This is a genomic window from Cellulosimicrobium sp. Marseille-Q4280 (assembly GCF_943181405.1).
Taxonomy (GTDB): Bacteria; Actinomycetota; Actinomycetes; order Actinomycetales; family Cellulomonadaceae; genus Cellulosimicrobium.
The window spans coordinates 458,474-516,144 of record NZ_CALPBY010000001.1; the positions used below are offsets into that span (position 1 = coordinate 458,474).

The window sequence follows — 57,671 nt, forward strand, 5'->3', positions numbered from 1 at the left end:
GTACCAGGGGACGAACTACCGCGCGAAGTGGTGGACCCAGGGCGAGACACCGACCGCGGGCGGACCGTGGGAGGCCACGGGCCCGTGCGGCGACGACCCGACCGACCCGACCGACCCGACGGACCCGACCGACCCGACGGACCCGACCGACCCGACCGACCCGGGCGAGTGCACCGCGGCCGCCTGGTCCGCGTCCGCCGTCTACACCGGCGGCGCGACGGTCTCCTACCAGGGCCAGAGCTACCGCGCGAAGTGGTGGACGCAGAACGACGTCCCCGGAGCGGAGCAGTACGGCCCCTGGGAGTCGCAGGGCGCCTGCTGAGCCGGCCCTGAGCGGCCGCGGGTACGGGGAAACCCGTACCCGCGGCCCTCGACCCGTGTGGATCTCCCCGATCTCGACGCCCCGCCGCGCTCGTCGGCGTGGACGGGCCGTCGAGGTCACCCCGCCGCCCTCCCCAGTGGGCTACGGGGTCGCTCCGATCGTGAAAGGCGAGTCACCGTGCACCTGCGTCGCGGCATCCTTCGTCCCCAGTCCGGCGGACGTCCCGCACACCCGAGGACGGAGGGGGCCGCGCCGCGGCCACCGCTGCCGGGTGCAGCGGCACGCTCCGGTCACGTCCTGGCGGTCGCGCTCGCCGTCGGCCTCCTCGCGTCGTGCACCGGGGCCCCGGGTGCGGGCAGCGGGCCCGACGGCGCACAGCCCACGGAGACGTCCGGCGAGGAGGCGTCCGACGCCGGCGGATCAGGCCCTGCCGGTGCGGGCGAGGACCACGCCGAGCACGGCGACCACGCCCAGCACGGCGGTCAGGTCGCCGTGGGGCCCCTCGTCCTGCCCGCCGCGGAGTACTGGTCCGTGATCCAGCCGGACGACGGCGTGACGCAGGTGCGTGCCGGGGGGTGCCCGGAGGGTGCCGTGTGCCCGAGCTTCGACATCCTCACCGGGCCCGCGCTCGACGGCGTCGACCCCGCCGCGGCGCACGTCCCCGACGGCGCGACCTGCCCCGGCGCAGACGCGCTCACGGCCCAGCCCGTCGCCGCGGCCGAGGAGTCGGAGGCGGTCGTGGGCGGCACACCCGCGACGCTGACCCGCTGGACGTTGTCGTGCGTCGACGGTTCCGGGACCGAGGTGCGCACCGCCGACCAGCTGCAGTGGTACGTCTCCGACGCTCCCGGCGGGCCGGTGCTCGTCGTCGACCGCTGGGCCTTCGAAGGTCTCGGGTCACGTCTCGCCGCCGGGTCCTGGCCCGCCTGAGGGCTCCTGCACGACGACGGGCTCCGCACCTCGCGAGGTGCGGAGCCCGTCGTCGTGGACCTGGGCCGTCCGGCTGACCGGACGAGTCGGTCAGCTCCTGCGCGTCCGGCGCGTCAGCAGCAGGATCGCCGCGCCGACGACCGCGAGACCGCCGGCGATCGCCGCGTACAGACCGACCGTCGCGCCGGTGTCCGCCAGGCCGGGCGCGTCGCTCGACGCGGACGTCACCGGGTTCGACACCTGCTGGGCGGGCGGCGGCGGGTCCTCCTCGCCGGGCGGGTTCGTCGCGCAGTTCGGCGACGACGGCGGGTAGTCCACCGTGACGACGGTCTCGGGGTTGACCTCGAAGAGCACCTCGACCGACGGGCGGACCCAGTCGAACTCGTCGCCCACGACCCACTCGCCGTCCTCCAGGCGCCAGCCGGGCCAGTCGGCACCACGGCCGTCAGGACCGACCACCGCGCCCGGCCAGATGACCCGACCGCTGAGCGGCAGCCCGGACTCGACGACGTCGTCGCCGGAGGGGTTCTGCCACGTGATGGTGACGGTGTCGTTCTCCGTGCCCGTGACGTCGACCGCGTAGTCGAGGTACGGCACGTCGCCGTCGCAGACGGGGGCGAGGACCGTGAGGTCGATCGTGGGCTCCGGCGGGACGTACGAGTCGTCGGTCGGGGTGGCGGCCTGGGCGGCCGGCGCGCTGAGCAGGCCGGCGATGCCGACGGCTGTGATGACGGCGAGCGTCCGGCTCGCGCGGCGGAGCCCTCTCGAGCTGCTCATGGCTTCCTCGTCTCGGTCTCAGGAGGTGCGGTGCTGGAAGGAGGGAGCCGGCGAGCAGCGGCGCTGATACCCGGCCACGGCTGCCCTGCCACCCCTCCCGGAAAGTCGGGCTGCGGCCACAGTATCGATGTCGGCGCTTCGAGTTGGACGATCGTCCGGGTGAAAAGAATGCCACCGGGGCATCGTTACCGGTCCGTGACGCGAATTCACCCTTCACGGCGGTGACGACGGCCGTCAGCCAACGATCGGGACGTCGGCACAGCGCTGCGCTCGGCGGCGGTCCTCGGCTCCGGTCGGAGACCGCGGGACCGTGGTCAGCCGCAGACCGGGACCTCGACCGTCTGCAGGCCGGGCGTGCGCGCCGTCGGGGTCGTCCACACGTCGAGGAGTCCGGGCGAGGGGTCGGGAGCGGCGTCGTCGGCAGGGGCCGACGTCGTGGCGAACGTGACCGTCGTGGTCTCGCCGGGCGCGAGGTCCACCATGACCGACACGGCGGCGCGGTCGCCGACGGTCCCGGGCTGGCCCGGCGCCGGCCGGTCGTCACGACGGACGTCGGTGGCGCTCTCGCCGCGCGGGGGGTAGAGCACGACGAACGTCCGGATGACGCCCGGGTCGACGCCGTAGATCCCGCCGCCGGTCACGTACCACGGCAGGCTCGTCGCGGCGTCTGCCGGCGCGGTCGAGGTCAGGTCGGCCGCGAACGTGTCGACGCGGCCGTCGGCCGTGCAGCGGCTCCCCGTGTGCCGGACGGCGGTGTCGAGGTAGTAGCCCATCTTCCCGCCGGTGCCGTCGTTGAGGAACACCCCGACGGAGCGCGCGGCACGGTCCGCGGTGTCGACGTCTCCGGCCACGACGGTGCCCGCGAGGCTCTCCTGCTCGTCGGCGTGGGCGGACCACAGCATCAGGCGGTGCTCGTCCGCGGCGCGACCGACGGCGTCGAGGGCCGTCGCAGGGTCCCCGCCGCCGCCGAGGAACGTGCCGATGACCGACGAGGCGACCGTCGCGAAGAACTCGTCGGTCGCCGGGCCGGGCTCGAGCTCCGCGTAGGCGTCCGAGAGCAGGGTGCGGACCACGGTCGTCGAGTCCACGGTCGTGCCCGCCACGTCGACGGGTCCCGTCGACTCGAGGAGATAGGACAGGGCGACGGGGTCGGTCGCGAGGACCCCGTCCACCTGCTCGCCCTGGGCCTGCGCCCACATCTCGGCGGAGAGCGCGGCCGCCGTCGGGAAGTCGGGCGTGAGCGTCGTGTCCTGGACGAAGCGCCCCACGCGGTCGGAGTAGAGCTGCTCGACACCCGGGTCGAGCGGCAGGACCGGCTCGTCGAACGGCGGCACGTCGCCGGTCGCCGCCTGTCGTTCGAGGACGACCCGGCCGTCGTCGACCGTGAGGACGGCGAGCGCCCCGGTGATGCCGCCGCCGGCGCGCAGCTCGGCGTTGCTGAGCGCGAGGACGAGGTAGCGGCGCGGGCCGTCGGCACCGAGCATCGCCGGTCCGAGCGTCGTGACGCGATCGGCGGTGCGCACGAGCGGGCGCAGCTCGTCGGTCGCGGCGACGAGCCGGTCGTACGGCTCCGCGACCTCCGCGTGCAGCGCCGCGCGGTCCACCTGCGCGTGGCGCGCGTCGATGTCGTCGAACGCGGCGGCCGCACGGGCCGTCAGCGGGGCCGCCGCCTCGAGCGGTGCGAGGTCGACCCTGCCGTCGGTGATCGTGACCGCGTCCCCGTCGACGACCGCGAGCACCTGGGACAGCGGGGGGAGGACGTCGGTGGCGAGGTCGTCGACCGTCGCCGCGGACGCCGAGTAGGCGCGCACGTCCTGCCCGACGACGGGGAGGTGGGCGGCGAGCGTCCAGAGGAACCCGTCGGTGCTCGCGCGCGCGGTCGCGGTGAGCGGCTGGACGTCGGCGAGGAGCGCGGACGCCGTCTCGACGTCCCCCGCGCGCAGCGCCTCCTCCGCGGCCGGGACCTCGGCCATCGCCTCCTCGAGGGCGTCGCGTGCGGTCAGGGCGTCACGGACGAGGAGCGCGGCTCCGACGAGGAGGAGGACGCCGAGCGCGACGAGCGACCAGCCCACCCAGAGTCCCCAGCGGCCGCGGCGGCGTCGCGGTCCCTCCGGCGCGGCCTGCTGGTGCTCCGCCCCGCCGGCGGCGTCGGTGGCGCTCATGGTGCTCAGCGTAGGGCGTCGACGGTGGCAGGATCGTGCCCGGAGCGGGTGAGGTACGGGTGATCCTGGGGCCGCTCCCGTCCCGGGCGGCGCCCGTCCCGCGGCCGGCCCAGGTGCTCGCGAAAGCCGACGACGCCGTCGTGCAAGGACCCGCCGGTCCGCGACACAGAGCGGTTGACGACAGCCGACGACAGCCCACGACAGCCGACGACACAGGAGCCGCCGTGACGACCGACGAGACGCCCGACGCGACGTCGGGTGCCGCGCGCGAGCACCTGCCGCACGACCCACCGCACCACGCACCGCACGACGCCGCGTGGTTCGCCGTGCTCTTCGGCGCGCACTCGGGCGCCCTGTACCGCTACTTCCGTCGCCGCCTGCCGACCGGTCAGGGCGCCGTCGGCCCCGACGCGGAGGACCTCGCCGCCGAGGTCCTCGCGACGGCGTGGCGTCGTCGCGAGGACGTGCCCGACGGCGCCGAGCTGCCCTGGTTGTACCGGACCGCCGGCTTCGTGCTGGCCAACCATCGGCGCAAGGCCCGGGCCGTCCCCGTCGCCGACGTGCCGGAGGAGTCGGACGCGGGTGCCGACGTCGAGCACGTCGTGGTGCAGGACGACGCGGTGCGGCGCGCGCTCGTCGCCCTGTCGCCGCGCGACCGGCGGATCCTGCTGCTCCACGCGTGGGAGGGGCTGACGGGCGACGAGCTGGCGGCCGTGCTCGGGGTGTCCCGCGGCGGGGCGGACGCCGCGCTGTCGCGCGCGCGGGCCCGGTTGCGCGCCGCGTGGGACGACGACGGGTCGGTCGCCGCGGCGCGTGCCCCGCAAGAGACCGGCGCCTGACGACACAAGCCCGGTGGACGACGCAACCGTCGGACCCGCGTCCTGCGCAGTACCTGGAGTCGACATGACCACGAACACCCCTGACGAGCCCACCGCGGCACCCGCTGACCGGACCGAGCGGGCCGGCGTCCCGGAGCCGGCGGACAGCACGGAGACGGTCCACGGCTCCGGTCCGGCCGGGACCGACGACGTCGTCCTGGACCGGCTGCGGGCCGCCGACCCGGCCGCCGGCGAGACGCCCGACCTCTCCGTGATCGAGGCGGCGGTCCGCGAGCGCGCTCCCGAGGCGTTCGCCGACACCCGCACCGGCACCGGCGACGCCGGTGCGGCGGCACCGGTCGTCGAGCTCCCGGTGGTGCCGGACGAGCTCGCCGCGCGCCGTCGTCGTGCGCCGCTGCTCGTGGCCGCGGCCGTCGCGGGCGTGCTCGTGGTCGGCGGGGGCGGTTACGCGCTCGGCGCCGGGACCGGTGCGGGGAGCGCGTCGGACGAGCAGGCCGCCAGCACGGCTCTCGCCCCGATCCAGCTCGGGTCGTCGGCGCAGGAGGAGTCGGCGGCGGCGTCCGACGCGGCGGGTGGCGGCGTCCAGAGCCAGCTCGAGGCCTCACGCGCGGCGACCGACATGGCCTACGGGGGGAGCTGGGGCGGGCGCACCGTTTTCCACCAGGACGGGCTGCCGACCGAGGGGGGTCGTGCCGACGCCTGGGCGTACGACGCGCAGGCCGTGTTCTCGGAGGAGACGGCACGCCGCGTCGCCGACGCCCTCGGGGTCGAGGGGGAGGTCCGCGAGGAGTACGGCGCGTACGCCGTCGGGTCGAGCGACTGGACGGGGCCGCAGGTCTCGCTCCAGCCCGACGGTCTCGCGAGCGTGTCGTTCAACGACCCGACGAAGGACCCGTGGGGCTGCGTCGTCGTGACGCCGATGCCCGCGGAGGAGGGCGGCTCCACCGACGGCGGCGACGGGACGTCGGCCGTCGACCCGGGGGCGTGCGTCGAGCAGGACCACGGCGCGCCGCCGAGCGGGGACGACGCGGTCGCGCAGCTGCGCGCCGTGCTCGGCGAGCTGGGCCTCGACGCCGGTGCGTTCGAGGTCGTCGCGGACGAGCAGCCCGCCGACCAGGGCGCCCCGCGGTCCACCACGGCGTCGGCGTACGAGGTCGTCGACGGTCGGCGCACGGGCGTCGCGTGGGGTGCGACGTTCTCCGGCGCGGGCATGTCGTCGCTCTACGGGTCGCTCGCCCCGCGCGTGGCGCTCGGCACGTACGACGTCGTGAGCCCCGCTGCGGCGGTCGAGCGGCTCGGCGACGCGCGGTTCTCCGGCGGGGGCCCGATCGCCTGGGCACGCGAGGACGTCGGGACGGCGGTCCCCGAGATCGGGGTCGCCCCCGAGGAGGCCGAGGTTCCCACGGTCCCGCCGACCGTCGCGGAGGGCAGCCGGTTTGCGTGGCCCGTGACCGACGTGACGATCACCGACGCGCGGCTCGGCGCGGCCGTCCAGCACCAGCCGGACGGCGCCGCGGTGCTCGTCCCGGCGTACGAGCTGACCGACGCCGGCGGGAGCACCTGGTCGGTGCTCGCCGTCGCGGACGAGCAGCTCGACTTCGCCGCCGCCCCCTGACCCGCCGCCCCCTTCTCCGCGCCGAACACGACCCGGCGGTCGTTCTGAGGCCCAGAACGACCGCCAGGTCGTGTTCGGCGGCGGACCGGGGCGGTCTCCGTCGCGGCTTTTGTCGTGCCCTGCGGCGAGTGCGAGCAGAACCGAACTGCTTTTGATTGACCACCGACAAAAGGGTGACTAGGGTCGCTGCAGGCCGTCGCCTCGGGCACACTCCCCGTGTGCTGCGGGCACCGGCCGGCGGTGGCAGTGAAGCCATCGTCGCGACACTTCGGTCCGCGCCCCGGCGCGTGCCCGACGGGAACGGGAGCAACGATGCACCACAACGCCTCTGGTCGGACCGGTCTGTGGCTCGTCGGGGCCCGCGGGTCGGTCGCGACGACCGCGACCCTCGGCCTCGCCGCGATCGTCGACGGCCGTGCCGCGCCCACCGGGTGCGTCACCGCGCAGGAGCCGTTCGCCTCCGCGCCGCTCCCCGCCTTCGCGGACCTCGTCGTCGGCGGTCACGACATCACCGACGTCTCCATGGCGAAGCACGCCGAGCTCCTCGTCGAGGCCGGCATGATCCCGCCCCGCCTGCTCGCCTCGACCCATGCCGCGCTGGAGCGGGCCGACGCCGAGGTGCGCCGGGGCTACGACGCCCGTCCGGGCGTCCTCGCGCAGGGGCCGCGCGAGTCCCAGCAGGCCGCGGCCGAGCGCCTCGCGGCCGACATCACCGACTTCCGCGAGCGCAACGGTCTCGCGCGCGTGGTCGTCGTCGACCTCGCGTCCACCGAACCGCTGCCCGAGCCCGCGCCGGAGTTCTCCGACCGCGCGCTGCTCGAGGCAGCCCTCGCCGACCCGGACCGCGCCGTCCTGCCGCCCAGCTCCGTCGTCGCGTACGCGGCGCTGCTCGCGGGCGCGCCCTACGCGGGCTTCACGCCGTCGGCGAGCATGGACCTGCCCGTCCTCGTCGAGATCGCGCGCGAGCGCGGCGTGCCCGTCGCGGGCCAGGACGGCAAGACCGGTCAGACCTGGCTGCGCACGATCCTGGCGCCCGCGTTCGCCGCGCGCGGCCTGCGGGTGCTCTCGTGGGCCGGTGCGAACCTGCTCGGCGGCGGCGACGGTGCGACCCTCGCCGACCCCGAGGCCGTCCGCAGCAAGCTCGCGTCGAAGACGCGCGGCCTCCAGGACCTCACGGGCAGCGAGGTCACCCCGCTGCACATCGACAACGTCCCCGACCTCGGCGACATCAAGGTCGCGTGGGACCACGTGCACGTCGAGGGCTTCCTCGGCTCGCGCCTCACGCTCCAGACGACGTGGTCCGCGTACGACTCGATGCTCGCCGCGCCGCTCGTGCTCGACCTCGCGCGCCTCCTCGCGCTCGCGGACGCCGCAGGGTGCGCCGGTCCGGTGCCCGAGCTCGGGTTCTTCTTCAAGGACCCGTGGGGCAGCGACGTGCACGACTTCGCGACGCAGACCGTCGCGCTCGCCGACTGGGTGCGCGACGCCGGTGCCCGCGTCGTCGGGAGGGCGGGGATGCACGGCTCGACGGGCGACGTCGTCGCGCCCGACGACCGGGCGTGACCGTGTCGACCAGCCTGCCGACCAGCCTGCCGACCAGCCCCACCCTGCGCGACCACCTCGACCTCGTCCGCGCCCCTGCCGTCCTGTCCGTCGTCGGCGACACGCTCGCCGGCGCGGCGGCCGCCGGGCACCGGACCACCCCTCGTCGCGCTCTGCTGCCGCTCGCGTCCGCGTGCCTGTACGCGGGCGGCATGGCGCTCAACGACTACTCCGACCGGCACCTCGACGCGCTCGAGCGGCCCGAGCGGCCCATCCCGTCGGGCCGTGTCACGCCGCGCCGTGCGCTCCAGGTGGCGACGGGACTCACCGCCGCGGGGATCGGGCTCGCCGCCGTCGGTGGCGGACGCCGCGCGCTCGCCGTCGCCGTGCCGCTCGCCGCGAGCGTGTGGACCTACGACACGGTCGCCAAGGACCGTCCCGTCGGCCCGGTCGTCATGGCGGCGTGCCGCGGCCTCGACGTCCTGCTCGGCGCGGGGGTCGGGCACCTGCGCGCGGCGCTGCCCGCCGCGACCGCGCTCGCCGCGCACACCGCGGGCGTCACCGTGCTCTCGCGCGGCGAGGTCCACGGCACGACGACGCCCGTCGCCGCGGCCGTCGGGGGCGGCACGCTCGCCGTGGCCGCGGCGGTCACCGCGGGCGCGCTGCGCGGCGACGCGCTCGGGCGCACCGCGCGCGTCGCGGCGGTCGCCGCCGCCGGGGCGTACGTCGCGACGTGCCTTCCGCGCCAGACGGACGCCGCACTGACGCCGTCCGCGGCCAACGCGTTCGCCGCGACCAAGGCGGGCATCCGCGCGATGGTGCCGCTCCAGGCGGCCTGGGCCGCCCGCGGCGGCGGCCTCGCGTCCGTCGGGGTGCTCGCCGCCGTGGAGGTCGCCGGCCGGCTGCTCCGGCGTGCGGGACGGCGTCCCGGCCGTGCCGAGATGAGCGAGACGTGAGCGCCGGGGACGAGCCGGGCAGCGGCGTCGGGCAGCGCACGCTCCCGTTCGCGCTCGGGTACGGCACGAACGGCTTCACCGACCACCCGCTCGACGACGTGCTCACGATCCTCGAGCACGAGGGCTACGAGGCCGTCGCCCTGACCCTCGGCTTCCCCCACCTCGACCCGTTCGCCCCGGGCTGGGGCGACCGCGTCGACGCGCTGCGGACGCGCCTCGCGAGCCTGCGCGACGGCGCGGGGATGCGCGTCGTCGTCGAGACGGGCACGCGGTTCCTCCTCGACCCGTACCGCAAGCACCGCCCGACCCTCGTCGACGCCGAGGCGGAGCCGCGACTGCGGTTCCTCGAGCGGGCCGTCGAGATCGCGGCGGGCCTCGACGCGGAGTGCGTCTCCTTCTTCTCCGGCGTCCTGCCCGACGACGCGTCCCCGGCCGACGGGTGGGCTCGCCTGCGCGATCGGCTCCCGGCCCTGGTCGAGCACGCCCACGGCCTGGGCGTGCGGCTCTCGCTCGAGCCGGAGCCGGGGATGCTCGTCGAGACGGTCGCCGACGCGCTGCGGCTGCGCGACGACCTCGGCGACCCTCCCGGCCTGGGTATCACGGTCGACGTGGGCCACTGCCTCGTCGTCGAGCCCGACGGGGTCGAGGGCGCGCTGCGCGCCGCCGCCCCGTACCTCGCGAACGTGCAGCTCGACGACATGCCCTCGACGCACCACGAGCACCGGCCGTTCGGCGAGGGAGAGATCGACCTGCCCCTCGTGCTCGCGACGCTCACGGACGTCGGGTACACCGGCGTCGCGGCGGTCGAGCTGCCGCGCCACTCCTACGACGCCCCGGGCCTCGCGCGGCGCAGCATGACAGCGCTGCACGACGCGTGGCCCGCGGGCAACGCCCCGCCCACCCCCAGGAGGTGCCATGACCGAGGACCAGACCCACCGGGTCGACGACGCGACCGGGAGCCCCGGCGAGCGCTGGCTCGCCGACGCGCTCGCCGAGGTGGCGCGCGACCCCGGTTCCGCCGCGCGCGCGTTCGCGCTCGCCGGTCGCAAGGTCGGGCGGTCCGCGCTGCGTCCGGACGGGGACCCCACGGGCGTCCTGCACGGCACCGTCGACGACGCGGCCCGCGCGTCGCTGGTCGTCGCGCTCGCCGACGCGCTGGGACCGGACAGGGGTGCCGCGCTCGGGGCGCGGCTCGCCGACCTGTACCAGCACGGGGACACCGCGGAGCGGCGCGGCGTCCTGCGCGGGCTCGACGCCCTGACCGAGCGCGGGAGGCTCGACGCGGACGTCGTCGCCGTCGGGACCGAGCTCGCCGCCGACGCGCTGCGCACCAACGACCAGAGCCTCGTCGCCGCGGCGGTGGGCCCGTTCGCGGCCGCGCACCTCGACCAGCACGCGTGGCGCCACGCCGTCCTCAAGCTCGTGTTCATGGGCGTGAGCCTCGACGCCGTCGCCGGTCTCGACGACCGCGCGGACGACGAGCTCGCGCGCATGGCCCGCGACTTCGCCGCGGAACGCCGGGCGGCCGGGCGCGTCGTGCCCGACGACGTCGCGCGCCTCGCGTCCGACGTCACCACCGGCCCGACCCGGCCCGACCAGACCACCCCCGGCACGTCGTCCACCACCGGAAGGAGCGCCTGATGCGCATCTTCGACCCGCACATCCACATGACGAGCCGCACGACGGACGACTACGAGGCGCTGTACGCCGCGGGCGTGCGCGCGCTCGTCGAGCCGGCGTTCTGGCTCGGGCAGCCGCGCACGAACGTCGGGTCGTTCCTCGACTACTTCGACTCGCTGCTCGGCTGGGAGAGGTTCCGGGCCGCGCAGTTCGGCATCCGGCACCACGCGACGATCGCCCTCAACCCCAAGGAGGCGAACGACCCCCGCTGCCGCGAGGTGCTCGACGAGATCCCGCGCTACCTGCTCAAGGACGGCGTGGTCGCCGTCGGCGAGGTCGGGTACGACTCGATGACGCCCGAGGAGGACGAGGTGTTCGCGCGCCAGCTCCAGATGGCGCGCTCCGTCGAGCTGCCCGTGCTCGTGCACACGCCGCACCGGGACAAGCTCGCGGGCACGCGGCGGACGCTCGACGTCGTGCGGGAGTCGGGGCTGCCGTCCGAGCACGTGCTCGTGGACCACCTCAACGAGACGAACGTCGCCCTCGTGCTCGACGCGGGGGCATGGGCCGGGTTCTCGATCTACCCGGACACGAAGATGGACGAGGACCGGATGGTCGCCATCCTCCAGGAGCACGGGACCGAGCGGATGATCGTCAACTCCGCCGCGGACTGGGGCCGCTCCGACCCGCTCAAGACGCTCAAGACCGGGCACGCGATGCTCGCCGCGGGCTTCTCGGAGGACGACGTCGACCGGGTGCTGTGGCGCAACCCCGTGGAGTTCTACGGGCAGTCGGGCAACCTCGTGCTCGACCCGGTCCCGGGGTTCACGGCCGGGGAGCTCCCGACCCCGGGCGTGGAGTTCGAGGGCTCGTCCGTGCTCCGCGGCGTGCGGGCCTGACATGCTCCTGTCGTACTGCACCAACGTCCACCCGGCCGAGGACCTCGACGGCGTGCTCGACCAGCTCGCGCGCTACGCCGCGCCCGTGCGCGAGGCGGCGGGGCTGGACGTGCTCGGCGTGGGGCTGTGGATGCCGGCAGTGCTCGCGCACCGGCTCGCGGGGTCGCCGGACGACCGGGACCGGCTCCGCGCGGCGCTCGCCGAGCACCGGCTCCAGGTCCACACCCTCAACGCGTTCCCGTACGGCGGGTTCCACGCCGACGTCGTCAAGCTCGACGTGTACACGCCCACGTGGGCCGACCCCGAGCGGCTCGCGTACACGCTCGAGTGCGCGGAGGTCCTCGCGGACCTGCTCCCCGACGGGGTCGACGGGTCGATCTCGACGCTGCCGCTCGCGTGGCGCGAGCCGTGGTCCGAGGCCGACGACGCCACGGCGACCCGCGCGTTCGCGGAGCTCTCGGCGGGGCTCCGGGACCTGCGCGAGCGCACGGGCAAGGTCGTGCGCGTCGCGGTCGAGCCCGAGCCGGGGTGCGTCCTCGACACCGTGGAGGACGTCGTGGCGTGGCTCTCCGCGCGGTCCGGTGCGGACCTGCCCGTCGAGCGGCGGATCGACCCCGAGCACGTCGGCGTGTGCCTCGACACGTGCCACCTCGCGGTGTCGTTCGCGGACCCCGCGGGCGCGGTGCGGCGGATCGCCGACGCCGGGCTGCGCGTCGTCAAGGTCCAGGCGTCGGCCGCGCTGCACGTGGCCGACCCGTCCGGCGCGGCTGCCCGCGACGCCGTGGGCGGGTTCGTCGAGAAGCGCTACATCCACCAGGTGCGCGAGCTCGCCGCCGACGGCACCGTGCTCGCCGCCGACGACCTGCCCGACGCGCTGGGCGACGGACCGGGTCCTGACGCGGGGGGCGACGTCGGGCACGACGCGGGGGTCGGCGTCGGGCACGCGCTCCCGGCGGAGGGCCCGTGGCGCGTGCACTTCCACGTGCCGCTGCACCACGAGCCCGAGGCGCCGCTCGCGGCGACGACGGACGTGCTGCGCGCCGCGGTCGCGGCCGTGCGGGAGGTGCCGCACGGCGACGAGGCGCACCTCGACGTCGAGACCTACACGTGGTCCGTGCTGCCCGAGGGCGCCGCGACCGACTCGCTCGTCGCCGGCATCGCGGCCGAGCTGCGCTGGGCGACGACCCACCTCATCCGCGCCGAGAACGACCTGAAGGACGTCACGACGCCGAGAACGACCCCCATGTCGGGTTCGGCGGCGACCGACGACGTGCTCGGCACCGAAGGAACGACCAGGAGGACCGCATGAAGCCCGTGCTGCTGCTCGACGTCGTCGGGCTCACGTCGACCGCGCTCGCCCACATGCCGCGCCTGCGCCAGCTTGCCGCGGGCGGCTGGCAGTCCGAGCTCGCGACCGTGCTGCCCGCCGTGACGTGCTCGGTCCAGTCGACGATGCTCACGGGCCTGAGCCCGGCCGAGCACGGGATCGTCGGCAACGGCTGGTACTTCCGCGAGCTCGGCGACGTGTACCTGTGGCGCCAGCACAACCGGCTCGTCGAGGGCGAGAAGCTCTGGGAGGCGGCGCGGTCGGCGCGCTCCGGCTACAGCAGCGCGAACGTCTGCTGGTGGTACGCGATGGGCATGTCGACGGACGTCACCGTCACGCCGCGCCCGATCTACCACGCCGACGGTCGCAAGTCTCCCGACGCGTACGTGCGGCCGCCGGCGCTGCACGACGACCTCGTGGAGCGGTTCGGCGAGTTCCCCCTGTTCACGTACTGGGGCCCGACGGCGTCCATCGCGTCCTCGCGCTGGATCGTCGACGCGACGCGGCACGTCCTGCGCACCCACGCTCCCGACCTCACGATGACGTACGTCCCGCACCTGGACTACGACCTGCAGCGGTTCGGGCCGAACGACCCGCGGGCCCACGCCGCGGCGGCCGAGCTCGACGCGACGCTCGCGCCGCTGCTCGACGACTGCGCGAACCAGGGCGTCACGGTGCTCGTCGTGTCGGAGTACGGCATCGCCGACGTCGACCGGCCGGTGCACCTCAACCGCATCCTGCGGCGCGAGGGCCTGCTCGAGGTCTACGTCCAGGACGGCAAGGAGCAGCTCGACCCGTGGGCGTCGCGCGCGTTCGCCGTCGCGGACCACCAGGTCGCGCACGTCTACCTCGGCGACCCGCAGGACACCGCGCTGCAGCGCAAGGTCGCCGACCTGCTCCGCGCGGTGCCCGGCGTCGACGAGGTGCTCGACCGCGAGGCGCAGGCCCGCTACGGGCTCGACCACGAGCGGTCCGGCGAGCTCGTCGTCGTGGCGGAGCCCGGAGCCTGGTTCACGTACTACTTCTGGCTCGACGACGACCGCGCTCCCGAGTACGCGCGCGGCGTCGACATCCACCGCAAGCCGGGCTACGACCCCGCCGAGCTGTTCTTCGACCCGGCGGACCCGCTCGCCAAGGCGAAGGCGGGCCTCAACCTCGTGAAGAAGAAGGTGGGCCTGCGGTACGCCATGAGCACGGTGCCGCTCGACGCGTCGTACGTGAAGGGGTCGCACGGTCGCCTGCCGACGTCGTCGGCGGACACGCCGCTGGTGCTGTGCTCGGACGCGGAGGTCCCCGCGTCGGTCGCGGGGCTCGTCGCCTCCGACGACGGGCAGGTGCCCGCGGCGGCGATCAAGGGTCTCGTGCTGGAGCTGCAAGGCCTCGGCGCCCGCGTCTGACCGCGGCAGCGCGAGGTAGTACCGGGGTAGCGCGAGGTAGTACCGCGGTCGTGCCCGACGACGCGTGGTCGCCCTGGGTGTCGGGGCGGGTGGGGCGCCGCGTCTACCATCCGCCGCTCGTTCCTCGCGGCTCCCGCCAGGCCCACCACGACGCGGCGCCCCACCCACCCCTCCCGGGGTCGTCTCGCCCTGGTCCTCGCTCGCCCGGCGCCATCAAGCCTCATCGGCACCGGACCGCGGTACTACTTCGCGCGAGGCCGGGGTACTGCTTCGCGCGAGGCCGGGGTACTGCTTCGCGAGGCCGGGGTACTGCTTCGCGAGGCCGGGGTACTGCTTCGCGCGGCCGGGGTACTGCTTCGCGCGGCCGGGGTACTGCTTCGCGCGGCCGGGGTACTGCTTCGCGCGGCCGGGGTACTGCTTCGCGCGGCCGGGGTACTACCTCGCGTGACCGGGGTACTACTTGGCGAGGCCGCGGGGCTTCGTCGTGCTGCTGTGGACGCCGACGGCGCCCGGTCCGTGGGGACCGGGCGCCGTCGGTGAGCCGTGATCGTGCCGTGCAGCCTAGGAGCAGCTCAGCGCCTCGAACGCGGCGTCGTACGACGTCGTGACCTCGGCCCCGTCGATCTCCGCGGTGGCGTCCACGGTCACGGAGTCCGCCTCGACCGACGTGTCGCGGACGGCGAACGCCTGGTACGCGTTCTTGCCCTCCTTGACGTTGTTGAACGTCCGGTCGCCGTACGGCGTGCTCACGGCGATGTCCGCCCGTGCGCCGGACTCGTTGAGCACGCGGACGGCCACGTAGGCCTTGCCCGCGAGGCAGCGCGACTCGGCGGTCACCGCGACGTCCACGGCAGCGTCGGACGTCGTGACGTCCACCGTCTGCCACCGCTTGCCCGGTGTCGCGTTGTGCAGGTGCAGCAGCAGGAGCTTGCCGCTGCCCTCCTCCGCGGCGGCCTCCGACCGGTGCACCGTGACGGGTGCGTCGTCCGCGCCGAGGTAGACCAGCTCGTCCTCGCCGTCGAACCAGTAGGCGGGGTCGTACGGGTCGCCCGTGAACGTGTCCGTGGCGTCGACGAGCTGGTCGGCGCCGGAGGCGTACGGCGAGTAGGTCCGCACCTGGAACGTCGGGACGGTGCCCTCCTCGATCCCGAGCGAGCCGATGCCCACCGGGATCACGACGACGTTGTTGTCGAACACCGAGGTGTCGACGTCGCCCCAGAGCGAGTTCACCGGCTGGAGGTCGATGTTGTCGCCGGCCTCGTACTCCGTGCCGTCCGGAGCCGTCCAGTCCTTGAGGGTGAACGTCGCCGCGAGGGTCAGGTCGGTCTCGCTGTTGTACTTGATGACCGCGACCTCGAAGTCCGAGGACCCGTCGGAGTCGACGTCGACCTCGACCGAGGGGCTCGCGACCGAGCCGAGGCTCGCCCACGGGCCGTCGACCGCGACGCCGATGCCGATGGTGCCGTCGGCCGGGTCGTCGCCGGCGGCCTCGAGCTGCGGTGCGGTCGAGGAGAACCCGACCGCGCGGATGTCCGCCGAGGCGATGGCCGTCGCCGACGTGCCCTCCGAGGCGTCGGCCTCGAGACGAGGGCTCGTCGCCTTGAGCTCGAAGGGCGCGAGCAGGGAGAACCAGCCGCCCGAGGCGACGCCCCGGCCGTCGAGGTCGAGCTCGGCGGTCTCCGCCTGCGCGCCGAAGGCGACCGGCTTGGCCGTGAGGTCGCTGACCAGTCGCGGCGACGCCTGCACCGGCACGCGGAGCTCGCTGCTGCCGTCGGTCGGCGTGAGCACGACGCGTCCGCTCACCGAGGACACGAAGTCGCGCGGGACACCGACGCCGGAGTCGGCCGACGACGTCGGGTCGAGCTCCTTCTCGAGCGTCGCCGGGTCCGCGGTGAGGGTCACGGTGACGACCGTCTGCTGCCCGGCCGGGACGGTGACCGTCGCGGGCGCGACGGAGACCGCCGCACCACCGGCCGTGCTCGACGACGTGAAGCCGGTCGCGTACGTGACCGGGGTGTCGCCCGTGTTGCGCACGGTGACGGCCTGGCGCTTCGTCACGGTCGCCGCGCCGACGTCGACGACGCCGAACGCGACCGACACGAGGTCGGACGCCTGCGACGCGTAGGCGAGCGTCGTGTTGCCCACCGCCTCGAGCGCGTCCACGCGGCCGGAGCCGATGCGCTCCGGGCCGTAGGCCGTACCGGTCCCGGACGGGCCCGTGAACACGTCGTGCGTCGCGGTGTTCATGACGGACGTCTTGATCTCCTGCGGGCCCCAGCCGGGCTGGGCCTGCTTGACGAGCGCCGCGATGCCCGTGACGTGCGGGGCCGACATGGACGTCCCGGACTTGATGCCCGCACCGTCGAGACGACCCGAGGCGGCGGAGGCGATGCCGGTTCCCGGAGCCGCGACGTCGGGCTTGACGACGCCGAGCGACCCGTGGACGCCGCGCGACGACCCGCTGTTGAGCGTGTCCGCGATCTCGGGGATCTCGACGAACGACGCCATCGCGTACGACGGCCCGATCGTCATGACGACCGTGCCCGCCTCGATCGCCGGGCGCAGCGCCGCGTGGCTCGGACCGGTGAGCTGCGCACCGGGGATGCCCTGGTTGCCTGCGATCCCGGCGACGAACGACTGGAGCTCGGACGACAGGAGCACGCCCGCCGCGCCCGCGGCCTCGGCGTTGTTGAAGCGCGCGGCGCTGCCGCACGCGCGCGTCGCGTCGTCGTCGTCCCAGAAGAGGAACGCGATCTTCCCGGCGACCGCCGCGGCCTGCTCCGGCGTGAACGCCTGGCAGCCGGAGAAGTCGTCGGCGACGAACGCGACCGGTGCGGTGACGTCCTCCTCGCCGCGGTACTCGACGGAGTTCTGCGCCGCGTACGTGCCGGCGAGCTCTGCGGGCTCGACGACCTCCACGGCGTCGAACGTCTGGGTGTTCCCCACGGAGTTCGCCACCGTGAGGGCCGAGCGCGAGTTGCCCGGCGAGCCGCCGACGTCGGTCACGTCGCCCGAGTTGCCCGCCGAGTTGACGGACAGCGTGCCGAGGCGCGAGAGCTGGTCGATGAAGAGGTTCTCCGGGTCGTCCGCGGGGGAGCCGGCCGAGCCGAGGGAGAGGTTGACGATGTCGAGACGGTCGGACAGGTCGCCGTCCTGGTCCGGGTCGGCCGCCCACTCGAGCGCGTCGACGACCACGCCGGTCGAGCCGCCGAGGTCGCCGAACACCTTGAGCGCGTACACGCCTGCCTCCGGCGCCGAGCCCGGCCCGACCTTCCAGTCGGAGATGTCGGTGAGCGTCGAGTAGTCGCCGTCGAACGTCGTGCCGTCGGCCGTGACGCCGTAGCCGGCGGCGGTGCCGGCGACGTGCGACCCGTGGCCCGAGCCGATCGTGTCCAGCGAGTCGATGGGGTTCTCGTCGGGAGACGGGACGAGCGTCGTGCCCTCGACGGTTCCCGAGGCGTCGTAGTCGTAGCCCGCGAAGTCGTGGCCGCCGAGGTACTTCACCTCGTCGTACGTCCCCTCGGGGACGGGGCCGTCGCCGCGCTCCCCGTACGCCTCGTCGTAGGCCTCCTGCGTGCCCGGGCCGCCGAAGTCCGCGTGCGTGTAGTCGATGCCGGTGTCGATGATGCCGATGCGCACGCCCTCGCCGGTGAGGCCCGTGCTCTGCCACGTCTCGGCGGCGCGCGTGAACAGGTCGGTGCCCTTGTTCGTGCGCTCCTTGGGGATGATGCGGTAGACCGTGACCACCTTGTCGTCGCGCGCGAGGTCGCGCACGCGGTCCGCGTCGCCCGTGACGACGACACCCGAGACGAGCGTGCTCGTCACCGAGACCTGCTGGGGGCTGCGTGCACCGGCGCTGCGCGCGGTCGCCTGCTGCGGGACGACGTCGTCCGCGAGCGTGGCGACCTCGGTCGCGTTGTCCTCGACCTCCTGCGGGCTCGCGCCCTGCGCGGCGAGGTCGACGCCCGACGGCGCGTCGAGCTGCACGAAGGCCGTCACCGTCCCGCTGGCGGCGGCGAGCGACGGCGCGACCTTGGTGGTCGGCTCGAGCCCGGCGTCCCTCTGGACCGCCAGACCGCCGGGTTCGTCCGGTGGTGGGGCGGCGACGGCCGGGACGGCGGCCGCGGCGACGACCGCGAGCCCCGCGGCGGCCGCGGTGAGGGACACGGGCAGAGAACGGTGCTTCATCGACACTCATTTCCCCGGCTGGACCGGTGGGTGGAGGGGAGCGTAAGTGGGCCCTGCGGGAAGGCGCCGACCGGTCGGACGGGTGCCCCCGTTGCACGGTAACCTCCCGGCGCCCTGGTTGCCCAGGGACAGCGTCGACCCGGTCGCGACAGGACGGCTGACGGAACCTAGGATTCCGCCCGGGGGCACGGGACGACGCTGTCCCGTGGGAGGCCCCTTCCCGCGTCAGGTCCACGGGTGCGACACACCGGGGGCGTGGCCCACGCAGAAGGAGAAACCATGCAGCGACGCCCGTCCCGCTTCCTGTCCGCCGCACTCGCGTCCGTCCTCGGCGCCGCCGTGGCCCTCGCCGTCCCGGCCATGGCGTCGGCCGTGGAACCCGACCTGACCGTGAAGACGTGGGAGCGCCCAGCGCCCGGCGCCGCGCCGTCCTCCGACGAGGTCTGCACCGCGCAGGCGCAGCCCGTCGTCGCCGGGCAGGACCCGTCGCTCCTCCCGCCGTCGCTCGTCGAGTGCTTCGACACGCTCGAGGACGCGCTCGCCCACGTGACCGGCAGCCCGGTACCGGCGGCCGAGGGCGTGGCCGTGGACGACCGTGCCGCCGTGCGCGCCGCCGTGGACTCGGCGAACGCGCGCAGCTCGGCCGACGCGCGCACCACCGCCGCCGCCGCGTCCTCGCTCGTGCTCGGGCTGATCCACCGCGACGCGAGCTACAAGGGGAGCCAGACTCTCCTGTGGGGCAAGGGCGGCAACGGGTGCTTCACCGGGTCGACCTACGGCTTCCCGAACATGGCGAGCTTCCTGCAGAACAACGTCATCAGCTCCGCCGAGTCGGTCGCGGGGTGCTGGAGCACGTTCTACGACGCGTACAGCTACGGGGGCGACCGCCGGAACTGCACGCCGAGCTGCGCGACGATGGGGTCGATGGACAACCGGGCGTCGTCGATCGTGTACCGCCCGAAGGGTCAGCTGGGCTGATCGTCACGCCGCGCCGCCGGGCACGTCGCTGGACCAGCGGCGTGCCCGGCCGTCGCCGAGCCGGGCCGGGCTCACCTCGTGCACGGTGACGGACCGTCCGAGCAGCTGCCCGACGGCGGCGCCCGCCTCCCGCGCGGCGCTCGCCCCGGCGGCGCCCGGCGCGTCGGGGACCACGTCGAGCACGACGCTCCCGTCGGCGTCCTGGTGGAGCTGCCACGCCGCCATGCCGTTCGCCTGCAGGTGCTGGGCGGCGTCGACCGACGGCACCCACGCACCGTCGGGCCGCAGGTACCGCACGGGGGAACGGCCCTCGAGGTCGTGGAGCTCGACCCGCCCGCCGCGCCGCACGATCCGGGCGTGGTCGCCGGTGCGGTAGCGCAGGAGGGGGAGGTACGGGTTCTCGTCGACGGTGACGACGACCTCGCCGCGGCCGCCGTCGATGACCGGGGTGCCGTCGTCGGCAAGGATCTCGACCCACACGCGTCGACCGGTCACGACGACGAACGGCCCGCCGTCGACGCGTGACGCGACGGCTCCCGTCTCGCGCAGGCCGTAGAGGTCGACGACGGGGACGTCCCACGTGGCGCGCAGGCGTGACCGTGCGACGTCGGACAGGTGCGCGGCCCCGCTGACGAGCGCGACGGGGTGCAGGTCGAGCCCGGCGTCGGCGAGGCGTGCGAGCGCGAGCAGCGGGAGCGGCGAGCTCGACACGACCTGCGGGTCCTGCGCCGTGAGGAACGCCTCGCGGTCGCCGGGGCGCGTCCACGCGCCGGGGTCGAGGTTGACGCGCGCCATGCTCGGCGCGGAGACGCCCGGACCGCGCCGGAACCCCGTCATCGCCGACGCGTACGTGAACGCCTGCCGCTGGTCCACGAGGTTCATCAGGCCCAGCCGGCCGGGCTCCGGCGCCCAGGCCGCGCCCGCGCCCGTGACGAGGTGCTGCAGGAGCACGAGGTCCGCCGCGACCGCCACGGGGTGCAGCGGGATGCGGATCGCCGCTCCCGTGCTGCCCGAGCTCGACCCCTCGAGCACGCGACCGAGGGGCACGTCGACGGGGACGAACGACGCGACGTCACGGCGCAGGTCGTCGCGCGTGACGGGAGCGACGGCGGCCAGGGGTGAGGCGGCGCCGCTCTCGCCGCGGTCGCGGGCCCGCCGGTAGCGCGGCACGACGGCGTGCGCCCTGGCCACGAGGTCCCGCACCCAGCCGGGCGGTTCGGTGTACGGCCTGCCGGGCGTGACCCTGTCCGCGGCGTCGGAGGACCGCGCGGTCCCGTCCGGCTCGTCGGGTGACCCCGAGGCGAGGCGTGCCGCGACGTCGTCGAGGAGGGGCAGGTCGTCGGTGCGCAGCCGGTCTCCGGTGACGTGGACCCAGACCGGGGCGGCGGGATCACGGCGCACGGCGTCGAGGGCGTCGCGGCCGGCGGCGTCGAGCGTGGGCCAGCGCTCGGCGTCGGTGAGCGCGACGGCGCCACCCGGGGCGTACTCGCCGAGCGCGAGGCCGTCGTCCGGCGCGACGGCCGGGGGTGGGTCCGTGCGTGCGGCCGGGAGCGCGCCCGGGCGCGGCTCGTCGGGCGTGCCCGCGGTCCCGGGTCCTGTCGTCACGTCTCCTCCGTCGTTCGTCGGCTCGTCGGTCAGTAGTTCGCGTACTGCGCGGCGGCCTCCTTGGCCCGCTTCTCGGCGAGCTCGCGCGCGAGCTGCTCGGCCCGGCGCGCCTCCTCGGCCATCTCGCGCGCGATGCGCCGCTGCTCGGCCGTGCTCACGGCCGTCCACCGGTCCTGCGCGACCTCCGGGCTCTCGCCCGCGGGCCGCAGCCCGAGCTCTCGCAGCACCGCACGCGCGAGCTCCTCGCGCGCCGCCGGCTCGTGGACCCACGCGGCCGCGGTCCGCAGCGTCGCGAGCTCGGGCACGAGCCGGGACACGAGCCCGACGAGCGCAGCGGGCGTCGCGGCGGCCCGGAGACCGGGGGCGGAGAGCAGGTGCTCGTCGCGCAGGAGCCAGCACACCGTCCCCGCGAGCGCCGCGTAGGGCGCGATCGCGCACAGCGCGTCCACCTCGCGCCGTGGGTCCCCGCGCAGGACGTCGACCGCGTGCGCCCCGGCGAGCATGTCGGCGGTGTCGGCGACGAGGGCGCCGACGACGACCGCGGGGTCGAGCACGTCCGGGGGCGTGTCGGCGAGGCGGCGCACGACGTCGGCGAGCGGCGGCCCCTCGACGGTGGACACCTCGGGCCGCGACCCGGTCTGGTCAGGGGACACGGCGTGCTCCTCCCGGTCGGTCGGCGCCGGACGAGGCACCTGTCGTCGCGCCCCACAGCTCACGTGCGAACGCCCGGGCGAACGCGACGAGGTCGCCCTGGGTCCGCACGGCGTGGACCCGGTAGCCCACGGCGTAGTCCCGCACCTTCTCGGCGTACGCGTCCGACACGTCGAGGACGAGAGTCCCCCCGCCACCAGCGGCGGCGACGGCACGGGCCGCCGTGCTCTCGTGCGGCAGGACGAGCTCGGCGTCGGGCCGCCCGCCCCAGCGGTGGCGGACGACGTCGTCGAACATCGAGACCACGCCGTCGTCGGAGATGACGGCGACGTGGCAGGGGCGCGTGCGCGTCGGCGGGGCGCCGTTCCGTGGGTCGCCGAGGTGGGTGCGCTCGAGCAGCGGCACGGGGAACGACGTCCCCCCGCCGAAGTGCGCGACCACCGCGTCGAGCACCCGGTCCTCGTCGCGCACGAAGCCGTCCGTGCCGGCGATCTGCTGCGGGCCGCTCCACGTCGTGGCCTGCACGCGCGCCCCGGCGCGCAGGGCCGAGAGGGCGAGGACGGCGCCCGCGAGCGCGATCGGCGCGACGCGCCGCGACGGGTCGGGCATGGACCCCGACGAGTCGAGGTACAGGTCGAGGTCGACGGGCACGCGGTCGGGCTCGTCGCCCGCGTCCTCGTCGACGGAGCGTCGCACGGTCGTGAAGCCCGGTACGACGACGGGCGAGCGCAGCAGCGAACCCGTCCAGTCCACCTCACCCAGGTCGTCGCCGACGTCCCACTGCTCGTGCGCGCCGAGCAGCGGCTCCGACGCGCGCACGTGCTCGCGCACGGGGAACGGCACGAGCAGCGGTGCCGCGTGCTCGCGATACCAGCGTCGCGCCGACGCCGCGGCGTCCGACGTGAGCCCCAGCAGCCGCAGCGTCGCGTCGTAGTCGGCGGGCGCGAGGCTCTGGCCGCCCGCGTCGTGCGCGCCGGTGCCGTCCCCTCCCTGGCCGGTGGACGAGACCGACCCGGCGTCCGGCGCCTCGGCGAGGCCGTCGTCCGTGCCCAGGCCGAGGTCGCCGACGACGCGCGGGTCGAGCGCAGGGTGCTGCACGGGCGCGACCGCCCGCGGGTCGGTCGCGAGGCCGCCCGGCACGGCCCCGGCGACCTCGTCCTGCCCGCAGACCACGTGGGGCAGCGAGCTCCGCCGGCGCTGCAGGTGTCGCCGACGCGCCTCGCGATCGCCGTGCTCGGGTCGACCCTGGCTCCGCGCGTCCCGCGAGGTGGCGTCCGGCCCCGCCTCCGACGCGAGCAGCGTGCGCAGCAGCGCGGCGAACCCGGCCGCGCCACCGACGGGGTCGTCCGCGTACGCGCGCACGAGGCGCGCGACGAGCACCGCCTCGCGCTCACCCACCGGGACGTCGGCCGAGGTCAGGTCGCCGCGCGGCAGCCCCCACAGGATCTCGTCCGCGCGCAGCACGGTCTGCATGACGACGCTCGTGCCCGGCCCGAGCGCGCGCCAGAGACCGGCCAGGTCGATCCCCGCGCGGCGCTGCAACCGGTCGTTGATGAGCAGGTCGCTCCAGAGGTTCGCGGTGAGCGCCGCGAGCTGGTCCTGGTCCACGAGCCCGGCGCGCGTGCGTGCGACGAGGAGCGCGCTCGTCGTGAGGTCGCCGGGCGAGAGCACGTGGTGCCCCACCTCGTGCGCGAGGACCGCGACCGCGTGGTCCTCGATCCCCAGCGCCACGACCTCGGCGAGGTCCACGTGGACGCTCACGCGCGTCGTCGAGAACCAGGCGAACGAACCCACGTCCGCCGGTGCGGTGCCCGGGCCGTGCAGGGTCGGCGCGCCCAGGCGCGTGAAGCGTCCCCAGGCGGCGAGCGCCTCGGGCCACGCGGCCTGCCAGCGCCTGCGCAGCGCCCCGATCTCGTCCGTGACCTGGCCGGGGCGTGCGTCGGCTGAGTCCGCCGAGGGCGCGCTCATCGGGTCCACCGCACCAGGAGGACGTCGTACGAGCCGGTCCGGCTGAGGAGCATGAGGCGACCGGACGGGGAGTCGACCGACGCGGAGCCGCTGAGGTCCGCCAGGTCCTCGGCGCGCACGGGTGCCGGAGCCCCGCCGCCCGCGCAGAACATGTCGCCCGGGTCGAGGTGCGCGACCGTCTCCTCGGCGTGCGGGGCGCGGGCGACGAACGCCCCGTGGACGTCGGCGACGAGCGTCCAGTCGACCGTCCCGGCACCGTCGGGCGCGAGCAGGAGCCACCGCAGGCCCGGGTGCCGCGCGTCCGCGCCGACGACGACCGCGGGGGAGAGCCACGGCCCGCCGAACCCGCGGAACCCGCCGAACCGGCCGAGGACGTGTGCCGGGCCGTGGACGCCCCGCAGCAGGACGGTCGGCGCCGCGCCGTCGGTGTCGCCGAGACCCGGCCACCACCACGGGTCGGCGGCGTGCCGGTCGAGGACGGTCACGAGATCGGGGCCACCGACCGTCTCGGCCCAGGCCGGCTCGTCGGTCGTCACGAGCGACAGCGCGGCCCGCGCGACGTGCTCCGGCAGGCGCCGCGCGGCGTCGAGGGCCGCGTCGCGGTAGCGCACGAGACCGCTGCGCCACGCCGCGACGAGCACCGCTCCGCGGACCAGGTCGACGGTCCGCGCGGCGGTCGTGCCGGTCGTGCCGGTCGCGTTCGTGCCGTCCTCCGTGATCGGGTCGGGCGCGGACGCGTGCGCGGCGTCGACGACGCGCCGGCTCCACGCCGTGAGGTCGCCGTGGGACCCGGGCCCGCCACCGACCGCGCGGGCGCCGTCCACGACGGCCGCCACCGTCACCGCGGGCGCGGTCGCGAGCCACCCTGTAAGACGCGGCACGACCTCGAGGACGGCTGCCCGCTCCGGACCGCCGGTGCGCCAGCGGCGCGCCGCCGCGAGCCGTGCGGTGACGTCGACGAGCGCGTCGCACGTCGCGGCGAAGGCTTCCGCCGCGAGCCGGTCGGCGAGCGGCTCGGCCGCCTGGGCGACCTCGCGGACCGCGTCCGCGAGCACGTCCCGCTCGGCGCCGTGCGCGAGGGCGCGGGCGAGCACGGCGTCGTACCGGTCGCGCGCCGCGAGGGCGCGGCTCGCGAAGGCCGAGCTCGCGGTGGGCGCCGCCGTCGCGGTGGCGGCCTCGGGCGACGCCACGACGTCGGGTGACCGGGCGGCCTCGGGCGACCGGGCGGCGTCGGGCAGGGTCACGTGCCGCTCCAGCGCAGCCAGGTGAGGTAGTTGGTGTACCGCTGGTGGGCGTACTTCAGCGCGAGGGCGTCCTCGTAGACGTGCCCGTGGAGCTTGGCGTGCTGCTGCCAGGACGCGAGCACCTTCTCGATGCGGGCGAGACGCCGGCGCACGTCCGCCTCGGGCAGACCCTCCAGGCCGGCGGCCAGCTGGTCGAGGATCTCGCCGACGTCGTCCCGGTCGTCGAGCCCCGTGGCGTCGTACTGGCGGCACGCGGTGTCGAACAGGTCGCGGATCCACGACACCCGGTCGGAGCGCAGCGGCTCGCGGTCGCGGTCGTCGAACGGCGCGGACTGCAGGTCGGGCAGCAGCTTGTCGTGCAGGACGAACGGGAGGACCGCGCGCAGGTCCGCGAGGTCCACCTCGGCGTTGCCGCGGAAGTACGCCATCGCCTTCGCGTACGCGACGAGCGACTGCAGCGCGCGGACGGACAGCCCGTTGAGCGTCTGCGCGCCCACGTCGCCGAGTCGGTCGCGGCCCGAGTCCGCCGTCGCGACCAGGTGGGGGTCCACGCCCGCGACACGTGCCGTGTCCTTCGTCCGGTACTCGAACTGCCACCCCGCGCGCTCGAGCACCTCGAGCTGGCTCGCGAAGAACTCGAGGCGACGGCGCACCGGCTCCGGGAGCGGCACGGCGAGGATCGCGGCGTGCAGCGCGGCGTGCTCCGCGGCGTCGAACACGATCTCCGGCGGCACGTTCTCCTCGGGCCGCACGCGCCGCTCCGCACGCGCGACGAGGTCGCCGAGGAAACGGTTGTTGAACGGCATCGCGTGCACGACGACGTCGATGCGGTCCCGCAGCGCGTCGACCACCTGGTACGTGCCGCCGCCCGCGTCGTCGTTCGCCGTGAGGTACCAGGCCGCGTCGCCCGTCTCGTAGACCTGGTCGTACACCTCGACGTACCCGTCCGCGAGGACGGTGAGCAGCGCCGACTGGGTGCGCGTCGGGATGCGGTTGTACTCGTCGACGATCTTCACGCGCATGCCGAGCCACGACCGCCACGCGACGTCGACGTCGGCGAGGCTGTCCGCCTGCACGAGGTCCTTCGGCAGCGGCGTGCCGAACAGGTCCGAGACCGTGAGCTGCGGGTGCCCGTGCTGCATCGCGCGCCGCACCTCGCGCACCGGGTAGCCCGCGAGCACGCCCATGAGCACGGCGCTCGCGGTCTTGCCGCGGCCCGGCCCGCCGATCATCAGGCACCGCCCGCGCACCGCGAACGTCAGCAGCGGCAGCAGCACGAAGCTCGAGTAGGACTGGTCGCTCGGCAGGTTCAGCAGCGCCTTGGAGTCGCCGAGCCGAAAGCTCGTCTCCGCGGCGCCCGGTGCCGAGAACTCGACGTCGTAATGCGGGGAGATGATCGCGTGGTTGACGACCCAGAAGTACGCCTGCCGCAGCTTCTCGTCGAGCGGCAGCCCGGTGCGCTTCTCGCCGTCGGTGCCTACCGCGTCGGCGACCGGCGTCCCGAACAGGTCGTCGACACCCAGGGCGAACGGGTCGCGGCCGTCCGTCCGACCTGTCGGCTGCGGCCGGGTCGGTGCGGAGGAGACGTGCTCGAGATCGGTCACGGGCCGATCCTGCCATCCCTCGTCGTCGGTCAGCAGGTGGTCCACAGGTCGTCCGCGCGGTGCAGGTCAGCGGGGTTCCCGGGTGGCGGCGGCGGGTCTACCATCCGGACCCTCGTTCCTCGGGTCCTCCCGCCAGACCCACCACGACCCGCCGCCGCCACCCGTCCACCCCGCTCGTCGTCCGCCTCACCTCAGCAGCGGGCATCCCCGGGCCCGGTGCCGAGCGCCCTCAGAAGGCGTCGGTGCCGGCCTGGGGGAGCGGGTCGGCGACGTACCGCGGGGTCGTGAGCAGCGGCCCGACGGCGGCCAGCGCCACGGCGAGCCGGGTCGCCCGGTCACCCCTCACCTCGAACCACGGGACACCGGGGCGGTCACCGTCCGGGGACGACAGCTCCGCCGGGCCGAGGTGGCGGACGACGTCGGCCGGGTCGGCGAGGTGCGGTCCGGTCGCGGCGAGCACCTCGCGGAAGCGGTCCTGCATCGCGTGGCGCACGTGCTCGCCGTCGCGCGTGCCGTCCTGGACGAACGGGATCTCGTCGCCGGTGAGGACGTAGAGGTCGGGACGCCGGGCGGCGGCCAGCGCCTCGACGCCCGGGGAGCGGTGACCGACGTAGCGCTCGTGCCACAGCGTCGTCGCGAGCACGTCGGTGTCGCAGACCAGGAGCGGCATGGGCGCGGTCGCGGCGGCGTCGTCCTCGCGCCGGGCCTGCTCGCGCGCGACGAGGTCGAACTCCGCGGTGTGCCACGGCGCCGTCGGTCCGCCGGGTCGGTCCACGGACCACTCGCGGCCGAACTCGAGGACGGGGTCGAGGCCGAGGTGCCCGGCGAGGTCGCTCGCGAGCGTCGTCGAGCCCGTGGACTCGGCCCCGAGCACGACGACGCGCCGCACGTACCAGGACCGCACGGCCGCGGGCAGCGCCCACCAGTGGGCCGCGGGGTCGGCGCGGACCGCCGAGCCGGACACCGGCAGGTTCCGGCGGTCGGGGTCCACCTGGACCCACGTGGCGTCGAAGCGCCGTGCGAGCTCGACGCCGTACCGGTCCGAGGTGAGCACCGCGTCGACGGGCGGGTCGTCCGGGTCGAGGAGTGCGCGCATGACCTTGACGTGCTCGTCCCACGCGTGCGGGTCGGCGTAGTCCACGGGCGCGTCGTCGAGCCCGTGCACGACGCGCGCCCCCGGGGCCTCGGCGCGCAGCCAGTCGGCGCGCAGCGCGGCGGGGATCGACTCGCGCGTCGACGCGAGCACCTCGACCGTGACGCGCTCGCACCGGGCGAGCGCGGTGCGTACGAGCTGGAGGTGGCCCGCGTGCGGCGGGTAGAACTTCCCGATCACGAGACCGTGGGCGAACTCCCTCACCGGGCCGACCCCGCGTCGTCGGGCACGACGAGACCAGCGGGGACGCCCGGCGTCTGCTCCGGACCCGGCACGCGCCGCGCCGCCGACCACTCCCGCAGGCCCTGGACGCACAGGGCGACGAACCCGACGTAGAGCACCGCGGTGAGCCACAGCCCCTGGCTCGCGTAGAGGCCCACGAGCACGACGTCCGTGGCGATCCACACCCACCAGTTCCCGATCCACTTGCGCCCGAGCATCGTCTGGGCGAGCAGGCTCGACGACGTGGTGAGCGCGTCCCAGAACGGCACGGTCGAGTCGGTCCACGCGGTGAGGACCGCGAAGAGCACGGCCGTGCACACGGCCGCCGCGACGATCCCGACCACCCACGCGGCGCGCGGCGTCCGGTGGACCACGAGCCCGCCGCGGTCAGGACCCCCGCGCAGCCACCAGTACCAGCCGAGCGCGCCGAGCACGAGGTACACGACCTGCAGGCCCGCGTTGGCGTACAGGCCCGTGCCGGTGAAGAGCACGAGGAACACGACGTTGTTGGCCAGCCCGACGGGAAACGTCCACACGTTCTGCCGCACCGCGAGCCACACGCAGGCCGCGCCCGTGACGAACCCCAGGATCTCCTCGACGCTCACGGGCGCTCACTCTACGAGGCCGGGATGCCCGACGGCGCGGGGCCGGGTTACGGTCGGGACGAACCCGGGCGCGTCCCCGGGACCCTCGACGTCGAAGGAGCACCCGCATGCCCACTCGTATCGCACGCACCGCCTGGAACGGCGGCCTGCAGGACGGCCAGGGCCAGGTCGAGCTGTCGAGCTCGAAGGTCGGCACGTACGACGTCTCGTGGCCGCGTCGTGCCGGCGACGACGCCGGCGGCGTCACGAGCCCCGAGGAGCTCATCGCCGCGGCGCACTCGTCGTGCTTCGCGATGCAGTTCTCGGCCGTGCTCGCCGAGGCGGGCGCGACGCCCGTCGCGCTCGAGGTCACGGTCGAGGTGGAGTTCGGCCCGGACCCGGCCGGCGGCTTCAAGATCCCGTCCATCGCCATCACGGTCCGCGGCGAGGTCGAGGGCATCGACGAGGCCGGGTTCCAGCAGGCGGCCGAGACGGCCAAGGCGACGTGCCCGGTCTCGAAGGCGCTCGCGGGCGTCGAGTCGATCACCCTGGACGCCGCGCTCGAGGGCTGAGCCCCGGCGCTGTTCCTCTCGCCGAACCCGGGGTTACCGGGTGCTCACGTCCGTGGGTGCCCGGCAACCCCGGGTTCGGCGCGTGCGGGCGCGAGACGTCCCGGCAGGACGTCCCGCGTCAGCGCGGCACGAGCGGCGGGGTCGACGTGCCGGCGCCGTCGCGGATCCCCGTGACGAGCTCGGCGAGCGTGTCCTTCGCCTCGTGGACCGGTGCCCAGCGCAGCAGCTCGTTCGCGAACGTCATGTCGAGCACGGGGACCCGCATCGCCATGTCGAGCCAGCCCTCGCCGACCGGGACGAGCCGCGCGCGCCACGCTGCCGCCAGTGCGGTGCGCGCCGTGCCGAACGGGACCTCGCGCCACGAGCCGTCCGCGACGACGTCGGCGACGTCCTGCGCGGTGAGCACGGTGGGGTGGGCGACGTTGAACGGGCCGGGGTGGCGCCCGACGACGATGCGCGCGTAGGCGTCGGCGAGGTCGTCGGCGTGGACCACCTGGAGGCGGAGCCCGCCGGGGAGCGGCACGGTCGGGAGGGGCTCGCGGCGCAGGGCGCGCGTCCCGAGCGGGCCGAGGAAGTACCGGGAGATCTCGGAGGCGGCGTCGCGCTGGAAGACCAGGGCCGAGCGCACGCGCGAGACGACGAGGCCGGTCTCGCGGTCCACGTCGTCGAGCAGCGCCTCGACCGCGGCCTTGTCCTCGGAGTACGACGACCCGGGCACGCCGTCGACCGGCCACGCCTCGGAGACGGGCGTGTCGCGCGCCTCGCCTGCGTAGCGCGCGGGGGAGTAGGCGCCGACGGAGGAGGCGACGACGAGGTGCTGCACACCGGCGCGCCGCACCGCGGCGACGACCCGACGCGTGCCCTCGACGTTGACGCGACGCAGGTAGCGCCGGTCGTGGCTCGGCTGGATCGCCCACGCCAGGTGCACGACCACGTCCGCCCCGGCGAACGCTGCGTCGAGCCGCTCGTCCGCGTCGGACGCGGCGACGTCGGCGTAGCGCCAGGTCGCGGCGTCGTGGGGGAAGCCCACGGTGCTCGACCCGTCGGCACGCGGCACGCGCCGCGCGACCGCGACCACGGACGTCACGGCGGGTTCCGTCGCGAGGCGGCGCAGCACCGCCGTCCCGACGTTCCCGCTCGCCCCGACGACCACCACGCGCATGTGCTGCCTCCCGCTCTCGGCCGGTCCCACCTGCCCCGACGCTAGCCCGCCGAGCCGGAGTTCGCGCGGGCGATGCCGAGCACGACGCCGCGCGCGGGCTCGCTGAGCTCGGGCACGAGGACGATGGTGCTCGCGAGCACGAGCCGCTCGATCTCGGCGCGCGTGAGGTCGCTGCCGCCGAGCCAGGCCGCGGTGACGTTCTCCACGAGAGCGACCCAGCCGCCGACGAGCAGGTCCCAGCGCGACGTCGGCGTGGCCCCGACGGTCGCGGCCGTCGTGGTCATCCGCAGGACGAGTCCCGCACGTACCGCGGCGAGGGCTTCCTGGGTGGCCGGGTCGTCGCCGAGCGTGCCGCGCCACAGGTCCTGCCAGACCCGGCGGCGCGACTCGACGGTGTCGAGGAACGCCGCGACGGCGAGCGCCGGGCGGTCGGCGAGAGGACGGTCGTCGGGCGCGACGGTCGCGCGCTCGAGCTCGGCGACGGCCTCGAGCACGACGGCCCGGCGCAGCCCGGACGTGGAGCCGAAGTAGTGGAAGACCAGGGCCCTGGACGCCCCCGCGCCGGACGCGACGGCGGCGGGTGTGAGGGCGTCGAGACCCTGCTCGTCGGCGAGGCGGGCCGCGGCGTCGAGGAGCTCGCGCCGTCGGTCGGCCGGTTCGCGCCGCGTGCGGCCCTGCGGCGAGTGCCCGCCGGCCGTGGGGGACGTGGTCATGGCACTGTTCTACGCGGCTGTTGACTGGAAGTCAATACGGCTCGTACCCTTGTTGACAAGAGGTCAACACGCGACGGCGGGCGGCACCGGGCATGCAGCCGGGAGCCCCGGTGGCGCAGGCGGGCGGAGGCGCGCACCGGTCGGTGCCGTCGCCGCAGGAAGGATGTCCCGAGGTGAAGATCACCCTGACCGGCGTGCGCGTCGACGGGCGGCGCGAGCCGATGCTCGAGCCGGTGGACCTGGCGTGGAGCACGGGCGAGACCGTGCTCGTCGCGGGGGAGCCGGGCCACGGGCACACCGCGCTCGCGCTCGTCGCGACCGGCCGCTTCGCGCCGAGCGCGGGCGAGGTCCGCCTCGGACCCACGCCGCGGGGCGCACGCACGGAGCCCGGCCCCGCGCGGGCCGCCGACCTGCGCGCCGTGAGCGCCGTCGTCGACGTGCCCGGCGTCAGCGAGCCCGACGACGCGCTGACCGTCGCCGCCGTCGTCGCGGAGGGCCTCGCGCTCGCCGGGCGACGAAGCCTTCCGACGGACGTGTCGCGGTGGCTCGCGGAGCACTCGTTGACCACCGACCGGGGACGGCGGCTCGACCAGGTCCCCGGCGTGGTCCGGACGGCGCTCCTCGCGGCGCTCGCGGCCGAGCGCGAGGGCGTGCGGTTCCTCGTCCTCACGCTGCCCGACCGGCACGGCGGCGAGCCGAGCGGGTGGTGGGAGGTCGCGCAGACGCTCGCCGCGTCCGGCCTGGGAGTGCTCGTGCAGTGCTCCCGCTCGTCCGCGCGGGACCTCGGCGTCGACCTCCCGCCCGCGCACGGCTCGTTCGCCGTGCCGCCGGTCGTGGCGCTGCGCTCCGCACCGGAGGTGACCCGATGACCGCCGTCCGCCTCGGGCTGTCGGAGCTGCGACGCCTCGCGTCGGGAACGCTGCCGCGCCTCGCGATCCTCGCGATGGCCCTCATCCCGACCCTCTACGCGGGGCTCTACCTCTTCGCGAACCACGACCCCTACGGCCGCCTCGACGAGATCCCGGCCGCGCTCGTCGTGCTCGACGAGGGCACCACGACGACTGATGCCAAGACCGGGGCGACGACGGAGCGCGACTTCGGCCGCGACGTCGCGGACCAGCTCCTCGACGACGGCGGCTTCGGCTGGGTAGAGACGTCCCAGGTGGACGCCGAGTACGGCGTGCGGTCGGGACGCTACGACGCGGCGCTGGTCATCGGTCCGACGTTCTCGGCGGACCTCGCGTCGGCGGGCGAGTTCGCGCCGCAGCAGGCGAGCCTCACGCTCGTCACGAACGACGCGAACAACTACCTCGCGCGCACCATCGCCGACCAGATCGTCGGGAAGGTGCGCGACTCGATCGCGGAGCAGGTGGGCACCGAGGCGGCGGACACGTTCCTGCGCGGCTTCGCGTCGATCCACACGAACCTCGCCGACGCGGTCGACGGCGCCGGCCGGCTCCTCGACGGGTCGACGCAGCTCCGGGACGGCCTGGTCACCGCGGACGACGGCGCGCACACCCTCGCCGACGGCGCGGCACAGGCCGCCGACGGCGCGGAGACCCTGCGCTCGAGCGTCGGACCGCTCGCGGACGCGGCCGAGCAGCTCTACGACGGCGCGGACCGGCTCGCGACGGGTCTCGCCACGCTGCGCGACGGCACGGCGACGCTCCCCGACGAGACGCGCCGGCTCGCCGACGGCGCGGCCCAGGTCGCGGACGGCAACGCGCAGGTCGCGCAGTTGGGGCAGCAGGCCGAGGACGCCGCCGCCCAGGTTCTCCCGGCGCTCGACACGGTCCGCGACGACGTGGGGACTGCGCTCGACGACCGTCTCGGCGACCTCGTCGACCAGGGCGTCCTCACGCAGGAGCAGGCCGACGCGGTCCGCACGGACGTGCAGGCGCAGGTCGCGCCCGTCCTCGACGCCCGGCGCGAGCAGGTCCAGGGTGCGGTCGACCAGGTGGAGGGCGCGTCCGCGCAGCTCGACCGGCTCGCCGACGGCTCGCGCCAGGTCGCGGACGGCGCCAGCACGCTCGCGGCCGCGACGCCGCAGCTCACGTCGGGCATCGCGACCGCGGCCGACGGCTCGGCGACCCTCGCCGACGGGACGGGGCAGCTCGCCGCCGCGACGCCGGCCCTGGTCGACGGCGTCGGTCGGCTCGCGGACGGGACCGCCCAGGTGTCCGACGGCGCGACGAACCTCGCGGACGGCACGGCGCAGCTGCGCGACGGGTCGGGCGAGCTCGTAGACGGCGTCACCCAGCTCCGGGACGGGCTCGCGGAGGGCCTCGGCCAGGTGCCCGACCTCGACGAGCAGACGCGGCAGGACACCGCCGAGACGATCGGCAACCCGGTGTCCGTGCACAACGAGGCGCTCGCGTCCGCGGGCACGTACGGCGGCGGCCTCGCGCCGTTCTTCCTCTCGCTCGCGACCTGGATCGGCGCGTACGTGCTCTTCCTGCTCGTGCGACCGCTCTCGACCCGCGCTCTCGCGGCGGGGCGCTCGGGGCTCGCGACGGCCCTGGGCGGTTGGCTCACCCCGGCCGCGATCGGCGTCGTGCAGGTCGCGGCGATGTTCACGGTGACGAAGTTCGCGCTCGACATCGACCCGGTGCACGGGGTCGGCACGGCCCTGTTCCTCGTGCTCGTGTCCGCGACGTTCGTCGCGATCCTCCAGGCGCTCAACGTCTGGCTCGGCGCCGCCGGCCAGTTCCTCGGGCTCGTGCTGATGCTCGTGCAGCTCGTCACCGCCGGCGGCACGTTCCCGTGGCAGACGATCCCGCAGCCGCTCCAGGGGATGCACCGGTTCCTGCCCATGACGTACGCCGTCGAAGGCCTGCGCCAGCTGCTCTACGGCGGGAACCTGGCGACGGTCGCGCGCGACGTGACGGTCCTCGCCGTCGTGCTGGCCGGGGCGCTCGCGCTGACGACCGTCGCCGCGCGCCGCCAGCGCGTGTGGACGGTGACGAAGCTCCAGCCCGAGCTCGTCCTCTGACGCCGAGGTACTTCCCCGGTCCGCTGAGGGTCGCACCGAGGTCCGCGAGGTAGAACGGCGGGTCGCGAGGTAGATCTCCCGGAGCTCTACCTCGCGACCTGCGGTTCTACCTCGCGTGGCGGCGTGGCGGTCGGTCACCGGGCGGACCGTGCGACGGCGCGCCGACGGACAGTGCGAGAATCACCGACGTGTCCGCTGAGATCGACGCCACCCCGACCCCCGCCCGGCAGCACGACGGGAACGGCTCGCGGCGGTCCGGCTCCGGCGCCGTCACCGCCGCCGAGGCCGAGCACGCCGCGGCGCTGCGCGAGGCCGAGCGCGCCGCCGACGCTGCCCGCACGGCGCTCGCCGACGCACTGCGCACCGTGACGCGCGGCGACGTGGACCCGTCGTCCCGTCGCCGCGCCGAGTACTCCACGGACGCCTCCAACTACCGCGTGCTGCCCGAGGTCGTGGTGCTCCCGCGGGACGTCGACGACGCGGTCGCCGCGCTCGACGTCGCGCGCGAGCTCGAGGTGCCGATCACGGCCCGCGGTGCGGGGACGTCGGTCGCGGGCAACTCGGTCGGCCCGGGCGTCGTCCTCGACTTCTCGCGGCACGTGCACCGCGTGCTCGACGTCGACCCCGAGGCGCGCACGGCCCGCGTCGAGCCGGGGGTCGTCATGTCGTCGCTGCAGCAGTCCGCGGCGCCGCACGGGCTGCGCTTCGGCCCGGACCCCTCGACGCAGAACCGCGCGACGCTCGGCGGCATGATCGGCAACAACGCGTGCGGCCCGCACGCCGTGGCGTACGGCCGCACGGCCGACAACGTGGTCGAGCTCGACGTCGTGGACGGGACCGGCCGGCGCTTCACCGCCGGGAAGGGCGACCCGACGTTCGCCGCGGTCCCCGGCCTGGCCGACCTCGTCCGCGAGAACCTGGCCCTGATCCGCACCGAGTTCGGTCGCTTCGGCCGCCAGGTGTCGGGGTACTCGCTCGAGCACCTGCTGCCGGAGAACGGCTCCGACCTGGCGAAGGCGCTCGTGGGGACCGAGGGCACGCTCGTGACGATCCTCGAGGCCACGGTCCGCCTCGTCCCAGTGCCGTCCAAGCCGACCCTCGTCGTGCTCGGCTACCCGGACATGCCGTCGGCCGCCGACGACGTCCCGACCTTCCTCGGCCTGAGCCCCCTCGCGGTCGAGGGGCTCGACGCGCGGCTCGTCGACGTCGTGCGCCGGGCCAAGGGCGACGCCTCGGTCCCGCCGCTGCCGCCCGGTGCCGGGTGGCTCATGGTCGAGGTCGGCGGGGCGACCCCCGAGGAGGCGATGGCGAACGCCGAGGCGATCGTCGCGGCGTCGGGCAGCGAGGCGACGCTCATCCTGCCCGCCGGTCCCGAGGCCACGAAGATGTGGCAGATCCGGGCCGACGGCGCAGGCCTGGCCGGGCGCACGCCGTCCGGGGAGCAGGCGTGGCCGGGCTGGGAGGACTCCGCGGTCCCGCCGGAGAAGCTGGGCGCCTACCTGCGCGACCTCGACGAGCTCATGGCGCGGTACGGCGTCGACGGCCTGCCGTACGGGCACTTCGGCGACGGCTGCGTGCACCTGCGCATCGACCTGCCGCTCGAGGCGTCGGGCTCGGTGCTGCGCACGTTCATGCTCGAGGCCGCCGACCTCGTCGCGAAGTACGGCGGCTCGCTGTCCGGCGAGCACGGCGACGGCCGTGCGCGGTCCGAGCTGCTCCCGGTCATGTACAGCCCGGAGGCGATCGCGCTCCTCGAACGCTTCAAGGCGCTGTTCGACCCGCAGGACGTCATGAACCCGGGCGTCGTCGTGCGCCCGCGGGCGATCGACGACGACCTGCGCCGCCCGCAGGCCCACCCCGTGCTCTCGGCGGTCGGCGGTGGGGGTGCCCCGGGCGCGACGGCGCCCGTGAAGGTCTCGAAGATCTCGCGCCGTGCCGGGTACCAGGGCTTCTCGTTCGCGCACGACCACGGCGACATGACGCAGGCCGTGCACCGTTGCGTGGGCGTGGGCAAGTGCCGCGCCGACACCAGTGCCGCTGGTGGGTTCATGTGCCCGTCGTACCTGGCGACGAAGGACGAGAAGGACGTCACGCGCGGTCGTGCGCGCGTCCTGCAGGAGGCAGTCAACGGGACGCTCGTCGGCGGTCTCGCGGCGCCCGAGGTGCGCGAGTCGCTCGACCTGTGCCTGTCGTGCAAGGCGTGCTCGAGCGACTGCCCGGCGGGCGTCGACATGGCGCAGTACAAGTCCGAGGTGCTCCACCGCACCTACCGCGGGAAGCTGCGCCCGGTCGACCACTACTCGCTGGGGTGGCTGCCGGTCTGGGCGCGGCTCGCGACGGGCATGCCGCGGTTCGTCAACAAGCTCTTCGGCATCCGTCCGGTCGCGAAGACCGTGCTCTGGGCGGGCGGCATGGACACGCGGCGCTCGATGACGACGTTCGCCGAGGTCCCGTTCCGCACGTGGTGGAAGCGCGGCGGCGCGAGCCAGGGCGTGCCGGGGCTGCGCATCGGCCAGGTGCCGGGACGTCCCGTGCGCGACGAGCGCCCCAAGGTCGTGCTGTGGACCGACTCGTTCAGCGACAACATGTCGCCGACCGTCCCGCAGGCGGCCGTCAAGGTCCTGACCGCCGCGGGGTACGACGTCGTGGTCCCCGAGCAGGAGGCGTGCTGCGGCCTCACGTGGATCAGCACGGGCCAGCTCGACGGCGCGCGCAAGCGCCTCGAGAACCTGCTCTCGGTCCTCGGCCCGTACGCCGTCAACGGCATCCCCATCATGGGGCTCGAGCCGTCGTGCACCGCGGTCCTGCGTTCCGACCTCGTCGACCTGTTCCCCGACGACCCTCGCGCGCAGGCCGTCTCGCGCGCGACGCGCACGCTCGCCGAGCTGCTCACGTCGGTGGACACGGCACCCGGCACGGACTCCGGGTGGCGCGTGCCCGACCTCTCGGACGTGACCGCGGTCGTGCAGCCGCACTGCCACCAGCACTCGGTGATGGGCTTCGCCGCCGACGAGCGCCTGCTGCGCGACGCCGGCGCGACGATCAAGGTCCTCGCCGGGTGCTGCGGGCTCGCGGGGAACTTCGGGATGCAGAAGGGGCACTACGAGACGTCCGTCGCCGTCGCGGAGAACGCCCTGCTGCCCGCGCTGCGCGACGCCGAGCCCGGCGACGTGTACCTCGCCGACGGGTTCTCGTGCCGCACGCAGGCCGACGACCTCGCCGGGGTGCAGGGCAAGGCGCTCGTCGAGCTCCTCGCCGAGCGCCTCTGACCCGCGGCCGGACCAGGGCCGCCCGGCCGACGGCCTGCGACTACCGCGCCGCGGGGTCGACGCGCACGACCATCTTCCCGACGTTGCCGCCACGCATCATGTCGAGGAACGCGTCGACCGCATGGTCGATCCCGTCGACGACGGTCTCGTCGTAGGCGATCTTCCCCTCGGCGAACCAGCCGCTCATGCGCTCGCGGAACTCGCCCGCGAGCCCGAGGTAGCCGCCGAGCGTGAAGCCCTGCATCGTCAGGCCGCGCGTGATGAGGTTCGCCAGGTTGTCCGGTCCGGGGGCGCGGTCGGTCGCGTTGTACCCGGCGATGGCCCCGCACAGGGCGACCCGTCCGCCGTCGTTCATGACGTCGAGCGCGGCCTCCAGGTGGTCGCCGCCGACGTTGTCGAAGAACACGTCGACGCCGTCCGGCACGAGCGAGGGGAGCTGCTCGCGCACGGGCGCGGCCTTGTAGTCGAGGGCCGCGTCGTAGCCGTAGCGCGACGTGAGGAGCTCGACCTTCTGCGGACCACCGGCGGAGCCGACGACGCGCGACGCGCCGAGCAGGCGGGCGATCTGCCCGGTCGCCGTCCCGACGGCACCCGCGGCACCGGAGACGAGGACGGTGTCGCCGGGCTTCATCCCGGCGATCGCGGTGAGGCCGACGTAGGCCGTGAGCCCGGTCATGCCCAGGATCCCCAGGTGGACCGACGACGGATGGCCCGGGATCTCCGGCACGACCCGGAACCCGGACGCGTCCTCCTGCACGACGTCGCGCCAGCCGTGCTGGTGGAGCACGAGCGCCCCGACGGGCATGGCGTCGACCGTCGTCTCGACGACCCGGCCCACCGCGCCGCCGGTCATCGTCTCGCCGAGCGCGAAGGGAGGGGTGTAGCTCTTCACGTCGTTCATGCGGCCGCGCATGTAGGGGTCGACGGACACGAACTCGTTGACCACGCGCACCTCGCCGGGGGCGAGGTCGCCGTACTCGACGGTGACGGTGCGGAAGTCGTCGTGCGTCGGCCAGCCCTCGGGACGGGTGGCGAGCTGGACCTGGGTGCTGCGGGCGGACGTCATGCGGAGGGCCTCCGGTGGGGTCGGGTGGTGCGGCTGCTGGTGGGTGCGGGCTCGGTCCTGCGAGCCGCGGCGTCGCGCGGCGGGTCGCGGCCGTCAGGCTGAGAGGGCGACGACGACCGCCAGGACCGCCAGGAGCGGTAGCGTCCCCTGCTTGACCGCGGCCGCGCGGTGCGCGCGGGAGGAGAGGAGCAGGACGAGCGCCGCCGCGAGCATCGAGCCGGTGCCGGTGAGCACGAGGGTCGTGCCGACGGTCGTCTCGCCCGCGACGTGGAGGACGACGCCGAGCACGGTGACGATCGCGAGGAACAGGTTGTAGAACCCCTGGTTGAACGCGAGCGACCGCGTGGCCTCGGCCTCCTCGGGCGTGGTGGCGAACGTGGCGCGGGCCCGGGGAGAGGTCCACGCGACGGACTCCAGGTAGAAGATCACGACGTGGAGCGCCGCCGCGGCGGTGGCGAGCACGAGTCCGACGACGATCACGCGACCACTTCCTCTCTGCCGCCGACGTCTGGTCGGCTTTCTGGACTGAGCGTTACACAACATATACTGGACTGCACGGTTCACAAAAAGCGAGGAGCACCCGTGGGCAGGCCGCAGTCGTTCGACACGAGCGCCGTCGTGCGCGCGGCGCGCGCCGCCTTCTGGGAGCACGGCTACGAGGACGCGTCGCTGCCGCTGCTCGAAGGTGCGACGGGGCTGCGCCGGTCGAGCCTCTACCACGCGTTCGGGAGCAAGCGCGGGCTGTTCGACGCCGCGGTGACGAGCTATCTCGACGAGGTCGTCCGCCCACGGCTCGCCCCGCTCACGGTCGCCGACGTGCCGCCGGACGCGGTGGTCGACTACTTCGTCGGGCTGCGCGCCGCCCTCGCCGCGCCGGGCACGGTCCAGGCGGACAGCGGCTGCCTGCTCATCAACGCCGCGGGAGCGCCGATCGGGAAGGACGTGGTCGTGCGCGAGACCGTGGCCGCCTACCGGGCCGAGCTGCGCGCCGCGATCCGGGCCGGCGTCGTCGCCCGCTTCCCCGACCGTGACCCGGCCGAGCACGACCGCGTCGCCGACCTGTGCACCGCGCTGCTGGTCTCGGCGTTCCTCCTCACGCGCGTCGACCACCCGCAGGCGCTCGCGAACCTCGACGCCGCGCTCGACCTGCTCGCCGCCGACAGGGCGCCGGCCCCGGCGTCGGCATAGAGGGGACCCGCTACCTCGCGGTGGCGGCGTCGACGGCGTCGGCGAGCCGCTGCACCGCCTCGTCGACCCGCGCGTCGGCGAGGTTGCCGTACCCGAGCACGAGCGTGGTCGAGCGTGCGCCGGGGGTGACCTGGTAGCGGCGCAGGTCCACGACCGCCACCTCGCGCGCCGCCGCCTCGCGCACGACGTGGGCCGCGTCGGGTGCGTCGTCGCCCAGGTCGAGCAGCGCGTGCATCCCGGCGGCGAGGCCGCTCACGGTCGCGCGAGGCAGGTGACGGCCGAGCGCGGCGAGCACCGCGTCACGACGGGCCCGGTAGCGACGCCGCGCCGCGCGCAGGTGCCGGTCGTACGCGCCTGCCGTGACGAGACGCGCGAAGGCGAGCTGCTCGACGGTGGACGGTCCCGCCGTCGGGCCGGCCGCGCGAGCGACGGCCTCGCGCCAGCGCGCCGGCACGACCATCCACCCGAGGCCGAACGCGGGGGAGACCGTCTTGCTGATCGAGCCGAGCAGCAGCACCCGGTCCGGGTTGAGGCCCTGCAGCGCGGCGACGGGGCGGCGGTCGTAGCGGAACTCGGCGTCGTAGTCGTCCTCGACCACGAGGCCGTCGACGTCGCGCGCCCAGGCCACGACGGCCTCGCGGCGCTCGGGCGTCAGTGCCGTCCCGGTGGGGAACTGGTGCGCCGGTGTGAGGAGCGCTGCGCGGGCGCCCGTCCGTCGCGACGCGATGACGAGCGCGCCCGTGTCCACGCCGTCCGCGTCCACGGGGACGGGCACCGGTGTCAGCCCGGTGCGCGTCGCGACGTCGCGCAGCACGGGCCAGCTCGGGTCCTCGACGAGCAGGTGCGTGTGCCCGGCGGCGGCGAGCGCGGCGGCCACGCGACCCATGCCGTCGGTCGCGCCGTGCACGAGCGCCACGGCGTCGTCCGGAGCGGCCGCGACGCGCGCGCGGCGCAGGTGTCCCGCGACGACCGCCCGCGCCGCCGGGTGCCCGCCCGGAGCCGGCGCGCCGAGGTCGTCGTTCGAGGCCGTCCCGGACGACGAGCCGAGGACGTCGCGCGTCGCGCGCACCCAGGCGTCGCGCGGGACGTGGCGCAGGTCGGGCACGCCCGGCGCGAGGTCGAACCGAGGTCGCACAGGAGGGGGCTGCCTGGCGGGAGGGACGGCGCGCGCGGGTCTACCATCCGCCGCTCGTTCCTCGCGGCTCCCGCCAGGCCCACCACGACCCGCGCGCGCCGTCCCTCCCGCCCCGCTCGTACCGCGCCGTGCCGCGCCCGCCGCGGAGACGCGCGTGGCGGAGCCCGTGCGGGCTTCGAGGAACCCCTCGGCGACGAGCTGCCCGTAGGCCTCGGTGACGACCCACCGGGAGACGCCGAGCGTCTCGGCGAGCTGCCGGCTCGGCGGCAGCGCGGAGCCCGCGCCGACGCGGCCGGAGCGGACGGCGTCGCGGATCGCGCGCTCGAGCCGCTCCACGCGCGAACCCGGCCCGGTGCCCAGGTCGAGCAGAGCCTCCCAGGCGAGGGCCGTCGTCGGGCCCGGAGCCGGAAGATCGGTCTGGTCGATGCTCATGGGATCGGACCGTACACCCATGCCGATCGCTCTCTAGCGTGGAGATGTCACCAGGAACACCCACGAACGGGAGACCGCATCATGCGCTACTGCACCATCGGCGACGGCCGCACGACCTTCGACGTCTCGACCCTGTGCCTCGGCACGATGAACATGGGCACCCTCGTGGACGAGGACACCTCGTTCGCGATCCTCGACCGCTACCTCGAGGCCGGCGGCACGTTCCTCGACACGGCGAACAACTACAGCTCCTGGGCCGGCGGCTACGGCCGGGACAGCGAGGACCTGCTCGGCCGCTGGCTCGCGACCCGCGGCGTGCGCGACGAGGTCCGCCTCGCGACCAAGCTCGGGGCAGCGAAGAAGGACCCGGCGCTGCCGCTGCAGAACGTCGCGCCGACGAACTACCAGGGGCTGGCCGCCGACGTCGTCGAGCGGGAGGCGCACGAGAGCCTGCGCCACCTCGGCGTCGACCACCTCGACGTCCTGTACGGGCACGTCGACGACCTCGACACGCCGCTCGCCGAGACGGTCGGCGCGTTCGGCAAGCTCCAGGCCGAGGGGGTGGTGGGGATCACGGGCATCTCGAACGTCGCGCTGTGGCGCGTGGTGGAGGCGCGCGAGGAGGCGCTGCGCCAGGGGATCGCGCCCTACGGGCTCGTCCAGCAGAACCTCACCTACGTCTACCCGACGCCCGAGCCGGGGCGGCACAACTGGGCGTCGTACGAGCTGCTCGACTACGTGGCGTCGACCGGGACGCCGGAACGTCCGCCGCTCGCCGTCGTCGCGTACTCGCCGATCCTCCAGGGCGCGTACGTGCGCCGCGACAAGCCGCTGTGGGACGGCTTCGACCACCCGACGACGCGCGAGCGCGTCCGCACGCTGCACGAGGTCGCGGGCCAGACCCGCGCCACGCCGAACCAGGTCGTGCTCGCGTGGCTCCTCGGCGGCGAGCACCCGGTGATCCCGGTGATCGGGCCGAGCACGGTCGAGCAGCTCGACGAGCTCCTCGGCGCGGCCGACCTCGACCTCGACCCCGAGATCCGGGCGCGCCTCGACGCCGTCTGAGGCCTCGTGTCAGGGTCACAGGTCGTCGGGGTGATCTGCGACCCTGACACAGCGCAGGACGTCGCGTCGTGTCAGGGCGACAGAACACCCGGGTGACCTCTCGACCTGACACGATCGGGGCATGGAGTTCCAGGACGTCGTGCGACGCCGCCGCATGGTCCGGCGGTTCATCGCCGACCCCGTCGACCCCGCCTCGGTGGACCGCGTGCTGCGCAACGCCGTCCGCGCCCCGAGCGCCGGCTTCGCGCAGGGCTGGGCGTTCGTCGTCCTGACCGAGCCCGACGACGTCGCGCGCTTCTGGGCGGCCTCGACGCCCGCGGACTCCGAGCGGGACATGAGCGCGTGGCTCGACGGCATGCGCACGGCCCCCGTGATCGTCCTCGTCCTCACGTCGAAGGACGCCTACCTGCGGCGGTACGCCGAGGACGACAAGGGCTGGGCCGACCGCGACGAGAACCGGTGGGCCGTGCCGTACTGGCACGTCGACGCCGGCATGGCGTCGCTGATCATGCTCCAGACCGCGGTCGACGAGGGGCTCGGCGCGTGCTTCTTCGGCGTGCAGCCCCGTGAGGTTCCGCGGCTGCGCGAGGCGTTCGACATCCCCGACGAGTACGCGCCGACGGGCGTCGTCGCGCTCGGCCACCCGGGCGACACCGGGCCGAGCGGGTCGCCGCGCCGCCGGGCCCGCAAGCCGCTCGACGACGTCGTGCACCGGGGCCGCTGGGGCGGTTAGCCGGCAGTGCCTCCGGCGTGCAGACCGGGTACGTGCTGCCCGACGGCGGCCCGCACCTCCGCGGGCAGCTCGCCCCAGTCGTCGATCGTGTCGAGGTCGGTCGCCGTCCCGGGCCGCTGCACGACGGCGGCCCGCAGCCCGCGCGCGGCGGCCTCCGAGAGGTGCGAGGCGAGGCTGTCGACGCCGAACCGGAACCGGAACGCCTGCCGAGCACGACCCTGCGGTCGTTCTGCGGCGGGTAACGGCTCTGAGGTCGTGCTCGGCGGGACCGACGCGTCCCCGGAGAGGACGAGCAGGTTCGTCCCCGACCGGTGCCGGTCGGTCGCGACGACGACCGGCGCGTCGTCGGCGAGCAGCGCGGCGACGTCGTCGGTCGTCAGCGCAGGGAGGTCCGCGTGCGCGACGAGCAGCCGCACGGGGCCGTCCTCGACCGCGATCTCACGACCCACCTCGACCGCCTCGTTCAGCCCCGGTCGGTCCGCGGGCTGCAGCACGATGCGGAGACGGTCGGCGTCGTCGGTGAGCAGCGGGGGCCCCTCCCCGTCTCCGGCAGTGCTCGACGCCTCCACGACGACGTCCCGCAGCGCGCGCCACGTGAACCGCGGGTCCGACGTCACGACGACCACCCGCTCCACCGCCTCGGACGCGAGGAGCGTCGCCACGACGTGCCGCGCCAGGACGGCGACGAGCCGGCTGCGCGCGGCCGGGTCGAGCACGTGCGCGAGCCGCGACTTCCCGGACGTCCCGTCGCGCAGCGGCACGACGGCGACCACGCGCCCCGGGCGACCCGACCCCGCCGGGCGGGCCGCGCCGTCGGGCACGACGGCTCCGGACCGGTCAGCCACGCGTCGCCGCCAGGATCTCCCGGGCGAGGCGCTCGCGGCCGTCCGCGCCGCCCATGACGGTGTCCGTGACGAGGACGCGCAGGCCGAGCGCCGCGACGTCCTCCGCGAGGTGCGCGTCGCGCTCGTCGATCACCATGTGGTCGACGAGCCCCGTGTAGAGGCGCGCGACGCCCAGCGCGGACACCTCGTGGCCGAGCGTCGCGAGCATCTGCGCCGCGGGCCCCTTGATCGCCCGTCCACCGACGATCGGGCTCACCGCGACGCGGTGCGCGCGCGACCCGACGAGCGCCTCGCGGACGCCGGGCACGCCGAGGACGGGCGCGACGGACAGGAACGGGTTCGACGGCGCGACGACCACGACCCGCGCGTCGCGCACGGCCTCGACCACCCCGGGCGCGGGGCGCGCGGCCTCGATGCCGTCGTAGACGAGCCCGACGACGTCGTCGGCGTGCTGACGACCCACGAAGTACTCCTGGAAGCCGAGCCGTCCGCCGGGCGTGTCGACGAGCGTCGCCACACGGTCGTCGGTGACGGGCACGACGCGCGCCCGCACGCCGAGCGCGCGGCTGAGCTCGGCGGTCACCGCGGACAGCGGCGCCCCGGCCCGGAGGCGGGCTGTCCGCACGACGTGCGTCGCGAGGTCCTTGTCGCCGAGCGTGAACCACGTGTCCTCGCCGAGCCGGCCCATCGCCTCGAGCGTCGCGTACGTCTCGCCGACCACGCCCCAGCCGCGCTCCTCGTCGGCGAGACCGGCGAGCGTGTACGTCACGGTGTCGAGGTCGGGCGAGATCGCGAGGCCGTGGAGCTCGACGTCGTCGGCGACGTTCACCACGACCGTGAGGTCCGCTCCCGCGCGGTCCATCCCGTGGGCGAGCCGCGCGCCCCCGACACCTCCGGCCAGCACGGTCACCGCGTCGGTCGCCACGCCCTCAGTCACGGACCGAGCCTACGTCGGGGGCGAGCACGGTCGGCGACGTGCCACCATGGGCCCCATGGCCGTCTTCGCCTTCTCCGTCGCCCCGCTCGGTGCCGGCGAGTCCGTCGCGGACTCCGTCGCCGAGGCCGTCCGCATCGTGCGCGAGTCCGGCCTGCCGAACCGCACCACGTCGATGTTCACCGAGATCGAGGGCGACTGGGACGAGGTCATGCCCGTCATCCAGCGGGCCACGGAGGCGGTCGGGGCCGGCGGTCACCGGGTGTCGCTCGTCGTCAAGGCCGACATCCGGCCCGGCCGGACGGGCGAGCTCACGGGCAAGGTCGAGCGCGTCGAGGAGCGTCTCGCGGCAGACGAGCAGGAGTCGGGGCACGCCTGACCTGCGGGTTTCCCGACGCCCGAACCGTACCGGTTCGGGGTGTTCGCGGGACTTGACCGCCGACGTAGGCTAAGCCGCAAACGCCCCCGCCCCGGACGCGTTCCGCAATGCAGCAGGAGACCCCCCGATGCCCCTCTTCGAGGTGGACGCCGAGCGTCCGTTGCTCGTCCAGCCGCCCCAGCCGGCCGGCGCCTTCGGGACCGACGCGCAGCGCGTGGTCGACGGCAACCTCGACAGCCTGCTGGGCGAGCAGATCTTCCCCGTCAAGGAGGGCGCGTCCGACGACGAGCCGCACCTCCTCGCGCTGGACGCGGCCGGGCTGCCGGTGGTCATCGAGGTCACGGCCGAGCTCACCGAGAGCGCCCTGACGGCCGCCCTCAACCACGCGGGCCGGGCCGGGCGCCTCACGCGCGCCGAGCTCGCCGCCCGGTACACGGGTGGGGCGTCACGCTTCCAGCAGGACGTCGCGGCGTTCTACGACAACGTGCCGCTCACGCGGTCGCAGGCCACGGCGCGCACCACGGGCGCACGGCTCATCGTCATCTGCTCGAGCGCCGCGCCGGGGATCGAGGACGCGCTCGACTTCCTGCGCCAGCCCGGCTCGCCCGTCGCGGTGCTGCGCCTCGGCGTGGTGCACGGCGCCGACGGTCGGCGCTTCGTGGACGTGTCGCCGCTCGCGGTCGGCCGTCCCGAGACGCCCCCGACGCCGGAGCGCACGCCCGTGCGTGCCCGGGAGGCGGCGCCCGCCTCCGACTTCGCGGACGGCGTCGCCGTGGGCCGAGCGCTGACCGGCAAGTTTCCCGTGGTGACGCAGCACGCGCGCTCGCGCGCCGAGCGGCGCCGCGAGCTCGAGTCGAGCACGACGTACGGGTCGACCCCGCCGTCCGCCGACGTCACCGGGCAGCTCGCGCCCGTGCCGCTCGAGATCCCCCTCGGTGGGCCCGCCGCGGAGGACGGGCTGCCGGTGCTGGACTTCGTGCCCTTCGAGGACCCGTCGACGGCGCGTCCCACGCCGGAGCAGCGCACGTGGTCCGACGAGCCGAGCACGTGGGCCGACCGCCGGCCCGCCGGCAGCGGGGACGACGCGCGCGTGCCGCGGACGTCGATCCTCACGCGCGAGTCGGTGCGCACCCGTGAGTCGTACCGGACGCGCGAGTCGATCCTCACCCACGAGTACGCCGCGCAGCACTCGCCGGCGTCGGAGCGCTCCTACGACCCGCTGTCCTACCAGCCGCCGGCCGGGCTCGAGCCCGACCCCCTCGTCGGTCGCGAGGTCGCCCCGGTGCCCGCGCCCGCCGTCGTCGACGTGCCGCTCGGTCCCGACGACGACCCGGACCTGGTGGCGCTCGCGCGCACGCTGGGGAGCCCGCGCCATCTCGTGTGGTCGCGTCCGCGCCGCGGCCAGCGGTTCGAGGCGGTCCTGCAGCCCGACGGCTTCATCGAGCTGGCCGACGGCGCCCGCTACCGGCACCCCGACCTCGCCGCCGTCGCGGTCTCGGGGACCGCGACGGCGGACGGGTGGAGCGTCTGGCGCCTCGGCGACGACGGCCCCTCGCTCACGGACGCGTTCCGCGCCCACCACGCCTGACCACCGGTGCGCGTGCTCACGAGCCCGGGCAGCGCGGTGGCCGGGGCCGTCGAGACGGTCCGGGCCACCGGCTGAGGCGTCGCCGCGCCGCGCCGTCAGTCCGCTGACGTGACCATCGCACGGATACCGACGACCAGGCCGACGACCGCGGTCGCGAGCGCGGCGACCCAGCCCCAGGCGACCGCGGTCGCGCCGAGGTCGCCCGCGAACAGCGCGCGCTCGGCGTCGACCACGTACTTCAGCGGGTTGACCGACGCGGCGACCTGCATCCAGCGCGGCCCCGACTCGAGCGGCAGCAGCATCCCGGACAGGAGCATGAGCGGGAACAGCACCGTCTGCTGGACCATCCAGAACATCCAGTCCTGCTTGCGCACCGCGAGGGCGAGCGCGTAGGACAGCGCGCCGATCCCGACGCCGAGCACGGCGAGCAGCGCGAGCCCGAGCACCGCGCCGACCGCGTGGAGCTCGAACCCGAACGGGAGCATGACGAGCACGACGATCACGGACTGCGCGACGATCGGCACCATCTCCTTGAGCGCGCGGCCCACGAGCAGCGACGACCGCGACAGCGGCGCGACGAGCATGCGCTCGTGCGCGCCGGTCTGGAGCTCGAACAGCAGGTTCGCGCCCGTCGCGGACGTGCCGAACAGCGTGGTCATGACGAGGATCGACGGGACGAACCACTGCCAGACGCTCCCCCCGAGCACCTGGGTCCCCCCGAGCGACCCCACGAGAAGCGGGCCGAACAGCACGAGGAAGACGATCGGCTGCACGAGGCCGAACACGACGGAGAACGGGTCGCGCACCACGGGCCGCAGCTCGCGCGCGAGGACGATGCCGGTGTCGCGGACGACATGGCGTCGCGACGGCGCACGTGCCGGTGCGGGCGGGGTCGCGGGGACGTCGGTGCGGGTGTCGACGGCGCTCATGCTGCGGTCCTCTCGGTAGGCCGGGTCGTCGTCCCGGCGGTGTCGGTGGTCGGTGCGTCGGTCGGCGCGTCGCTCGTGCCGGGGTGGGTGGCGCCGGCCTCACGGAGGCTGCGGCCGGTGAGGGCGAGGAAGACGTCGTCCAGCGTCGGGCGGTGGACGTACGCCGTCGCGACCGGGATCCCTGTGTCGTCCGCCGCGCGCAGGAGGCGGGGAAGGTAGGCGTCCCCACGCTCCGCACGCACGGTCACCTGCGACCCGTCCCGGGCGAGCACCTCGCGGAACCCGTCGACCCGGGCGGCGACCTCGACGAGGCGGGCGACGGCGTCGGGCACGGCGCCGTGCCGCCCGGCACCGCCCGGCCCGTCGGGGCCCGACGGCGGAGCCTTCACGCCGACGACGACGCGGTCGCCCGCGAGCTCGGCCTTGAGGTTCGCGGCGGTGTCGTCCGCGATGACCTCGCCGTGGTCGACGACGACGACGCGCTCGGCCATGGAGTCCGCCTCGTCGAGGTAGTGGGTCGTGAGCACGACGGTCATGGGCGCGCCCGTCGTGGCGACGGCGTCGGCGCGCATCCGGCCGACGTGCTCCCACAGGTTCGCCCGGTTGTGGGGGTCGAGTCCGGTCGTCGGCTCGTCGAGGAAGAGCAGCGCGGGGGAGTGGACCAGGCCCATCGCCACGTCGAGGCGGCGTCGCTGGCCGCCCGAGAGGTCGGAGACCTTGCGCGTCCTCTGGGCGGTGAGCTCGAGCACGTCGAGCAGCTCGTCGGCGCGGCGCCGGGCGGCACGACGGTCGAGACCGTGGATGCGTGCCTGGCTCACGAGCTCGTCGACGGCGCGCTGACCGTGGCCGGCCGCGTTCCCCTGGCCGACGTAGCCGATGCTGCGTCGGACGGCGTCGGGCTGCGCGACGACGTCGAGACCCGCGACGGTCGCCGTGCCCGACGTCGGGCGGATCAACGTCGTGAGCATGCGCAGCATGGTCGTCTTGCCGGCGCCGTTGGGGCCGAGGACGGCGACGAGCTCGCCGGGCGCGACGTCGAGGTCGATGCCGCGCACGGCGTGCACGGTCCTGCTCGCGTCGCGCCCGACGGGGAAGTCCTTCGTCAGGGCTCGGGTACGGATCACGGTGTCCTCCGGGGCGTGGTGGTCGGTGGTCTGGCGGATCGGTGGGTGACGCCGGTGCGGGACCGGCTGAGACCACTCTTCCCGGTGTAGCGGTCAGCTTCTGGCCTCTACTGCGTGCGATGCTGGCGGCATGCTCGAGACCTCCGGACGACTGCTCACGCTGCTGTCCCTCCTGCAGGCCCGCCGCGACTGGCCGGGCCCGGCGCTCGCGGAGCGCCTCGCCGTCAGCCCGCGCACGGTCCGACGCGACGTCGACCGGCTGCGCGAGCTCGGCTACCCGGTACAGGCCACGAAGGGACCGGACGGCGGGTACCGCCTCGACGCGGGCGTCGACCTGCCGCCCCTGCTGTTCGACGACGAGCAGGCGGTCGCCGTGGCGCTCGCCCTGCGCACGGCGACGCTCCCGGGGGTCGAGGACGCGGCGGCCCGTGCGCTCGCCACCATCCGCCAGGTGATGCCCGCCCGGCTGCGCGGCCGGATCGACGCGCTCGAGGTGACGGCGGTCCCGCGTGCTCGGGAGTCGGACCGTCCGGCGGTGCGTCCGGACGTCCTCGTGGCGATCGGCACCGCGGCACGGGAGCGGCGCGTGGTGCGCTTCGACTACGACGGAGGGTCGGGGGACGTGCTGCGTCCGGCGCACGCACCGGACGCTGCCGGCTTCCGGCCCCCACGCCGCGTCGAGCCGCACCACCTCGTCACGTGGGGCGGCAGGTGGTACCTCGTGGCCTGGGACCTCGAGCGCGACGACTGGCGCACGTTCCGGGTGGACCGGATCACGGTGCGGTCGGGCGACGGCCCGCGGTTCCGGCCGCGCGACCTCCCGGCGCCCGACGTCGCGACCTACGTGTCGCAGGCGTTCTCCCGTCCGGCGTGGCCGGTCCGCGGCACGGCCGAGCTGGGTGCGGGCGCGGACCACGTCGCGCCATGGGTGGGGGACGCCGCGGTCGTCGAGGCGCTCGGCGAGGACCGGTGCCGCGTCACGGCCGGCTCGTGGTCCTGGGGTGGGCTCGCCGCCTGGTTCGGCATGTTCGACGTCCCCGTGACGGTCGTGGGGCCGTCCCAGTTGCACGACGCCGCGCGGCAGGTCGCGGCACGGCTCGCCGGTGGCACGAACGGGCCCGCGGAAGCACCGGTGGGCGCACCGGAGGTGCGGTGAACGCGGTGAGCGGGGTCACCACGAGCGGGTTTGACCGCGCGCCCTGCGCCCCGTAATGTTCTCGAGGTCGCCCGGCAGGGAGGAACAGACACCACGGCGTAGCTCTTCGGAGCAGACGCGAAGTGGCTGGTCCCGCAGGCGAATCCCCTTCTTCAGATCGTGAGTGCAGCGTGCTGCGCCTGCGGTACTGTTCGGGGGCCCGATTCAGATCATTCTGAGCGAATTTCCGGTTTCGACCGGGTTCGGGACGAAGGTCCGGGTCTGGTAGGCTGGAGAACGAAGCCCCGCGCAAGAGTCGGAAACGACTGGAGGCGGTGTGTGTCGGTTGTTTGAGAACTCAACAGTGTGCTTGTTAGTCAATGCCAATTTTTGTCCCCTTTGTGGGCGTGGCTGGCTGGGTTGTCCCGTTCGGGGTGGCTGGTTGGTTGTGTCAGGGGATGTTTTTGGTTGATTTCGGAGAATGATCGTCAGATTGTTTTTCGTTTGTAGGCCAGTTTTGTGAACCTTTCGGGGTTCGCTTCGTATGGATTGTTCGCTGCCGGGTCTTTGGGTCTGGTGGTGGGCGTTGATCATTTACGGAGAGTTTGATCCTGGCTCAGGACGAACGCTGGCGGCGTGCTTAACACATGCAAGTCGAACGATGATGCCCAGCTTGCTGGGTTGATTAGTGGCGAACGGGTGAGTAACACGTGAGTAACCTGCCCTTGACTTCGGGATAACTCCGGGAAACCGGGGCTAATACCGGATATGAGCCGTCCTCGCATGGGGGTGGTTGGAAAGTTTTTCGGTCAGGGATGGGCTCGCGGCCTATCAGCTTGTTGGTGGGGTGATGGCCTACCAAGGCGACGACGGGTAGCCGGCCTGAGAGGGCGACCGGCCACACTGGGACTGAGACACGGCCCAGACTCCTACGGGAGGCAGCAGTGGGGAATATTGCACAATGGGCGAAAGCCTGATGCAGCGACGCCGCGTGAGGGATGACGGCCTTCGGGTTGTAAACCTCTTTCAGCAGGGAAGAAGCGCAAGTGACGGTACCTGCAGAAGAAGCGCCGGCTAACTACGTGCCAGCAGCCGCGGTAATACGTAGGGCGCAAGCGTTGTCCGGAATTATTGGGCGTAAAGAGCTCGTAGGCGGTTTGTCGCGTCTGGTGTGAAAACTCGAGGCTCAACCTCGAGCTTGCATCGGGTACGGGCAGACTAGAGTGCGGTAGGGGAGACTGGAATTCCTGGTGTAGCGGTGGAATGCGCAGATATCAGGAGGAACACCGATGGCGAAGGCAGGTCTCTGGGCCGCAACTGACGCTGAGGAGCGAAAGCATGGGGAGCGAACAGGATTAGATACCCTGGTAGTCCATGCCGTAAACGTTGGGCACTAGGTGTGGGGCTCATTCCACGAGTTCCGTGCCGCAGCAAACGCATTAAGTGCCCCGCCTGGGGAGTACGGCCGCAAGGCTAAAACTCAAAGGAATTGACGGGGGCCCGCACAAGCGGCGGAGCATGCGGATTAATTCGATGCAACGCGAAGAACCTTACCAAGGCTTGACATGCACGGGAAGCCACCAGAGATGGTGGTCTCTTTGGACACTCGTGCACAGGTGGTGCATGGTTGTCGTCAGCTCGTGTCGTGAGATGTTGGGTTAAGTCCCGCAACGAGCGCAACCCTCGTCCCATGTTGCCAGCGGGTTATGCCGGGGACTCATGGGAGACTGCCGGGGTCAACTCGGAGGAAGGTGGGGATGACGTCAAATCATCATGCCCCTTATGTCTTGGGCTTCACGCATGCTACAATGGCCGGTACAAAGGGCTGCGATACCGTAAGGTGGAGCGAATCCCAAAAAGCCGGTCTCAGTTCGGATTGGGGTCTGCAACTCGACCCCATGAAGTCGGAGTCGCTAGTAATCGCAGATCAGCAACGCTGCGGTGAATACGTTCCCGGGCCTTGTACACACCGCCCGTCAAGTCACGAAAGTCGGTAACACCCGAAGCCCATGGCCCAACCGGTTCGCCGGGGGGAGTGGTCGAAGGTGGGACTGGCGATTGGGACTAAGTCGTAACAAGGTAGCCGTACCGGAAGGTGCGGCTGGATCACCTCCTTTCTAAGGAGCTTCAACGCACGCCTCTTCGGGGGTGTGTGGTGGCCACGGCCCACGCCGTTCGCGTGTGGGGGTGGTTGCTCATGGGTGGAACATTGACGAAAGAGCGTCGGTCTCGCTGGTGTCAGTACCTGCGTCGCCTGGTCTGCTGGGTTCTCCTTCGGGGGGTTCGGTGGTGTCCGGGGGGTGTGGTGGAACATCGCGGGTGGGTCCGGGGCTTGTCGAGCACACTGTTGGGTCCTCAGGTCGCCGGCCACTTTGGTGGTGGTGCCTGGTACGGGTCGGTCCGTGGATCGCGAACCGCTCGCCGAGCTGGTCTTGGTGGGTAGGCGGGTCTGTGCGGGTCGGGGTCGTTGGTTGTTTGAGAACTGCACAGTGGACGCGAGCATCTTTGAAGTGATCAAGATGCAAAAAGTACGGGTGTGCCCTTCGGGGTGTGTCCGTGGTTTTTGTTCTTGGTCTCTGCGAATAGATTGTAGTGTGTGTGTCGAAGTTTTTAAGGGCACAGGGTGGATGCCTTGGCACTAGGAGCCGAAGAAGGACGTCGTAGCCTGCGATAAGCCTCGGGGAGCTGGCAAACGAGCTGTGATCCGAGGGTTTCCGAATGGGGGAACCCCGTACGAGTCATGTCGTGCGACCTGCACCTGAATATATAGGGTGTGTGGAGGGAACGCCGGGAAGTGAAACATCTCAGTACCGGCAGGAAGAGATATTCCGTGAGTAGTGGCGAGCGAAAGCGGATGAGGCCAAACCGGGCGCGTGGTAAAGCTGTCAGGCGTTGCGTGTCCGGGGTTGTGGGACCCTTCTGGTGGATCTGACAGTCCACCGGGGAGTCAGAAAGCCGTGTCATAGTCGAACCGCATTGAAAGGCGGACCACAGACGGTGCGAGTCCGGTAGACGAAATGGCGCGGCCTCCCGAAGGGGATCCCAAGTAGCACGGGGCCCGTGAAATCTCGTGTGAATCTGGCAAGACCACTTGCTAAGCCTAAATACTACCTAGTGACCGATAGCGGACCAGTACCGTGAGGGAAAGGTGAAAAGTACCCCGGGAGGGGAGTGAAATAGTACCTGAAACCGTGTGCCTACAATCCGTTGGAGCCTCCTTGGTTGGGGTGACAGCGTGCCTTTTGAAGAATGAGCCTGCGAGTTAGTGCTCAGTGGCGAGGTTAACCCGTGTGGGGAAGCCGTAGCGAAAGCGAGTCCGAACAGGGCGTCCATAGTCGCTGGGTCTAGACCCGAAGCGAAGTGATCTAGCCATGGGCAGGTTGAAGCGCGGGTAAGACCGCGTGGAGGACCGAACCCACCAGGGTTGAAAACCTGGGGGATGACCTGTGGTTAGGGGTGAAAGGCCAATCAAACTTCGTGATAGCTGGTTCTCCCCGAAATGCATTTAGGTGCAGCGTCACGTGTTTCTTGCCGGAGGTAGAGCTACTGGATGGCCGATGGGCCCTACAAGGTTACTGACGTCAGCCAAACTCCGAATGCCGGTAAGTGGAAGCGTGGCAGTGAGACTGCGGGGGATAAGCTCCGTAGTCGAGAGGGAAACAGCCCAGACCACCGGCTAAGGCCCCCAAGCGTGTGCTAAGTGGGAAAGGATGTGGAGTTGCACAGACAACCAGGAGGTTGGCTTAGAAGCAGCCACCCTTGAAAGAGTGCGTAATAGCTCACTGGTCAAGTGATTCCGCGCCGACAATGTAGCGGGGCTCAAGTACACCGCCGAAGCCGTGGCATCTGCGCGTAACTCAGGCCTTCGTGGTCCAGAGGCGCAGGTGGGTAGGGGAGCGTCGTGTGGCCGGTGAAGCCGCGGGGGAACCCAGCGGTGGAGGCCACACGAGTGAGAATGCAGGCATGAGTAGCGAATGACGGGCGAGAAACCCGTCCGCCGAATGACCAAGGGTTCCAGGGCCAGGTTAATCCGCCCTGGGTAAGTCGGGACCTAAGGCGAGGCCGACAGGCGTAGTCGATGGACAAGGAGTTGATATTCTCCTACCGGCGAAGAACCGCCCATACCGAGCCCGGTGATGCTAACCGCCCAAACCTGTCCACCGACCCTTCGGGGTCACCGGACAGGGGCGCGCGGGACCCGAACCGGTAGTAGGTAAGCGTATTAACAGGGGTGACGCAGGAAGGTAGCCCGGCGTGGCGATGGTAGTCCACGTCCAAGGCTGTAGGCCGTCGGGTAGGCAAATCCGCCCGACACGAGGCTGAGAGCTGATAGTGAGCGCGTATGCGCGAAACGGGTGATCCTATGCTGCCAAGAAAAGCCTCGGCGCGAGGTTCTAGCCGCCCGTACCCCAAACCGACTCAGGTGGTCAGGTAGAGAATACCAAGGCGATCGAGCGAATCGTGGTTAAGGAACTCGGCAAAATGCCCCCGTAACTTCGGGAGAAGGGGGGCCCGAAACGTGAACCGACTAGCTCGGGGAGCGTGGACGGCCGCAGAGACCAGGGAGAAGCGACTGTTTACTAAAAACACAGGTCCGTGCGAAGTCGCAAGACGATGTATACGGACTGACGCCTGCCCGGTGCTGGAAGGTTAAGAGGACGGGTCAACCCCTCGTGGGTGAAGCTCAGAATTTAAGCCCCAGTAAACGGCGGTGGTAACTATAACCATCCTAAGGTAGCGAAATTCCTTGTCGGGTAAGTTCCGACCTGCACGAATGGCGTAACGACTTCTCCGCTGTCTCAACCGCGAACTCGGCGAAATTGCACTACGAGTAAAGATGCTCGTTACGCGCAGCAGGACGGAAAGACCCCGGGACCTTTACTATAGCTTGGTATTGATGTTCGGTGCGGCTTGTGTAGGATAGGTGGGAGACTGTGAAGCCCGCACGCCAGTGCGGGTGGAGTCAACGTTGAAATACCACTCTGGCCGCTTCGGATGTCTAACCTCGGTCCGTGATCCGGACCAGGGACAGTGCCTGGTGGGTAGTTTAACTGGGGCGGTTGCCTCCTAAAATGTAACGGAGGCGCTCAAAGGTTCCCTCAGCCTGGTTGGCAATCAGGTGTCGAGTGCAAGTGCACAAGGGAGCTTGACTGTGAGACTGACAGGTCGAGCAGGGACGAAAGTCGGAACTAGTGATCCGGCGGTGGCTTGTGGAAGCGCCGTCGCTCAACGGATAAAAGGTACCCCGGGGATAACAGGCTGATCTTGCCCAAGAGTCCATATCGACGGCATGGTTTGGCACCTCGATGTCGGCTCGTCGCATCCTGGGGCTGGAGTAGGTCCCAAGGGTTGGGCTGTTCGCCCATTAAAGCGGTACGCGAGCTGGGTTTAGAACGTCGTGAGACAGTTCGGTCCCTATCCGCTGCGCGCGCAGGAAACTTGAGAAGGGCTGTCCCTAGTACGAGAGGACCGGGACGGACGAACCTCTGGTGTGCCAGTTGTTCCGCCAGGAGCACCGCTGGTTGGCTACGTTCGGAAGGGATAACCGCTGAAAGCATCTAAGCGGGAAGCCTGCTTCAAGATGAGGTTTCCATACCCTCAGGGGTGAGAGGCACCCAGCAGAACACTGGGTAGATAGGCCGGACGTGGAAACGGGGACCAACGACCCGTGCAGCTGACCGGTACTAATCAGCCGACAACTTCAACACCCATCACACTCTCATGCGACGCGTCCACTGTGCGGTTCCCGAACCACCAACCCCACCACCCCCACACCGGGGGCGGCACCCGGGAAAGTGTTCGACAGAGTTACGGCGGTCACAGCGAAGGGGAAACGCCCGGTCCCATACCGAACCCGGAAGCTAAGCCCTTCAGCGCCGATGGTACTGCCCTGGAGACGGGGTGGGAGAGTAGGACGCCGCCGGACAACCCTTCACCGAAGGCCCACCCCACCAGGGGTGGGCCTTCGGCATTTCACGATCATGACTTGTGGTCACGACCGGCGGGTCACGACCGGCGGGTCACGACCGGCGGGTCACGACCGGCGGGTCACGACCGGCGGGTCACGACCAGCCGTAGGACGCGACCCAGCGCACGATCTCGGCGAAGTACACGGCGCGCGGGCCCGGGGCCGACAGGGCGAGGTCGTGGATCCCGCCGGGGATGCGCACGACCGTGACCACGCGCCCGAGGTTCGGGGCGCGCCGGGCGAGCGGCTCGACGTCGAGCACGATGTCCGCGCTGCGCATGTTCTCCGTCCAGCGCGTGCTGAACAGCGAACGCTCGGCCAGGAGTACCAGGACCGGGCAGTCGATCGACAGTCCGCCCGCCACGTGCGCATGGCCGGCGATGACGGCGCGCAGCCATCCCGCCCGCACGGGGAACGAGGGCACCGGGCGCCACGCGTCGTCGATCGTCCACGCCCCGTCCTCCCGGTCGCGGAGCGTGCGCGCGTAGTACCCGGGGTCGATGCTGGGCAGCGGAGCGCGAGGCTGGAACCGCGCGAGCTGCCGGATCGCCGGGCCGGACACGGTGCGTGCGACGGACGACCCCTGGAGCTCCAGCCAGGGACTGTTGAGGATCAGCCCGCGCACCCGCCCGGGATGGCGGTGCGCCCACAGCGACGCAACGAGCCCCCCGGTCGAGTGACCCATGAGCATCACCGCGGCGCGCGCGCCGAGCTCTTCGTGGACGACGGCGAGAGCAGCCTCCAGGTCCGCGTCGTAGACGTCGAGCGAGTCGGCGTAGCCCGGTGTCTGGTGCGGCCGCAGGCTCCGGCCGTACTTGCGGAGGTCCAGCGCGTAGAACGCGGCACCCTGCGCGTGCCAGAGCGCGGCGAGCTCCGTCTGGAAGAAGTAGTCGCTCCAGCCGTGCAGGTACAGCACGGCGCGGGCCGGCCGCACCGCCTCGGGCGCCGGCGGGGCGTAGCGGACGAGGGTCGCGACGACCGGTCCCTCGTCGTCGTCGTCGAGCTCGAGGGTGCGCCGGACGAAGCCGTCGCCCAGGACGTCCGGCTCCCAGTCGTGCACGTCGGGCACGGGCCCCCTCCCCGGCGTGTTCAGAGAAGAGGCAGCATGCGGCCGAGGTCGGGCACCGCCTCGGACGTGTGCAGGGGTGCGAGGGCCTTCGCGAGCCGGTCGACGTCGTACCGTTCGCGGCCCGTCGCGAGCCGCACCCAGAGCAGCGGGTCGTGCACCTCGAGGCTCCAGCCACCGCGCACGACCACGACGTGCAGCAGCTCGGCCGCGACCGCGTCGAGCGCGCCCGGGTGGACGGGGGAGTCGTGGACCTCGGGGAACGACCGCGACAGGTCGTCGGCGTGCACGACGAGCTCGACGACGCGGGAGACCACCATGTCCTGGAGCGTGATCGGGCCGCGGCGCGCCTGGACGACCCGCTCGCCGTCGAGCTCGTCGAGCCGGGCGAAGGCCTGCGCGGCCAGGGCCTCGACCCCGCCGAGCCGGTCCGGTGCGAGCTCGGCGTCCAGGGTCCGCGTCGCCTCCGCGATCTCCTCCGCGCGGTCGGGATAGGTGCCGAGGTACTCGGCGAACGAGAGGGGCACCGTTCCCGGCTCGACGGGCCCGCACCGCGCGAGTGCCTCCATCACGCGGCCGAGATGGGAGACGAGCTCGCCGACAGACCATTCGTCGAGGACGCTCGGACGGTCTGCCGCGCGTCCCAGCTCAGCCCCGAGACCACGCAGCCAACCGTCGAGCCGGTCCCACTGGGCGCGAAGGTGGTCGGCCGCGGCGTCGACGTCGATGCTCATGCGCCCATCGTGCCCGCTCGGACGGTCGCGACGCACGCCAGGTGGCGCGTCGACCGGGA

General features: G+C 73.5%; 42 protein-coding genes, 3 rRNA genes and 1 pseudogene (1 of these 46 cut by a window edge). 25 read left to right on the plus strand and 21 right to left on the minus strand.

Annotated elements, in window-relative coordinates; translation table 11 throughout:
• Positions 1-322 carry the 3' end of a glycosyl hydrolase family 18 protein gene (locus NFS20_RS02060; RefSeq protein WP_251150079.1) on the plus strand. Its footprint begins 1,574 nt before the window's first position, so only the last 322 of its 1,896 coding nucleotides appear in the window; its start codon lies off the left edge, out of view; its stop codon occupies positions 320-322.
• A 177-nt stretch (positions 323-499) separates the two neighbouring features.
• The gene (locus NFS20_RS02065; protein WP_251150080.1) at positions 500-1,252 is read left to right on the plus strand and encodes a hypothetical protein; all 753 of its coding nucleotides are present in this window, start codon (positions 500-502) and stop codon (positions 1,250-1,252) included.
• A gap of 90 nt (positions 1,253-1,342) precedes the next feature.
• Here NFS20_RS02065 and NFS20_RS02070 read toward each other — a convergent pair whose 3' ends face one another.
• Entirely contained in the window at positions 1,343-2,029 is a 687-nt protein-coding gene (locus tag NFS20_RS02070; RefSeq protein ID WP_251150081.1) for a peptidase, read from the minus strand.
• Between the two features lie 314 nt (positions 2,030-2,343).
• A complete protein-coding gene (locus NFS20_RS02075; RefSeq protein WP_251150082.1) occupies positions 2,344-4,191 on the minus strand; it encodes a DUF4012 domain-containing protein in 1,848 nt (615 codons plus the stop codon).
• A 224-nt stretch (positions 4,192-4,415) separates the two neighbouring features.
• Between NFS20_RS02075 and NFS20_RS02080 the strand changes: the two genes are divergently transcribed.
• From NFS20_RS02080 to NFS20_RS02120, 9 genes and pseudogenes are all read left to right on the plus strand, one after another.
• Positions 4,416-5,030 carry a sigma-70 family RNA polymerase sigma factor gene (locus NFS20_RS02080; RefSeq protein ID WP_353050402.1) on the plus strand — a complete coding sequence of 205 codons (615 nt, stop codon included), beginning with the start codon at positions 4,416-4,418 and terminating at the stop codon, positions 5,028-5,030.
• A gap of 64 nt (positions 5,031-5,094) precedes the next feature.
• Positions 5,095-6,645 (plus strand): hypothetical protein, encoded by a 1,551-nt coding sequence (locus tag NFS20_RS02085; protein WP_251150083.1) that lies wholly within the window; start codon positions 5,095-5,097, stop codon positions 6,643-6,645.
• Between the two features lie 312 nt (positions 6,646-6,957).
• Positions 6,958-8,208: an inositol-3-phosphate synthase gene (locus tag NFS20_RS02090; protein ID WP_251150084.1), complete on the plus strand. Its 1,251-nt coding sequence runs from the start codon at positions 6,958-6,960 to the stop codon at positions 8,206-8,208.
• Positions 8,205-9,143, plus strand: coding sequence for an SCO3242 family prenyltransferase (locus NFS20_RS02095; RefSeq protein WP_251150085.1), 939 nt, complete (start codon positions 8,205-8,207; stop codon positions 9,141-9,143). The genes NFS20_RS02090 and NFS20_RS02095 overlap by 4 nt, the downstream gene beginning before the upstream one ends.
• A gap of 98 nt (positions 9,144-9,241) precedes the next feature.
• Positions 9,242-9,997, plus strand: a pseudogene (locus tag NFS20_RS02100) (sugar phosphate isomerase/epimerase family protein); the annotation flags it as partial.
• Between the two features lie 61 nt (positions 9,998-10,058).
• Positions 10,059-10,784 (plus strand): EboA domain-containing protein, encoded by a 726-nt coding sequence (locus NFS20_RS02105; RefSeq protein WP_251150574.1) that lies wholly within the window; start codon positions 10,059-10,061, stop codon positions 10,782-10,784.
• A complete protein-coding gene (locus NFS20_RS02110; protein ID WP_251150575.1) occupies positions 10,784-11,662 on the plus strand; it encodes a TatD family hydrolase in 879 nt (292 codons plus the stop codon). The genes NFS20_RS02105 and NFS20_RS02110 overlap by 1 nt, the downstream gene beginning before the upstream one ends.
• A 1-nt stretch (position 11,663) precedes the next feature.
• On the plus strand, positions 11,664-12,971 hold the full coding sequence (gene eboE, locus NFS20_RS02115; RefSeq protein WP_251150086.1) for a metabolite traffic protein EboE: 1,308 nt from the start codon (positions 11,664-11,666) through the stop codon (positions 12,969-12,971).
• Positions 12,968-14,386, plus strand: coding sequence for an alkaline phosphatase family protein (locus NFS20_RS02120; RefSeq protein WP_251150087.1), 1,419 nt, complete (start codon positions 12,968-12,970; stop codon positions 14,384-14,386). The genes eboE and NFS20_RS02120 overlap by 4 nt, the downstream gene beginning before the upstream one ends.
• A 561-nt stretch (positions 14,387-14,947) precedes the next feature.
• On the opposite strand, the gene NFS20_RS02125 is transcribed toward NFS20_RS02120, so the two are convergent.
• On the minus strand, positions 14,948-18,574 hold the full coding sequence (locus tag NFS20_RS02125; protein WP_251150088.1) for a S8 family peptidase: 3,627 nt from the start codon (positions 18,572-18,574) through the stop codon (positions 14,948-14,950).
• Between the two features lie 279 nt (positions 18,575-18,853).
• Here NFS20_RS02125 and NFS20_RS02130 point away from each other — a divergent pair, with 279 nt between their 5' ends.
• A complete protein-coding gene (locus NFS20_RS02130) occupies positions 18,854-19,552 on the plus strand; it encodes a hypothetical protein (RefSeq protein ID WP_251150089.1) in 699 nt (232 codons plus the stop codon).
• Positions 19,553-19,555: 3 nt separating this feature from the next.
• Here the strand turns inward: NFS20_RS02130 and NFS20_RS02135 are convergent, their stop codons facing one another.
• From NFS20_RS02135 to pnuC, 7 genes are all read right to left on the minus strand, one after another.
• Positions 19,556-21,157 carry an AMP-dependent synthetase gene (locus NFS20_RS02135; RefSeq protein ID WP_251150090.1) on the minus strand — a complete coding sequence of 534 codons (1,602 nt, stop codon included), beginning with the start codon at positions 21,155-21,157 and terminating at the stop codon, positions 19,556-19,558.
• A 29-nt stretch (positions 21,158-21,186) separates the two neighbouring features.
• A complete protein-coding gene (locus NFS20_RS02140; RefSeq protein WP_251150091.1) occupies positions 21,187-21,810 on the minus strand; it encodes a hypothetical protein in 624 nt (207 codons plus the stop codon).
• Positions 21,800-23,776: a hypothetical protein gene (locus NFS20_RS02145; RefSeq protein ID WP_251150092.1), complete on the minus strand. Its 1,977-nt coding sequence runs from the start codon at positions 23,774-23,776 to the stop codon at positions 21,800-21,802. Before NFS20_RS02145 ends, NFS20_RS02140 begins: the two co-directional genes overlap by 11 nt.
• A complete protein-coding gene (locus NFS20_RS02150; protein WP_251150093.1) occupies positions 23,773-25,020 on the minus strand; it encodes a hypothetical protein in 1,248 nt (415 codons plus the stop codon). The genes NFS20_RS02145 and NFS20_RS02150 overlap by 4 nt, the downstream gene beginning before the upstream one ends.
• Complete coding sequence (locus NFS20_RS02155) at positions 25,017-26,624, minus strand: MoxR family ATPase (RefSeq protein ID WP_251150094.1); 1,608 nt, start codon at positions 26,622-26,624, stop codon at positions 25,017-25,019. Before NFS20_RS02155 ends, NFS20_RS02150 begins: the two co-directional genes overlap by 4 nt.
• A 229-nt stretch (positions 26,625-26,853) precedes the next feature.
• Positions 26,854-27,981, minus strand: coding sequence for an AAA family ATPase (locus NFS20_RS02160; protein WP_251150095.1), 1,128 nt, complete (start codon positions 27,979-27,981; stop codon positions 26,854-26,856).
• Positions 27,978-28,604 carry a nicotinamide riboside transporter PnuC gene (gene pnuC, locus NFS20_RS02165; RefSeq protein ID WP_251150096.1) on the minus strand — a complete coding sequence of 209 codons (627 nt, stop codon included), beginning with the start codon at positions 28,602-28,604 and terminating at the stop codon, positions 27,978-27,980. Before pnuC ends, NFS20_RS02160 begins: the two co-directional genes overlap by 4 nt.
• Positions 28,605-28,711: 107 nt before the next feature.
• On the opposite strand from pnuC, the gene NFS20_RS02170 reads away from it, so the two are divergent.
• A complete protein-coding gene (locus NFS20_RS02170; protein ID WP_251150097.1) occupies positions 28,712-29,155 on the plus strand; it encodes an OsmC family peroxiredoxin in 444 nt (147 codons plus the stop codon).
• 118 nt (positions 29,156-29,273) lie between these two features.
• On the opposite strand, the gene NFS20_RS02175 is transcribed toward NFS20_RS02170, so the two are convergent.
• Both NFS20_RS02175 and NFS20_RS02180 read right to left on the minus strand, forming a co-directional pair.
• Positions 29,274-30,317, minus strand: coding sequence for an NAD-dependent epimerase/dehydratase family protein (locus tag NFS20_RS02175; RefSeq protein WP_251150098.1), 1,044 nt, complete (start codon positions 30,315-30,317; stop codon positions 29,274-29,276).
• Positions 30,318-30,358: 41 nt separating this feature from the next.
• Positions 30,359-31,030: a TetR/AcrR family transcriptional regulator gene (locus NFS20_RS02180; RefSeq protein WP_251150099.1), complete on the minus strand. Its 672-nt coding sequence runs from the start codon at positions 31,028-31,030 to the stop codon at positions 30,359-30,361.
• Between the two features lie 173 nt (positions 31,031-31,203).
• Here NFS20_RS02180 and NFS20_RS02185 point away from each other — a divergent pair, with 173 nt between their 5' ends.
• The 3 genes from NFS20_RS02185 (at position 31,204) to NFS20_RS02195 (ending at position 37,291) form a co-directional block, all read left to right on the plus strand.
• The gene (locus tag NFS20_RS02185; RefSeq protein ID WP_251150100.1) at positions 31,204-31,899 is read left to right on the plus strand and encodes an ABC transporter ATP-binding protein; all 696 of its coding nucleotides are present in this window, start codon (positions 31,204-31,206) and stop codon (positions 31,897-31,899) included.
• Entirely contained in the window at positions 31,896-34,022 is a 2,127-nt protein-coding gene (locus NFS20_RS02190) for a YhgE/Pip domain-containing protein (protein ID WP_251150101.1), read from the plus strand. Before NFS20_RS02185 ends, NFS20_RS02190 begins: the two co-directional genes overlap by 4 nt.
• A 302-nt stretch (positions 34,023-34,324) precedes the next feature.
• Positions 34,325-37,291 (plus strand): FAD-binding and (Fe-S)-binding domain-containing protein, encoded by a 2,967-nt coding sequence (locus tag NFS20_RS02195; protein WP_251150576.1) that lies wholly within the window; start codon positions 34,325-34,327, stop codon positions 37,289-37,291.
• Between the two features lie 40 nt (positions 37,292-37,331).
• Here NFS20_RS02195 and NFS20_RS02200 read toward each other — a convergent pair whose 3' ends face one another.
• Positions 37,332-38,357 carry an NADP-dependent oxidoreductase gene (locus tag NFS20_RS02200; RefSeq protein ID WP_251150102.1) on the minus strand — a complete coding sequence of 342 codons (1,026 nt, stop codon included), beginning with the start codon at positions 38,355-38,357 and terminating at the stop codon, positions 37,332-37,334.
• Positions 38,358-38,450: 93 nt separating this feature from the next.
• Positions 38,451-38,837, minus strand: coding sequence for a DUF1304 domain-containing protein (locus NFS20_RS02205; protein WP_251150103.1), 387 nt, complete (start codon positions 38,835-38,837; stop codon positions 38,451-38,453).
• 102 nt (positions 38,838-38,939) lie between these two features.
• On the opposite strand from NFS20_RS02205, the gene NFS20_RS02210 reads away from it, so the two are divergent.
• Positions 38,940-39,545, plus strand: coding sequence for a TetR/AcrR family transcriptional regulator (locus tag NFS20_RS02210; RefSeq protein ID WP_251150104.1), 606 nt, complete (start codon positions 38,940-38,942; stop codon positions 39,543-39,545).
• Positions 39,546-39,555: 10 nt separating this feature from the next.
• Here NFS20_RS02210 and pdxR read toward each other — a convergent pair whose 3' ends face one another.
• A complete protein-coding gene (gene pdxR / locus NFS20_RS02215; RefSeq protein ID WP_251150105.1) occupies positions 39,556-41,112 on the minus strand; it encodes a MocR-like pyridoxine biosynthesis transcription factor PdxR in 1,557 nt (518 codons plus the stop codon).
• Between the two features lie 81 nt (positions 41,113-41,193).
• On the opposite strand from pdxR, the gene NFS20_RS02220 reads away from it, so the two are divergent.
• Positions 41,194-42,177: an aldo/keto reductase gene (locus NFS20_RS02220; RefSeq protein ID WP_251150106.1), complete on the plus strand. Its 984-nt coding sequence runs from the start codon at positions 41,194-41,196 to the stop codon at positions 42,175-42,177.
• Between the two features lie 121 nt (positions 42,178-42,298).
• A complete protein-coding gene (locus NFS20_RS02225) occupies positions 42,299-42,910 on the plus strand; it encodes a nitroreductase family protein (protein ID WP_251150107.1) in 612 nt (203 codons plus the stop codon).
• On the opposite strand, the gene NFS20_RS02230 is transcribed toward NFS20_RS02225, so the two are convergent.
• Positions 42,907-43,755: a CofC family guanylyltransferase gene (locus NFS20_RS02230; protein ID WP_251150108.1), complete on the minus strand. Its 849-nt coding sequence runs from the start codon at positions 43,753-43,755 to the stop codon at positions 42,907-42,909. The two genes, NFS20_RS02225 and NFS20_RS02230, sit on opposite strands and share 4 nt — an antisense overlap.
• On the minus strand, positions 43,748-44,692 hold the full coding sequence (gene cofD / locus NFS20_RS02235) for a 2-phospho-L-lactate transferase (RefSeq protein ID WP_251150109.1): 945 nt from the start codon (positions 44,690-44,692) through the stop codon (positions 43,748-43,750). Before cofD ends, NFS20_RS02230 begins: the two co-directional genes overlap by 8 nt.
• A gap of 55 nt (positions 44,693-44,747) precedes the next feature.
• On the opposite strand from cofD, the gene NFS20_RS02240 reads away from it, so the two are divergent.
• Together NFS20_RS02240 and NFS20_RS02245 are read left to right on the plus strand one after the other, a co-directional pair.
• Positions 44,748-45,068 (plus strand): MTH1187 family thiamine-binding protein, encoded by a 321-nt coding sequence (locus NFS20_RS02240; protein WP_251150110.1) that lies wholly within the window; start codon positions 44,748-44,750, stop codon positions 45,066-45,068.
• A 127-nt stretch (positions 45,069-45,195) separates the two neighbouring features.
• Positions 45,196-46,656: a restriction system modified-DNA reader domain-containing protein gene (locus tag NFS20_RS02245; protein ID WP_251150111.1), complete on the plus strand. Its 1,461-nt coding sequence runs from the start codon at positions 45,196-45,198 to the stop codon at positions 46,654-46,656.
• A gap of 95 nt (positions 46,657-46,751) precedes the next feature.
• Here the strand turns inward: NFS20_RS02245 and NFS20_RS02250 are convergent, their stop codons facing one another.
• Together NFS20_RS02250 and NFS20_RS02255 are read right to left on the minus strand one after the other, a co-directional pair.
• A complete protein-coding gene (locus tag NFS20_RS02250; RefSeq protein ID WP_251150112.1) occupies positions 46,752-47,585 on the minus strand; it encodes an ABC transporter permease in 834 nt (277 codons plus the stop codon).
• A complete protein-coding gene (locus NFS20_RS02255) occupies positions 47,582-48,709 on the minus strand; it encodes an ATP-binding cassette domain-containing protein (RefSeq protein ID WP_251150113.1) in 1,128 nt (375 codons plus the stop codon). Before NFS20_RS02255 ends, NFS20_RS02250 begins: the two co-directional genes overlap by 4 nt.
• A 130-nt stretch (positions 48,710-48,839) precedes the next feature.
• Between NFS20_RS02255 and NFS20_RS02260 the strand changes: the two genes are divergently transcribed.
• The 4 genes from NFS20_RS02260 to rrf all read left to right on the plus strand — a co-directional run bounded on the left by NFS20_RS02260 (position 48,840) and on the right by rrf (position 55,770).
• Entirely contained in the window at positions 48,840-49,865 is a 1,026-nt protein-coding gene (locus tag NFS20_RS02260; RefSeq protein ID WP_251150114.1) for a helix-turn-helix transcriptional regulator, read from the plus strand.
• Between the two features lie 572 nt (positions 49,866-50,437).
• Positions 50,438-51,961: ribosomal RNA gene (locus NFS20_RS02265) — 16S ribosomal RNA — on the plus strand.
• 483 nt (positions 51,962-52,444) lie between these two features.
• Positions 52,445-55,552 (plus strand): 23S ribosomal RNA (locus tag NFS20_RS02270).
• A 101-nt stretch (positions 55,553-55,653) separates the two neighbouring features.
• Positions 55,654-55,770: ribosomal RNA gene (rrf, locus tag NFS20_RS02275) — 5S ribosomal RNA — on the plus strand.
• Together the 16S, 23S and 5S rRNA genes form the textbook arrangement of a ribosomal RNA operon.
• Before the next feature lie 136 nt (positions 55,771-55,906).
• Here rrf and NFS20_RS02280 read toward each other — a convergent pair.
• Entirely contained in the window at positions 55,907-56,881 is a 975-nt protein-coding gene (locus tag NFS20_RS02280; RefSeq protein ID WP_251150115.1) for an alpha/beta hydrolase, read from the minus strand.
• A gap of 20 nt (positions 56,882-56,901) precedes the next feature.
• Positions 56,902-57,612 carry a maleylpyruvate isomerase N-terminal domain-containing protein gene (locus NFS20_RS02285; RefSeq protein ID WP_251150116.1) on the minus strand — a complete coding sequence of 237 codons (711 nt, stop codon included), beginning with the start codon at positions 57,610-57,612 and terminating at the stop codon, positions 56,902-56,904.
• Between the last annotated feature and the right edge of the window lie 59 nt (positions 57,613-57,671).

Coding starts and splice junctions, on each gene's coding strand:
- NFS20_RS02090 (WP_251150084.1), top strand. CDS start 6,958: ATGCACCACAACGCCTCTGGTCGGACCGGTCTGTGGCTCGTCGGGGCC.
- NFS20_RS02220 (WP_251150106.1), top strand. CDS start 41,194: ATGCGCTACTGCACCATCGGCGACGGCCGCACGACCTTCGACGTCTCG.
- NFS20_RS02130 (WP_251150089.1), top strand. CDS start 18,854: ATGCAGCGACGCCCGTCCCGCTTCCTGTCCGCCGCACTCGCGTCCGTC.
- eboE (WP_251150086.1), top strand. CDS start 11,664: ATGCTCCTGTCGTACTGCACCAACGTCCACCCGGCCGAGGACCTCGAC.
- NFS20_RS02190 (WP_251150101.1), top strand. CDS start 31,896: ATGACCGCCGTCCGCCTCGGGCTGTCGGAGCTGCGACGCCTCGCGTCG.
- NFS20_RS02245 (WP_251150111.1), top strand. CDS start 45,196: ATGCCCCTCTTCGAGGTGGACGCCGAGCGTCCGTTGCTCGTCCAGCCG.
- NFS20_RS02240 (WP_251150110.1), top strand. CDS start 44,748: ATGGCCGTCTTCGCCTTCTCCGTCGCCCCGCTCGGTGCCGGCGAGTCC.
- NFS20_RS02120 (WP_251150087.1), top strand. CDS start 12,968: ATGAAGCCCGTGCTGCTGCTCGACGTCGTCGGGCTCACGTCGACCGCG.
- NFS20_RS02200 (WP_251150102.1), bottom strand. CDS start 38,357: ATGACGTCCGCCCGCAGCACCCAGGTCCAGCTCGCCACCCGTCCCGAG.
- NFS20_RS02075 (WP_251150082.1), bottom strand. CDS start 4,191: ATGAGCGCCACCGACGCCGCCGGCGGGGCGGAGCACCAGCAGGCCGCG.
- NFS20_RS02260 (WP_251150114.1), top strand. CDS start 48,840: ATGCTCGAGACCTCCGGACGACTGCTCACGCTGCTGTCCCTCCTGCAG.
- NFS20_RS02170 (WP_251150097.1), top strand. CDS start 28,712: ATGCCCACTCGTATCGCACGCACCGCCTGGAACGGCGGCCTGCAGGAC.
- NFS20_RS02070 (WP_251150081.1), bottom strand. CDS start 2,029: ATGAGCAGCTCGAGAGGGCTCCGCCGCGCGAGCCGGACGCTCGCCGTC.
- NFS20_RS02285 (WP_251150116.1), bottom strand. CDS start 57,612: ATGAGCATCGACGTCGACGCCGCGGCCGACCACCTTCGCGCCCAGTGG.
- NFS20_RS02175 (WP_251150098.1), bottom strand. CDS start 30,317: ATGCGCGTGGTGGTCGTCGGGGCGAGCGGGAACGTCGGGACGGCGGTG.
- NFS20_RS02105 (WP_251150574.1), top strand. CDS start 10,059: ATGACCGAGGACCAGACCCACCGGGTCGACGACGCGACCGGGAGCCCC.
- NFS20_RS02145 (WP_251150092.1), bottom strand. CDS start 23,776: ATGAGCGCGCCCTCGGCGGACTCAGCCGACGCACGCCCCGGCCAGGTC.
- pdxR (WP_251150105.1), bottom strand. CDS start 41,112: ATGAGCATCGACCAGACCGATCTTCCGGCTCCGGGCCCGACGACGGCC.
- NFS20_RS02225 (WP_251150107.1), top strand. CDS start 42,299: ATGGAGTTCCAGGACGTCGTGCGACGCCGCCGCATGGTCCGGCGGTTC.
- NFS20_RS02180 (WP_251150099.1), bottom strand. CDS start 31,030: ATGACCACGTCCCCCACGGCCGGCGGGCACTCGCCGCAGGGCCGCACG.
- NFS20_RS02085 (WP_251150083.1), top strand. CDS start 5,095: ATGACCACGAACACCCCTGACGAGCCCACCGCGGCACCCGCTGACCGG.
- NFS20_RS02250 (WP_251150112.1), bottom strand. CDS start 47,585: ATGAGCGCCGTCGACACCCGCACCGACGTCCCCGCGACCCCGCCCGCA.
- NFS20_RS02110 (WP_251150575.1), top strand. CDS start 10,784: ATGCGCATCTTCGACCCGCACATCCACATGACGAGCCGCACGACGGAC.
- NFS20_RS02125 (WP_251150088.1), bottom strand. CDS start 18,574: ATGAAGCACCGTTCTCTGCCCGTGTCCCTCACCGCGGCCGCCGCGGGG.